Raw genomic sequence first — 57,671 nt, 5'->3', positions numbered from 1 at the left:
GTCAATCAGGAAGGCTCATTATGTTTTTGATGAAAGTATTATGTAGTTTAGTGAAGTCTCCAAAAGTCACTAGATTATCTTTTGTTACCTTGAGAAGATCAACCAGTGGCTTTTTATCACGATTAAACACACTGTCCCACAAAAAAAACATTAATTTATTCTGTATTTGTTCAGCAGTTACAGGCTGTTTGATAAAATAATACCCGATTTGCTTGTCTTCAATTCCTCGAATCGAAGTATGATGGCTTTTGATAAAGTTATTAAGGTTTTTAATAAGCTTTTTCCATTCATTTTCGTCTAAGATTCCTCCTTTTCCATACGTCGCCGTATTAGGCTTAGTCTCATCCCAGTTTACAAATTCCCAGTCCCAACGACGTTTGAATGCACTGTCCATGAAGTAAATGGAATTATCAGAAGTGTTCATAGTAGCAAGGATAGAAAGATTAGGAGGAATTTTGATAATTCTATTTACCAAATCAAATCTTAAAAATTCAATTTTCTTTTGTAATGTTTCTAGCCTAGTAACTCCTTCGTAAGGTTGCAATTTATACTCATTAATATTTCCTCTGTCATCATAACTAAATTTAGTTCCTATTAATTCTAATAGCTTTAAAAATTCAATAGCAGTGAGATTAATACCGTAACTTGACCAACCATCTTCATCTCTATCTAAAAGCTGAAAAACAGTACCAAATATAGCTGAGGAGTTACCTCTATTTATTTCATCAATCACAAGAGCAACATTTTTCGGTTGGTTCAGTTGTTTACCTTCTTTATCATAGGCTTCCTTAATATTCTTATAAGCTTGAGAGAGTGCTTTTAAGAAATGTCCTTCATAGTAGTTGTACTCTACTTTCCCCGATCTCATCGTAATGGGTATTAATTTGCCCATAAAATCCCCATAGGTATATTCTGGGTGAAAAACTGTTTTGATAATATTTTCAGGATTAGTGTATTCATCTATACCTAAATAATTAGGGATAATCTCGGAAACTATTCTGTGGCTTTTGCCAGTTCCAGGACTTCCAAAGAGAATTTTATGAACTGGTTTATTCATTAGTGATGACATTTGATGAGCAACCATTTGTTAATGCAAAATGTAAAATTTATACAACAAACCAGTTTAACTCAACTTCCTGAAAACGGAGGGTAAAACTTTTTGGCTGCGAACAACAAATATTCGATAAACTCAGAATTCCCCCAAGATTTAGTTATCATGTCAGATTCTCAAACTGTTAGTGCTGCTGTTGCCAAACTCTACAATACATACCCCTTTCCGCCGGAAGCCCTGTTGGATGAACCACCTCCAGGTTACAACTGGCGCTGGAATTGGCTAGCTGCCCATAACTTCTGCACGGGTCAAAAACCCCAAAGGCAAGATATTCGGATTTTAGATGCAGGTTGCGGTACTGGTGTGGGTACAGAGTATCTAGTTCACCTCAATCCTCAAGCTTCTGTTGTGGGAATTGACCTCAGTACAGGCGCTTTAGCTGTAGCTAAAGAACGTTGTCAGCGTTCAGGGGCTAACCGCGTTGAATTTCATCACCTCAGTTTGTTTGACGCGGAACAGTTACCGGGTGAGTTTGATTTAATTAACTGTGTTGGCGTTTTGCATCATACCTCCGATCCGATTCGTGGTATTCAAGCTTTGGCGAAGAAGTTAGCCCCAGGCGGCTTGATGCACATTTTTGTGTACGGGGAGTTGGGACGCTGGGAAATTCAACTCATGCAAAAAGCGATCGCACTTATTCAAGGTGACAAAAAAGGCGACTACCGCGATGGTGTCCAAGTCGGGCGACAAATATTCGCTTCTTTACCAGAAAATAACCGAATTGTCAAATATGATAAACAACGTTGGTCACTAGAAAACAACAAGGATGAATACTTTGCTGATATGTACGTTCATCCCCAGGAGATTGACTACAATATTGAGACGCTGTTTGAATTAATAGATGCTTCGGGATTGGAATTTATTGGTTTCTCGAATCCGAGTTTTTGGGATTTAGAGAGACTTTTAGGCAAAGCACCAGAGTTAGTAGAAAGGGCAAAAGAACTGAGCGATCGCCAGCTTTATCGCCTGATAGAATTATTAGACCCAGAAGTTACTCATTACGAGTTTTTCCTCGGTCGTCCTCCCTTAATCAAAACTGACTGGTCAGACGATAACGCCCTACTGGCAGCGATTCCCGAACTTAATCCTTGTATTGAGGGATTTCCCAGTCAATGTTTCTTTAATTACGATTACCAGATTGTTAACTTATCTGTAGCAGAGTTTGAGTTTATGCAAAGATGTGATGCTAATTCAAAAGTGGCAGATATTTTAGCAAGTGTACAACTGGGATTGGATGGGGTAAGAACACTTCTTCAGCAGCAGCTGATTTTATTGACACCTGCTTAGTACAGTTTTGCGTAAAAGCATAGCGTATTTAATGCAGGGGAACGCATTAACAATGTATCGGGATGCATTGGCATTGCAAGGAGACGCATTAACAATGTATCCCCATGCATTGACATTGCAGGGGGACGCATTAACAATGTATCGTGATGTATTGGCATTGCAAGGGAACGCATTAACAATGTATCGGGATGCATTGGCATTGCAACGTATTGCTAAATTTAATTCGCTACGAACTAATGAAATACAGTACTTAGGGACTTCCAAGTAAAAAAATATCCAATTATTTATTGTGGGATGAGCCTTTCAGCTATCCCACAATCAGATATTTATCCGACAACAGCCGGACTTGCTACCTTCTCTTGTCTTTGGGAAGGCGGACGCATTCCCAAACCAAGTAAATTCAGCATTTCTCGGTCAGTATCATAATCTGGACAAGGAGTTGTCACCGTCAACATCTTGTTATCATCGCTGGAAAAGATAGAATTAGCTCCTGCCATAAAGCAGAAAGCTTGCTCAACTTGAGAAAGTCTCGCCCTGCCGGCACTAAGACGCACATCGGAAGCTGGCATTAAAATTCTGGCTGTGGCAATCATCCGCACAATATCCCAAATGGGGACATCAGGCTGATTTTCTAAGGGTGTGCCCGGTACTTGGGAGAGAATATTAATTGGCACGGACTCTGGATGGGGATGTAAGTTTGCCAGAGTTTGTAACATCCCAACCCGGTCATCGACAGTTTCGCCTAAGCCCAGGATACCGCCGGAACAGACAGTGACATTTGTCTGACGGACATTCTCAATTGTGTTCAAGCGATCGCCATAAGTCCTTGTGGTAATAATTGTGCTGTAATATTCCTGCGAGGTATCTAAGTTATGGTTGTAGGCATAAAGTCCTGCTTCTTCTAATTTCCTAGCCTGATTTGCCGTCAACATACCCAGAGTGCAGCACACTTCTAAACCCATTGCAGTCACATCCTTGACCATTTCCAGGACTTCCTCAAATTGTGAGTTATCCCGCACTTCGCGCCAAGCAGCACCCATGCAAATGCGACTAACACCAGTTTCTTTAGCTTTTTGGGCGATGTTAACTACTGTTTCTTTTTCTAGTAGTGCTTGCGCCTTTACCTCTGTTTTATAACGGGAAGATTGGGCGCAGTAGCTACAATCCTCTGGACAACCTCCCGTTTTAATAGATATGAGCTTGCAAACTTGTATTTTTGTTGGGTCATGATATTGGCGATGCACGCTAGCAGCTTGATAAATAAGCTCTAGCAATGGCGTATTGTATATCGCCCGAATCTCTAATTCCTGCCAATCGTAGCGTATTCCCACCACATCACTATCCTTCTTGTAGACTGGGTTAATCAAGAGCTGTCTTTTGCTTGAATCTGCTGCGGTACAGCGTTTAGGCAAAGCAATTTTATCGAAGTTATGCCGCGCACTGTGCTTTATCATCCATTGGCTCTCAATCCTTCCGCTCTAGATATTAGACATCAGCTTATCAAGATTTTGGTTGAATGGCAGATTAAGAGCAAAAATACTCACCCTATCTGTTGTAAAGGGCATTGGGCATTCAATACTTCTTGGTTCAGCGGAAAAGGAAAAGAAAAAACCTTTAACCCAAACCCAGTAACCTTTTCCCAAAACCCGATTCTAAATTAAAAATGCCTAACTGAGAAGTATTGCATTGGGCATTAGGCACTTGTACTGAGCTTTGCCGTTGGTGTGGTAAGAGAGCTTTGTCGAAGTGTAGCTCTCCAAGAGTTGTATTAGACATTAGCAATTATGTAACTGGCATGGGAATTCTATTCCCCCTAGCTGCTAAACCACAGGTTATGAGAGAATTTATAAAATTTAGAGAATGTTTTGGGAAGAGATCCCGCCGATTAAGCAATTTATGATATCAGAACTGCCAATAATTGCAAGCGATCGCCTATTATTACGAGCAGCGATCCATGAAGATATACCCCAAATTCTCAAATACTTCATTGATAACAAAACTTATCTCACTCCATTCTACCCTCTTTGGGCTGATGGTTTTTTCACTGAAGAATATTGGCAATATCAAATAGAGAATAGTTTTCTGGAATTTATCAATGGTCAATCATTAAAACTATTTATTTTTACCAAAAAAAATCCCACTGTAGTTATTGGAACAGTCAATTTTAGTAATTTTGTCCGAGGAGTAGCTCATTTTTGCTATGTGGGATATAGCCTTGCTGAAAATAAACAAGGTAAAGGCTATATGACAGAGGGGTTAAAATCTGCAACTCAATATCTATTTGAAGAGTTAAATTTTCACCGAATTATGGCTAATTATATACCTCACAATCGGCGCAGTGGTAATGTACTCAAAAGACTCGGTTTTGTCGTTGAAGGATATGCTAGAGACTATTTGTTAATTAATGGGCAATGGGAAGATCATATTTTGACAAGTCTGACAAATCCTCATTGGAAAACACCTGATTTTTAAAAAATGCTGAGAGTTTTTATCAAGGTTTTTATTTTATTTATCGACTACACCTGTTGAGAAATTAATTTATCAAAATAGAATTCAGTCCTTCTGGAGCCAGAATTCAGAATGAATTTTGAAGGAAAAAGCGGATAGCGCCGGCGGCAAGCGAGTCCGCGATAGCGTAGCGTTAGCGAGGAACGAGCGTCGCGTCTGAATCAAGGGGTTTAAGACCCCCAACCCCCTCTTGAAAAGCAAAGCTGTTTCATTCCCTTAAAGGCTCAAAAAAGACTTGTGTTGTGAACGAAAAGACTTGGTTATAAACGAAAGTACTTGTGTTGTGAACGAAAAGACTTGGTTATGAACGAAAGTACTTGTGTTGTGAACGGAACGACTTGTGTTATGAACGAAAGCACTTGTGTCGTGAACGAAAAGACTTGTGTTGTGAATGAAAGTACTTGTATGTACACCGTAGCCTTAGAAAGGGGAGGGAACTAGTGCCGCAAGGCGGAAGTCAAAAGTCAAAAGTCAAAAGTCAAACAGGTATACAGCATAAGCGTTTCATTGATTTGGAATGGTGAGGCAGTCCGGTCTTGGGGGTTCCCCCCATGAGGAACTGCCGAACCCGAAGGGGTGGTTTATTTACGCCGTGCTGTACTAGATTGGGAATTTCCCCCCAATACATCGGGGGGATTAAGGGGGGTAAAGAATATACTTCATTTAGATGCAAAATGCTGTATAAATGAAAACTTTAGTTTTGGGTCATTAGTTAATTTAAAAAGAAGAATTGCATTAATCAGAAAGTGTCATAAAATACAAATGAGTCAGTGCAGTCTTCTCCGTTCTCTACGAGATGCTCCGCGTTCGCACAGCCTCTCCTTTTGGGAGAAGAAGAGACGCCCACTGTAGGATGCTTCGTTCTTGCTTCAATTCCACGTTTTTCAAGGTGGGTTACTTCTGCCTCCTGAAGCGCTCCCAATTTTGATAGCAGCGCTGCCATATTTTAGATATGGATTGCTTTTTGCGTCTATGCTGATGATGCTGAAGCCAGAGGTAGTATTAAAGGAAGAATGAATTAGCTTTGCTCGTAATGACTCTGGCTGAAACTCCAAACGACAAGAATTCTAGCAATCCTTTTCTCACCCTCAACTACGAAACTGCCTTAGAATCTCTAGGTGGCGACTACTACGATGAGGTTGCAGCAGCTGAATTTCCCCAACACCTCCTACGTTGGCGTAACGATGAACTATTACCCCGTTTCGGTCTAGACCCCCAAGTAGTCAAAGACGAAGATTTCATCAAAGCCTTTGGTCAATTTCAGGGACGCAAACCCTTGTTGGCTCTACGCTACCACGGCTATCAATTTGGTGAATATAACGGACAGTTGGGTGATGGTAGAGGCTTTCTCTACGGGCAAGTACGCGCCAATGATGGCGAATTGTACGATTTTGGCACTAAAGGTTCTGGGAGAACGCCCTACTCCCGTGGTGGCGATGGTATGCTCACGCTCAAAGGTGGGATGCGGGAAGTTCTGGCTGCAGAAGCGCTGCACTACTTGGGTGTACGTACTTCGCGCTGTCTGAGCATGATTGAAACAGGTTTACCACTCTGGCGAGGCGATGAACCTTCGCCTACCCGTTCAGCTGTGATGATTAGAATGAGCAGTTCTCATATTCGGTTTGGCACTTTTGAGCGACTGCACTATTTCCAGCGTCCAGATTTGACTAAGAAGCTGTTAGACCACGTAATTGAGCAGTATTATCGACACTTAAATGCTGAAGAAGATAAATATGCCCTGTTTTACGCCGAATTAGTTAAACGGGTTGCAGAACTAGTAGCGCAGTGGATGGCGGCTGGCTTTTGTCATGCAGTCCTAAATACTGACAATATGTCGATTACTGGAGAGAGTTTTGACTATGGCCCTTACGCATTTATTCCGAGTTATAACCCATCCTTTATAGCTGCATATTTTGATTATTATGGACGTTACTGTTACGGGAATCAACCAAGTATTTGTCATCTGAATTTACAAATGCTCCAAGAACCTTTAAAGGCGATTATTGATAAAGGTGAAATGGAAGCTGGATTAGCTAGGTTTGATGAGTATTATGAAGCTGAATACAGTTCTTTGATGTTGAAAAAGTTAGGTTTTGAGACTTTGCCGCATCAAGAAACAGTGGAGTTGTTGAATCTAACGATTGAATTTTTGAAAGATAGCCAAGTTGGTTATCACCAATTCTTTTATGAGATGGCTTGTACTTTTTCATCGAAATGGCGAGATGAACCAGGTTTTGTGATGAATAATTCAGATATTGTGCCAGTACCGGGTGCATCTGGGATATTTGATGATTGGTGCATACTATACCATCAAATTCTGAACGATTTTGATAGCGATCGCACCAATGTAATTGCTCAAACTCTAGCTGTTAATAATCCCAAAACGGTATTATTAAGACCAGTAATTGAATCTATTTGGGAATCAATTGCTCAGGAAGATAATTGGCAACCGTTTTATGAGTTAATCAAGGCAATTCAGTTTAGGAGATAATTAATAAGGGGCATTAGGGCATTGGGCATTGAACAATAATCAATAGTTCTTCTTCCCTTGCTCCCCTTGCCTCCCCTGCATCCCCTGCCTTTAACTAAACTGCTGGGCATAAAACCGCGCATAGCGACGCTCTAGAGCTAATAATTCTTCATGGGTTCCCGATTCGACAATTTGTCCTTGTTCGAGAACTAAAATACGATCGCACCTCTTAACTGTCGATAAACGATGGGCAATAATAAATACTGTCCGTTTTTCCATCAATCTTTCCAGCGCTTCCTGTACCAGTGCTTCTGATTCGGAATCTAATGCTGATGTCGCTTCATCAAGAATCAAGATTTGCGGATTGAGCAGAACAGCACGAGCGATCGCAATTCTTTGTCTTTGTCCACCTGATAAGTTTACCCCACGTTCGCCTACCCAAGTCTTATAACCTTCTGGCAGTTGGCTAATAAACTGATGGGCATTAGCAATTTTTGCCGCCTCTTTAACCGCTTTTATGTCAAAAACATTTTGTCCAAAGGCGATATTTTGGGCAATTGTCCCTGAAAACATGATGGTTTCTTGAGGAACAATCCCAATTTGTCGCCGCAGACTATGCAACTTCACATCCCGAATATCAACCCCGTCAATGAAGATTTGACCAATTTCAGGATCGTAAAAACGGGGTAAAAGATTCACAAATGTGGTTTTACCAGCACCAGAAGCACCCACAAGTGCGATCGCTTCACCTGGCGATACCAATAAACTGATATCTTTTAAGACAGGTTCACCTGGTTTATAGGCGAAGGAAATATGACGATATTCTACTTTGCCATTGACTGGAGAAAGAGCGATCGCATTTGTCTTTTCGATTACCGTCGGCTGAATCGCCATCAATTCAAAAACGCGGTCAACAGATGCTTCACCCTGCTTAAATTCGTTGTAATTATTAGTAGTGTGACCAATGGGATCGATTAATAGCGCCGCTGCCGCCAAATAACTGAAAAAATTCGCCACTGTCAAGTGACCTTGGGAAATTTGCCACGCTCCCACAATCAGTAACAATAAGGCACTTAAGGCTTCCAAAAATCCGATAATGGGAATCTGAATCGCTTTCAGACGTTCGGCTGAGTATTTTGCTTTGAGACTGCGTTCTGCTTCATGGCCAAAGCGGGCAATTTCGTAATTTTCGGCAGCAAAAGCCTGTACTAAACGAATACCGTTGAAAACTTCCGCGAGGATAGCTGATAAACCCGACACGCGATTTTGACTTTTTAAGGAATACTTGCCCAACTGTTCACCAAACCAGCCAACTAAAATACCCATTAGCGGTGCAACTATCACTGTTGCTAATGTCAGTTGCCAATTCAGGTAAATCATGTAAATCGGAATTGCTAGCAACTGCAAAATACAGGGGATAAAGTCGTGAAATACTTTATTTACGACTTCGCCAACGCGGTCAACATCTTCGGTGAGGCGGTAAGATAAATCACCTGCTTTTGCCGTTTCAAAATAGCTGAGATTGAGCTTTTGAAGATGTGCGTAGACTTGCTGGCGGAGATGAAAAGCAACTCTCAAAGCAGCTTTTGCCATATACATATCTTGTATAGACTGAAACAGTCCTCTCACAAGAAATACTAAGGCACAACTGCCAGTTATTTGAGCGATCGCGACTACATTACCTTGGGCAAAAGGAGTTGCCAATTTACCGGCGAGATTAATTAACACTAATGTCGCTAGTACATATCCCGATATACCAATAAGTCCCTTAGTGATGGTTTGCCACTGGAGTCGGATATAAGGCAGTAATTGCCAGTAATTAGAACGGGTTTTCAAGCTTGAAGATCCACAACAATATTAATATTGTTTGACGCTAGCAGTTTTTGGCGAGTTTCTGAATAGTTCACTAATTAGTTACAAACTGTTGTGGCGTTCAGGTTAAAATAATGTATACATAAAGAATTAGTATTATTACTATAAGTATATTCTGCTGTAGATGGCAATTTTTTAATATTTATTGATACTAATATATAGATTTGACTACTACTTACACCCACGCTTCATAGTTATGCAGCTCTAGCAACATGGATGTAAATAATTTTAGCCAGCAGATAGAGGAATTGCGATCGCGGGTAAGGGGAATATGGCAGCGCACTGCAACTCAACCAAACTCACAACAAGAGCTAATAATAGCAGCTTTTGATGAACTCCAAATGGTATTGGAAGAACTATTGGCTGCTTCTGAGGAGTTAGAAATAACAAGAGCAAGAGCAGAAAGAGAACGCCAGCGTTACCAAGAATTATTCGATTTTGCACCAGATGGTTACTTGGTAACTAATACTGTAGGGAAGATCCTAGAGGTTAATTATGCAGCAGCAACTATGTTCTCTGTGCGCCAAAAATATCTGGTAGGTAAACCATTAATTCTGTTTATTGCTCAAGAACACCGCCAGATATTTAACTCTTTGATAAATAATTCACAGCAGATACAAGACTGCATAATTGACCTAAAGCCACAATTAAGTACATCCTTTCCTGCTAGTGTCAGGGTATCTCCAGTGTATGACTCACAAGAAAAGTTGCTAGGCTGGCGTTGGTTGCTGCGTAATATCACCGAAGCTAAACAAGCACAAGAACGAGTGGCAAAACGCACAGTGGAAATGGCAAAAGCAAATCAGCAATTGCAGGATGAAATTACAGAGCGTAAACAAGCCGAGTCACAGCTGCTGCACCTTGCGTTTCACGATGTACTGACGGGACTCCCAAACCGCGCTTTATTTATGAACCGCTTAGAAGATGCGGTCAATTATTCCCAACGGCATTCAGATTATCTATTTGCTGTCTTGTTTCTAGACCTAGATCGCTTTAAGGTGATCAATGACAGCCTGGGACACACACTTGGAGATCAATTACTGCTTACGGTTGCTCAAAGGCTTCAAGAATCCTTGCGCTCTATAGATATGGCTGCACGACTGGGAGGAGACGAGTTTATTATCTTGCTGGTGGGAATTAAAGATGTATTAGAAGTGGTAACGGTTGTTGAGCGAATACAAAAGAATTTGGCACTTCCTGAGGTTTTAGACGGGCACGAAGTGTCTACTACAGCGAGTATTGGCATTGCTTTAAGCATAACAGGTTGTGAACAACCAGAAGATTACTTGCGTGACGCCGATATTGCAATGTACCGAGCTAAGGCACAAGGTAGGGCGTGCTATGAGATTTTTAACACTGACATGCATATTCAAGCAATGGCACACTTGCAGTTGCTTAACGAGCTGCGCCGAGCCATTGAGCTTCAAGAGTTTCGGGTTTATTATCAACCGATAGTGTCACTCAGTCGCGGCAAGATAACTGGTTTTGAAGCGCTTTTGCGCTGGCTACATCCAAAACACGGCATTGTTTTGCCAGAGTATTTCATGTCAACTGCCCAAGAAACCGGGCTAATTATCCTTATTGAGCAGTGGCTCTTGCCTGAGGCATGTAGTCAGATACAGCAGTGGCAAGAGCAATTCTCCTCTAGCTGTGGGGATCTGGCTGAGTGTCCCTTGACCATTAGTGTCAATCTTTGTACTACTAGGTTCAGTGAAGAAAACTTGGTGTCGCACATCAATAAAGTTCTACAAGACACTGGACTCGCCGCACCGAATTTGACGCTGGAGATTACAGAAGGCGTAATTATGGAAAACCATGATAAAGCCATCATCAGGCTAAAGGAACTGAGAAATTTAGGAATTAAGTTGGCAATTGACGACTTCGGTACGGGCTATTCCTCATTAGGTCGTCTCCACCACTTTCCAATTAATCAGTTGAAGATAGACCGCTCCTTTGTTAGTGGGGACATTATTGATCATGGAAATTTAGATATTGTTCAGACAATTATTACATTGGCACACAAATTAGGTGTGGATGTGACCGCCGAAGGGGTGGAGACAGTAGAGCAACTAGCAATGTTGAAAAAATTGAACTGTGAATATGGGCAGGGATATTTTTTCTCCCATCCATTAGATAGCTCTCAGGCGGCGGCATTAATTATGGCAAATCCTCAGTGGTGATACGTCAAGAGCAACAGCGAAATCCGTCTCCTTTTGGCAGATGCAGGAAGAAAACGCTCCAAAGCAACAGGAAAGCTAAAGCATTAGACAAACTGTTGAAACGGTTAACCTAGTATTGGTAGGACAAAAAAGAAAATTTTACGATTCTCCACTCCCTCACTTATCCTAAAAAAATTAGCCTTTTCCTTGCTTGCAAGGAAAAGGCTGAATTTATCTGAGAAATAATTTGTAATTTAAGCCGAAAATTACAAATTACGAATTACGAATTACTTAATATCCGCCTTCTTCTTCGTATTCTGGCTGTCTTTCCTTAACTTTCTTAGGAATATTCACAGGCTTCGGCCCATCTTCCCAAGCATCGCCCTCTACGTCGTCATAATCATCGTATTCGTCAACATAAGGCTTGCTATAGGGCTGGGCTTCATATTTTAGCGGCTGCGGTTGTTGATACCTGTCGTTGCCTGTTGCCTCGCTCCAGTTATCTTCTTCCTCATCTTCTTCGTATTGAATAGATTCATACTGCCGCGCCCTCATTACCTGACGCTGTGGCCTTTCCTCTTCTACATAGTCTTCATTCCATTCTTCTTCTTGCGCTACGGGTTCGGGGGCGCGAACTTTTTGCCTGGGTGGCTGCAATGGCACTCCACTAGGCAGTTGATTACCTGGTGCAACTTGGCGCGGTGGAGTATAGCCGTATTCTTCTTCTATATCTCGCTCCCACGGCGCTTTGCCGATACCCAGACGCTCTAGTAAACCAACTGTCAACTGGTTTACTCGTTCTTCGGCTCCCTCGAACACAATCAACCGATTGGGGCCAGTGCTGACAATTTCATCTACTGAGAACTCGTAAGTACTCACAAATTGATCGGGAATTTGGGGCAATCCTAAAGAAGCAATGACTATAGATTCAAGCTTCCCGCTTTCGGCGTTGAACTTGAAGCCCCGAACTTTGCCTAAGACTTCACCTGTTTCTGTAATTACTTCCCAGTTAATCAAATTACTGAGAGATTCAACTTCGATATCTTCAATGACATCTTCGTTATCAACCAGGATGACATCACCAATCTGGCTGATGTTGTTGAGGTACATATAGCGCGGTATGCCCGAAATGGAGATCAGGCTGTCTCGCAAACCAAGAGCCACAACCTCTCTTTGATCGATATCAACCCAGACTTGACTGATGATGCCTAGCCGCTTGCCGTTGTCGCGGGTAATCACCTGGGTATTTAATATGTCGGAACGCCTAATTATCTGTTCGGAGGTCATTCTATACCGAGTCCTGATCTCGAATCCGGTTTAACGCGATGTGCAACTTATTCTTGTAACCCCACTTCCATTCCTCTATCCCAGTGAACGAGAGGCTTTGATTTTTGCTCTCTTTTCCAGGTAGAGAAGGGGTTGGGGGTTAGGTTTGAGAGAAAGTCACACATTACGTGGTTTATCTATACACTATTATTAACAAAAACTCAAGCTGATGTATTGGATGATTGTAACTTAATCCCCAAAACTTGAGTGTAAGCTCCTCGTGCTTGAGTAACGCCAATTGTGCGTTCGGCTGATTCTATCATCGGACGACGCAAACTCACAACTATAAATTGCGCTTGTTGTGACTGTTGTTTAATCATTTTAGCTAATCGCTCTACGTTTGCCCCATCTAGGAACATATCTACTTCGTCAAAGGCGTAAAATGGCGATGGGCGGTAGCGTTGCAGGGCAAAGATAAAGCTCAAGGCTGTAAGTGATTTTTCTCCCCCAGACATGGAAGCTAGGCGCTGTACTGGTTTACCTTTGGGATGTGCGACTAAATTTAGCCCACTGCTAAAGGGATCTTCGGGATTTTCAAGTTGTAAGAAGCCGTCGCCGTCGGAAAGAATGGCAAAAATTGATTGAAAGTTTTCGTTGACAGCATCGAAAGCTTCTTTAAAAGCAAGTTGCCGCAATGTGGTAAAGTTTTCAATCCGTAAAAGTAGTTCGGTGCGTTCTCCTTCTAGTGTCTCTAATTTTTGCGTGAGTTCTTGGAGACGGTTTTGCGTGCGTTCGTATTCTTCCAACGCCAGCATGTTTACAGGTTCCATTGCTTGTAAGCGTTTGGTAAGCGATCGCAATTCTTTCTGCAATTCCTCTAAATCTACCTTATCTGGAACTTCCGGCAAGGGATTTGGTAATTCTGCTCCCACATCTCGTAATTGAGTTTGCAGTGCAATTAGTTCCTCCCGGCGCTTCTCTTGGGTTTCTTGGAGTTTTTGGATTTCCCATTCCAATTGTTGTTGGCGTAAAAGATGCGATCGCACTTCTTGTTCTGTGGCGTCGCGTTTTTGTTTTTCTTCTCCCAAATTTTGCTCCATAAGGCTGAGGTTGGCGCGGGTTTGGGTGATGAGAGTGCTGAGTGCTGAGTGCTGAGTGCTGAGGGTATTTAGTTGATTTTGTTGCGCCTCTTGTTCGTGATGATATTGGTTAATTCGCTCCTCCCCTTCTTGGATTTTTTCTTGCAAACGTTGTTGCTGATTTTCTAAATTTTTTAATCTTTGTTCAGCTTCTCGTAACGCTGTTTCGCGTTGTTGTAATTGTTGCTCTTGGATTTTAATGGTTGCCTGGATTTGTTGCCATTCACTGGGGGTTTGGGATGCTTCCAATTCAGCTAAGGCGTGTCGCAATTGTTGCAACTCATTTTCTTGTCCCGGTAATTCCCGCTCTAAAATTTCCAGACGGGATTGAGCAGTGGCTAACTTTTCACTGTTTTGGGCGAGTTGCGATCGCGTCCCCTCTAACTGCGTTGTTAAACTCTTAATGTCTTTTTGCAACTGCTCCAATTGCAACTGCTGTTCTCGCCGCGCTTGACGCGCTTCGGTGAGTTCCTGGGTGAGTTTTTTGGTTCTGGCTGACAAAGTTGCGATCGCTTCGGTACAACGCTCTAAAACTCGCTCAATGTCCACTAAGCGAGTTTTTAAAGCGATCGCTTCATCAGATTCTGCTGCTTCACCCGTACCAAACCGCAACGCCGAACGCTGAGTATTGCTACCACCAGTCATTGCACCGCTAGTTTCCAGAAGTTCCCCGTCTAAGGTGACGATGCGATACAGTCCTAAATTTTTCCGCGCCGCCTCAAGGTTGGCAAATACTACCGTGTTACCGAAAACATAGCTAAATACATCTTTATAGCGGCGATCGCAATCGACTAAGTTAACAGCATAGTTAACAAAACCGCTAGCAAAACGCAGCGTTGCATCTTGGGTAAATTTGGGAGCGTGAATTTTATTCAGCGGTAAAAAAGTCGCCCTCCCTGCACGTTTCTGTTTGAGCAGTTCAATACCCGCTGCGGCGATGCTGTCATCTTCCACCACAATATGTCCCAAGCGTCCACCAGCAGCCATTTCCAAGGCTAGCTGATGGCGGGGTTCCACCAGTCCCAACTGCACAACTAAGCCGCAAACACCAGGCATTCCTGATTGTAAGATAACTTTACTAGCTTGGGTTCCTTGGACTTCTTGCTGTGCTTGCGCTTGCGCCTCTATTTTATCCAACTGGCGTTGTTTTTCTCGTTGTTCAGAAAGTAACCGTTTTTGGGTTTCCTGTTGGATTTGCAGTTCTTGTTCTGTAGCTGAGAGATTTTGGGCTAAATTTTGGATGGGTTCGCTAGAGGTGTTAAATTCCGTTTCAACTCCACTACACTGAGTTTGTTTTTCTGCTAATAGCGGTTCGTCGCGTTCAATTAACTGGGTTTGCTCTTGGATAAGCTGCTGTAACTGATTATTGCGTTCCCTGAGTTGTGCTTGTTCGGTGCGTTGCGGTTCTAGAGTGTGCAGTAAAGCTTCAATTTGATGGTTGAATGCCGTTTGTTGCTGCACCCACGCTTCTGAAGCCGAGGCGATTTCAGCTGCGGCTTGGCGAGAAGTTTCTAAATCTTGCTGTGCTTCATCTCTTTGCTGCTGACAATAGACAATAGATTGCCCTTCTACAATCTGTGTTTCGGCAATTTCTTCTAAAGAATAACGGTGTTTTTGAATATCTTGTTGAGTTTGAGTCAGACGTTTAGCAGTTTCTTGGGAAGCTGTTTCTAATTCCGTTAGCTGACGCTGGAGTTGCTTGCGTTCTGCTTCTTGGGTGGCAAGGGTAGATTGTACCGCCAAAAGTTCCTCTTCTCCCAATGCTTTCACGTGGGCATTGAGTTGTTCCAGTTCAGCAGTTTTTTGAACAATTTGGGAATTTAGGTTGGTGAGTTGGGTAGTGAGTTCGCTAAAATTGCGATCACCTGTTTGAATTTCGTGAACTAACTTTTCTTGTTGTGCTTGTAGCGATCGCCATGATAAAACAGCTTCCCAGGATTGTTTAGCGAGAAATTCCGTGCGGAGTTTTTGATATTTCTCAGCTTTCGCCCGATCTTGGGAAAGGCGATCGCGCTGTGCAGTTAATTCCGTTTCAATAATCCGACAGCTATCTTCCTTTTCCTTCACCTCATCTAAAGTTGATTTGGCTTGGATAATTTTGCGATCAAACGCTGCCACCCCAGCTAATTCATCAATAATTTCCCGCCGTTCCCGCCCATTCATCGAGATAATGCTGGTGACATCCCCTTGCAGTACCACATTGTAGCCTTCAGGATAAACCCGTAGATTACTTAGTTCTCCATGTAACTCTGTCAATGTGCAAGGTACACCATTTATATAGTAATTCGATGTGTAAGTCCCTTGGTGAGTGACTCGTAGCCTTCTAGTAACACTCCACTCTGCCGATTTTTGATTTTGGACTTCGGCTTCGCTCAGTCGAACAATTTTGGATTTTGGATTTTCTTCCCCTGCTTCCCCTACTTCCCCTGCTTCCCCTGCTTCCCCTACTCCCCCTACTTCCCCTACTTCCTCCCTTTCTGCCTTTGCGTCTTTGTGTGAGATTTCATCGGACAAATCAAATGTCACCGTGACGCTAGCCTCAATCGAAGCACGTCCTTTACCCGTTTGAGTATTATTTACCAAATCCGGCAAGCGATCGGCTCGCATTCCCTTAGAACTGGAGAGTCCCAGGCAAAAGAGCAGTGCATCTAAGATATTAGACTTACCCGAACCATTTGGCCCAGATATGACAGTACACCCCGGTAACAAAGGGACAGAGGTAGTGCCACCGAAGGATTTGAAGTTCGTAAGTTCCACGCGCTTGATGTGCACCATAGGCGCTGGTTCCCTGGGCTAATGAAGAACAAGTGTATCAACTAATTAAAAATTCGCAAGAGGGTAGGAGGGAGGATTGGAAATTATAGTAGACGCGTTGCGGTGAGCCTGCAAGCTTTACCCAAAAGGCTTACCGCAGACGATCGCTCAGTGTACGGCAAAAATTTTGATATCGCAAACTCACCATCAAAATTTTCCCAGAGCAGATAATATCATGTCTGACTAAATTACTCATAATTCAAAAATCTCTGCGTTTGCGTGTCTTTGCGTCAGTCCTAATTACAACTATTCAACCAGACACGATCTGAGGAGAGTTTAAGTGCAAAGCATAACTAGTTGGTATAGTTTTAATCATCTATTCTGTATCTGTCGTTCTCGGTCGATCGTGACAACGAAGCGTCGCATTTTTATCTTAGGATATAACTAGTTTGAAATAGGCTCAAGGCATTCTCACACCGTAATGTGACCTGCTAAGGAACAGAGGACAGCAAAGGAAAAAGTAACTCAACCAAATGGTAGAGGATATTAAAAGCACCAAATGAATTTATAATATAGTAATCTTTACAATTGGAAAAACGTAGAAAGAAAGTCTTCTTTACTACCTCAATCTGCTGTCTGTGATTTGATTCTTAACCCCCAAATATTTGTAGAACTTAGTAATGAAGAGATTAATTAAAGGTCTGCGCGAATTTAAATCTAGCTATTTTTCGACACATCAACAATTATTTGAACAACTTTCACTGGGTCAAAAGCCCAGGGTCTTATTTATTACCTGTTCTGATTCGCGTCTCGATCCAAATCTAATTACACAAGCCCAAGTTGGTGAATTATTTGTGATTCGTAATGCAGGTAACATCATCCCACCTTATGGGGCAAGTAATGGCGGTGAAGGTGCGACAATTGAATATGCTGTTCAAGCTTTAGATATTCGCCAAATTATTATTTGTGGTCACTCTCATTGCGGTGCAATGAAAGGATTAATGAAGTTACACAATCTCAGCGATGAAATGCCGCTTGTACATGATTGGCTTAAATATGCAGAGGCAACTCGAAGGCTAGTTATAGACCACTACAGTCACTACGACGAAGAAGAATTGCTAGAGATTATGATTGCCGAAAATGTTCTTACTCAAATTGAGAATTTACGGACGTATCCAGTGATTCACTCTAAGCTTTATCAGGGAGAACTCAGCATTTATGCTTGGATTTATCACATTGAAACAGGAGAAGTTTTCGCATACGATCCCCAGAAGCACGCTTATGTTTTGCCTCAAACTCAGCTTTCAGAATTAGAAATAGATGAGTCGTTCAGGGGTCAAGCTCCAAATACCAATGTAGCATTACGTTCTCCTCTAAACCAGCAGGATGATGTTCAACCTTATGAGAAACAGTCTATTTCTCCATTTGAGTGGTTTCCAATGAGACGCCTTTCTCCAGAGCAGATGGAGCGAATTTATCGAGGTTCAAATAATGGAAGTTGAAAGATGAAAATATAGAATTTCAAACATTCTCTTAGAGGGTTGAGGGTGAGGTTTTTGTACCTTATTCAACTGAAAACCGCTATATATTGCACCCAACTGATAACCTCTATATTCCTTACTTTTATTTAAGTAAGTAAAAAACAGAGACTTACACGATGTAAGTCTCTATTTGGCTTTCATACCGATGCTAACTGAAAGCTTCAGTTATTCTTTTATGGCTTTATTACAGTATCAACTTTTGCTTCTACCTTCACTGTTTTCACACCTTGGACTTCTTTAGCCAAGGTTTCAGCTTTCTTAAGTTCTTCAACAGAAGCGGCTGTGCCTTTGAGGATAATCTCACCCTGTTTGTTTTCAACTTGTAACTTATTGCCTGGTAAACCTTTGTTCAACTTTGCGCTAACTTCAGTTTTTAAGTCACTTTTAGCTTTTGTTGCTGCCGTTTTTTCAGAATCGGTTTTAACTTTAGTACCTGTAGTAGCTGCTGAAGGAGTAGTTTGTGTTTCTGAAACTTTGGCAGTTTGATTTGTTTGCGAAGCTGGTTTTGCTGGTGCCTGAGCGGCTTCATTAGTTGTGCTAGGAGTTTCCGAACCTGTTTTAGGAGCCTCTTGACAGCCAAAAGTACCAACTACCAAAATGCCACTAACTACTAATAAAATTAGCTTTTTCATTATCTATCTCCGAATTGAGTACTTGAAGCGGTTAATTGAGGTGTATGTCATGGTGAGGAGCAAATTAAAAAAACAATTAAAAGTGGAGTAACAAAAGTGCTTAAGCAATAGCTCAGGTTACTGAAAATTCAAATCTGGACGATTTCTTGAAGCTAAGATTTTGCGCCCAGTTTTGAGAAATGCCAATTCAATTTTCCTGATGGCTGCCAAGCAGGATGGCTTTGCACATCTGTGGCTCTCTATGAATTTAACGTAGATGCTGAGTAGCTCTTTCGATGGTAGACGATGCTACCCCACAGTGGTGACTCGATGTTATCAGATTTGAGTCAATTTGGCGATATCTATAACGAATTCCAAACTTCAGTCTTTTTGCAATCCTGTGCCAGCAAACTTACCAACAAAATGTTACTTTATAAAACTATGGCTTACTTAACAATGCCTTAAATATCAGGAAATATTAGCCAATGCCCTACCTTACTTCGGCTAGCGAAATTCGTGCTATTGTCGCTGAATATACAAACGCTAAAACACTGTGGATAGATACAGAAGTCGCTGACTATAAAAGTCGTAATCCCCGATTATCGGTGATTCAGGTATTAGATAATCCTCAAGATATGAGTGGCGATCGCGTCTATCTTTTAGATGTATTAGATCAACCTAATATTATAGCTGAATTTATTGAAAAAATTATGATAAATTCTGCCATTGAAAAAGTTTTTCACAACGCGAGTTACGATCTAAAATTTCTCGGTAGCAAGAAAGCCAAAAATATTACTTGCACTTTGGAGATGGCCAAAAAAATTCCCTACTATCTTTTGCCATTACCCAACTACCAACTCAAGACAATAGCTACAGCACTTTGTAGCTTTAACAATATCGATAAACAAGAACAAAAAAGTGACTGGGGAAAACGCCCTCTAACTGAAGAACAGATAGAGTATGCTTACCTAGACTGTATTTATCTTGCTCAAATTCACCTAAACTTGTTAGACTTACAAGCCCAAGCCAGCCCCGAACCTGCAACGGAAGACTTAATATCACTAAGTACTAGATACTCGCAAGTTGAGCAGGAATGGAAGTTGTTGAATTCAGAATTTGAGCATTTGCAAGAACGTATAAAAAAAGCCATGCAAGCTCAGAATATATCTGAAACTTCTAATTATAAGCTAACTAGTTATGAGCGTACAACAGTCAAAGCTGCATTCACAGAGTTAGCTAGACTAGCACAAACTCAAGGTATTAATTTAGATTTTCCAATCACACTCACTCAGAAACTCCAAAAAGATTTAGGACAAAATCTAGAACAACTATCTGTAGATATTGACAAAAATACTTCTTGGCGGCTAATTCCTAAAACTCAAGAGAGTGAAGCTGAGGATGATTAAATTGTTCATCAGGCTACAAATATCACAATTTATAGAGTTATTGTGAAGAATAAATTTTGAAATTTAATAATTATTTTCTCTTACCTCCTCTGATAAATCTATAAAATATTAGGGAAATTTGCCAATTAATTTTAAAGGTCTATCAAAAGTTAGAATAGTTATTGAGTTCAAAAATTAAAATCTAGATTTTGGTACTAATTAGGTTCAGGTGTTATGGCAGTTTATATTAACTTATGAGACGGCGTTTATTTGGGCAAAAGCGAACAAGGGTAAATACTTTATTTACCATAGCTATTTTTACTACATTGACAGCAACTAGCAGTGTTTCTTGTAGTAAGAATGACAATGTATTGGTGACAGAAATAGGAGTTAGTCAACCTAGCCGTAGTTCAGCTACAACTTCCATTGGTGGGGAATTTTATCTTCAGGGAAAGAATCAGCATTTAAACGGCGACTTGCAAGCTGCGATCGCTTCATACAGTAAGGCAATTAGTCAAAATTCTCAGTATGGCGCTGCCTACAACGCGCGGGGATTAGCCTACTTTGATTTGGGAGACAAGGAAAAAGCGCTCGCAGATTACAATCAAGCCCTCCGCATCAATCCTAACGACGCCGAAGCCTACAATAACCTGGGGAATGCCCGCGCCTCACTGGGAAACAACAGAGAAGCAGTTAAAGATTACAGTGAAGCGATTCGCCTAAATCCCAACTATGCCGAAGCCTACAATAACCGAGGAAATGCCCGCACCACCAATGGAGACAAAAAAGGGGCAATAGACGATCTCGATCAAGCGATTCTGCTTAACCCCAAATATGCGATCGCTTATAATAACCGAGGCAATGCCCGTGCTGCCAATGGAGATCCCCAAGGTGCGATCGCAGATTACAATCAAGCCATTCGCCTCAATCCTAACTTTGCCCCTGCCTACAATAATCGGGGAAATGCCCGCGCCACTAATGGAGACAAACAGGGAGCGCTCAAGGACTTACAACAAGCAGCAAGCATTTTTCAAAGTCAAGGTAACAACAACTTATACCAACAAGTGATGGATAACATCAAAGAACTTGGACAGTAGCAGAGGGGCAGGGAGCAGGGGAGCAGGGGGAGATGAGGGGGAATTATTGAATAAATCTCTCCCTTATCTACCTTGTCTCTTCTCAATGCCCAATGACAAATGACAAAATCACATCCCAGAACCAATGTGAATGCGATCCTCAACTTCCGCAAATTTTTCTAGTGCCTGCTGTTCAGTACTCAATAGTGAAACGACAATCGCCACAATAAACGCCAGTGGGATACTGATTAATCCAGGATTTTTTAGAGGAAAGGGTGCAGAAGCGTGCTTGAGAATCGTTACTTGAATAGTAGGTGAAAAATAAATCAGCATTAAAGAGGAGACAGTACCTACTAACATACTCGCAACTGCACCATTAGTAGTGAAGCGTCGCCAAAGCATGGATAAGAGTAACGCTGGGAAGTTTGCACTCGCAGCGATCGCAAATGCTAAACCTACCATATAAGCTACGTTTTGCCCTTTAAACAAGATGCCCAGGAATATTGCTACTAACCCCAAAAGCATTGTTGCACCGCGAGCCACCTTCAGTTGTTCTGACTCGTCAGCATGACCTGAACGCACCACATTCACCCATAAATCGTGGGACAATGCAGCTGCCCCTGAGAGTGTCAACCCAGCGACAACTGCCAAAATCGTTGCAAAAGAAACAGCGGCGATAAAACCTAACAAAGCATCACCACCGAGAAATTCTGCCAACATCGGCGCAGCCATGTTACCACCAGTACCAATTTGCTTGATGGCATCTTGACCTACTAGCACCATTGCTCCAAAGCCCAAAATGAAGGTAAGGAGATAAAAAACGCCAATAATAGCTGTGGCGTAAGTAACAGAGAGCCGCGCTGCTTTAGCGTCGGGTACTGTATAGAAACGCATTAGGATGTGGGGTAATCCAGCAGTGCCGAACATCAACGACATTCCTAAAGAGATCGCATCAAAGGGGTCAGAAACCAGTTTGCCTGGAGCTAATACACCTGTATACTTTTGGGATGCAGCGGCGAAAAGAGCGATCGGGTTAAAGCCAAATCGTGCCAGTACCAAGATAGCTAGTAAGACAGTTCCGCCGAGCAACAAAACTGCTTTGATAATTTGTACCCAAGTAGTGGCAATCATCCCGCCAAAAATCACATAAGCCATCATTACACAACCGACAATGACCACAGCTAATTCATAATCAAAGCCAAACAGTAGTTTGATTAGCTCCCCAGCACCTACCATCTGGGCAATTAAGTAAAAGCTAATTACTACCAGCGTTCCAATTGCAGAGGCGATACGTACAGGTTTTTGCTGCAAGCGATAAGCGACTACATCGGCAAAGGTGTATTTACCTAAGTTACGTAATGGTTCAGCAATTAGAAACATAACAATCGGCCAGCCCACCAGGAAGCCGATAGAATAAATTAAGCCGTCAAAGCCGTTGAGTGCCACCAGCCCAGCGATACCTAAAAAGCTAGCTGCACTCATAAAGTCTCCTGCTAAGGCCAGCCCATTTTGGAAACCGCTGATATTACCGCCAGCTGTATAGAATTGGGCCGTATTTTTGGTGAGCTTCGCCGCCCAATAGGTAATACCTAAAGAACTTACAACAAACAGAAAAAAGAAAGCGATCGCCAACGGGTTAAACTTACCAAGACTGGTAATATCCGCCGCTAGTGGCAGATCGAACCACACACTATTCATGCTTTTTTGGTTTAGTATTTTGGATTTGGGACTAGAAATTGCTAATAGCTATTGGGCATTGGGCATTGGGCATTAGGCATTGGGCATTGATTATTAATTCTTCTCCCTCACTCCCTTATCTCCCCCTGCTCCCTCATCCCCCATTCCCAATTTTCATTTGCGTGTCAGTCTTGCGATTTGGTCGTCATAACTACTATTTGCCCAACGCACATAGATAAAAATTAATACCCATGCTGAGACAATTACCAGCGCCCCCAGTAAAATTCCCAGGCTGAGGCCAGGAACTACTAATGACCCCAGCAGCGGCTTATTGAACGCGATTAATAGGATAAAGCCAAAGTAAATAAACATCATGGCTCCACTGAGAATCAGGGATATCCGCCAACGTTCAGCAGCGAGAGCCTGAAGAGCCTTTGTGCGATCATTCATGTCTATTCTTTAGGTTGAGAAGATTAGGTCAGATTGTCTCATTGAAGCTGATTTCTGCGTAATTTTCTTAAAGATTGTTAGTAAATCTATTGCTGAATCCTATTAATTTTATCAATGGCAATATTACTCCTGCTAAAGAATACATTCAACAATTGCTAGAAATACTGCAACTTTACCAAAAAGAATATCCTCATCCAACACCAGTTATTTAGGAAGGAATAGAAGCGATCGAGTTAGATTTTGTCATTCAATATCTACAAAAATTACTAGATTCCATGAAAATGGGCAGCGATCGCATTCGCAACATTGTACTGTCGTTGCAGAACTTCTGACGACTGGATAAAGCAGAAATGAAAGCAGTGGATGTTCATAGCGGTATTGATAGTACGCTAATAATTCTGCAAAACCGCCTCAAAGCCAAGCCTGACAGTTCCCAAATCCAAATTATTAACGACTGTGTAATAAAAATTAGAATTGCTATGCAATCTAATTGTTTATACCGACAGAAATAAGTTTGCTGTAATATTCAGTTTTTGCATAGATACCGATAATACTATCACCAACTGCAAAAAAAGTACCTTCTTGCTCGTCTTTAGAAAATTGCAAATTTGGGTATTTCGCAGCAGCTTCGTCAGCGGTCATGGCTTTGGCTTCGATTTCATCTGGTAACAATCCAGTAGAACCAATGTAAAATACTAAAGGAGATATTTTATCTTGGTAGATATTTTCTGCATATTCTTCTAACTTGTTATTTGCCACCGTTAAAGCTGCAACCATTTCTTCTTTGCCGATCTGCTTCCCATTTTGTTTATCCTGTAATAACTGCGCCAAACTATCAGCAGCAACTTTCTTAAGAATACCTCCAACAATGCCATTTTGCTCAAGCCCAAGAAAATTATCAAAAATTGGTTTCATCAACTCGTCAACTTTTGTAATCTTGATGCGTGATGACAATAACCTGTGCCTAACAGCGAGATTTTCATGAAATACCATCTCAAAACTCGGCTTCATGATAATTTCTCCGGTTTCTTTGTCATAAAGGCGATACATTCTATTAAGAAACTTGTTAGCAGAAGGAAACTTACTCAGGTTCAGAATATCTTGACTGCCAATATCGATTTTATAGCTCAATTTTGAGTCAATAGTACCATCGACTAAAGCTTGGTTGATATCAGTGTATTCGTTAGTTGTAGGAAAGTTGATGTAAATATTTTTAGACAGATAGTGCTTTTTAAACTCATCTAATTGTGTCTCGATAAATACATCTGACTCTTTTTTCAAGTGAGCGCCAATAATACTAGTCAGTACTTTAATTTCTGCTAGTTCATTAAATAGTCCATCAATACTGCTGTAACTACTATTAGCAGCTACAAGCGGCAAGTTGTCTAACTGAATCCTATGTTCTGCCCGAAAGTCAAATTCTTCCGCATCCAGTATGCCTTTTTCTTTGAGTAAATCAAAAACTTTTTTACTGCTAATTTTGACTTGTAATGAATTTACGTTGATTTTGCCGTCACTTACAATCGTGTAATTATTAAAGGTGTTGAGGTCATTTACTAACAAACCTGCTACTTCAATCGTAGGAGTTTGGTCTTCAAATTTAGCAAGTTTAACTCTACGTTTGATAAGCATATTGATAGTAGCAGTATTGCGGTTAAACTGAAAATCGCCTATACCAACATAGTCAGTGTCATCCATATATTCTGTTATCAACCAAGGTTGGAGCAGTTCTCCATTTTCGTTTATAACACCTCTAATACGCTTAATACCTATTCTTTGATAATGTTCTTGTAGGTGCTTAATGTTGATGATAATATGATTGCGGTATTGTGCAAAAATTTGGATTAGTTCTACTAGAGAAATCTGATTATTTGTCATATTGCCACCTTCCAGATAAAGGTCAATAATCTTTTATAGCAACGGTTATTGAAGTCTATTAATATTCCCAAATAAGCTGTTATAACCGTACTAATTTCAAGTAAAAACACACAATGATTTGATTACCAAACTTTGTACACAGTTTGGTAAATTCGTGGATAATTGAGGGTTTAAGTTTAAACCCATAGGCGCTTCGCCTTCCCGCAGGGTAGGAGCGCAAAGTTTATTTGACTTTATTCGCTACGAACTTAGGCAAAGCTGTACTTCGCATTGCATACTTATCAGACATTCATACTTTTATAGTACAATTGTATCATACAAATACCAAGTTGTGTCGGCGTAGCCCCTAGTAGATATCGTTGTGCAATGAGGTGTTATGGTATAAGGCAATTCGGTCAAAATCATTGCGAATTTTTTGAGTCTACATTTAGGCTCCGGGTTTGAAATAATCGAAGAGGCGATCGCCTGAATCTGCGCGAATCAATGCTACAACTACATCTGGTAAGGTGGCTAAACTGGGGTAAACCAAATAACGCGGTTCCCAACGAGGGCGGAATTTGTCTTTGTAAGCGTGCAGTCCCTTGAAGTTGTAAAAGCGATTCAAATGGTCGTAAAGATAGTGCAATACTTTTTCCAAGCGGCGCGATTCGGGGTTTTCTCCAACTCCAGCAAGCGCAGAAAGACCAAAATTAAAGCTGTCGTAACCACACTCTTTAAAATGCTGGAGCAGGGAAATAAATAGAAAGTCCATTATGCCATTTTCAAGAGATGAGCGATGTCGCATCATGTCAATAGTCGCTTCGTTAAGTTGGTACTCCCGGATAATGTTGGCAAAGGCGCTAATTTGACCTTCAGGATTATGCACCACAGCAATCTCGCACTCTCGCAGGTAAGCTTCGTCAAACCAACCCAAAGAAAATTGTTTTTCTGAACCTTGTACCATTTTCAACCATTCATCACTTACAGGTTTGAGCCGATGCAATAAATCATTGGCGATGGGTGGTTGGTAAAAGTCGATTTGGTATCCTAGCTTAGTTAAACGACTGATTGATGGTCTAAAGTTTTTACCAGCTTTACCTTGTAATGTAAAACTTTTTAAGTCAACGATCGCTTCCTCTCCAATCTTGAGTACCTTAAACCCCAACGATTTGTAAAGCTCAACATCATCGGGCATAGTTTGGTAAAAGCCAGGATACCAATCATTGCACTGACAAAACTGCCAGAAAGCAATAATTGTCTCTTTGCGGTCTTCAATGGGGCCGATGGGATCTCCCAAGGCGATCGCGCCCCGTCCTTTGGGAACATAAGCAATTACACTATTACCCGAAGGACTGAAATAATAACTTTTATCATTTAAGAGTGTGAGCGCTGCTAAAGAAGAACATCCATATTGCTCGACAATTTCTTTAGCTCTTAGCCGCTCATTTGTAGTTGCGAGATTCCGCCAAAACACAGGTTGCAAGAGCATTACTATTGCATAAGTAATAGTACCTGCGGCAATAATATAGATAGAATTAGCAAAAAATTCTCCAAATCGACTCTTTGGTTGCAGTCCCCAATTATCCTCGGTGAAGAACATCGCCAAAGTCTGAACTATCGCTTCCCGCCAATTAAAATTCTCTGAAAATTTGCCGTCTAACAAGTAAAATCCAATAGTTCCGTATGCGAGAGTAAATAATAAAGCGCCTATCAGCACTCTCACTCCCCGTCCGATGGAAGGACGGTCTGATTGCGCCGTGAAAAAATGGCGCATCAAGATTAATTGCACCAATAAAACTCCAGAGAGTAGACTTTCTTCATAGTCCAGTCCCTTCAGCAAGTGGCTGCAAATAGAAATTACTAGTAAAGCAATGGTTAGTAACCAAGCTATTCTTTTTCGGCGTAATAAATTAGTAGCAAGTGTTAATAAAATAAATCCAGTCAATGCTGCAAATATATGACCACTGGCACGAATTTCAAATGGTAAAAATTCTTTCAACCAGTGAGTCCGCCCATACAGGTTAGGTGTCACTGCTGATAATAAATTTACTACTCCGACTAAACCTGTTAGGAAAACCGCACTCCAAAGTCCAATCCGAGTTTTTATATTAGTCATATTAGTCATTTGTCATTGGTCATTAGTCATTTTTTTTGGAGTTAAAACTCTTAACTCCTAACTCCTAACTTTTTAAATTGTTCTCCGACATAGGATAGTGAATCTTTTAGATGTTTGTGAAAGTAGTTCCAGCCAATATCTGCACCAGACAAACCATGACCTCCAGGAAATGCATAAAATACGTGAGCAATGCCTAATTTATTTAAGGTTTCGTTGAAAGCCTTGGTAGAAGCTAGCAAATTAGTATCGTTTACACCCGCATCTAGGTAAACACGCAATCGCTTCCTATCTTTAACTGGTAGCTGTTGCACAATTTGTTGAGGACTATTTTGTGAGCCGCTATCATCAGTAAAGTAACCGCTATGGCTAAACAAAATCTGAAAGTTGTTGAGATAGCGTAATCCGATATTAAATGCACCCCATCCTCCAGAAGATAGACCTCCTAGCGCCCAAAATTGAGGTTCTTCCAAAGTGCGGTAGCGCGACTTGACAACTTGTACTAATTCTGAACCAATCAAAGTCCCCACTTTACCATTCGGCCCATCAAAGTAATCGGGGTCGTATAAAGGACTAGAACCGCGATTATCATTACCATCAGGTGTAATCACAATCGATAGCGGTAATTTTCCACTTTGATAAAGTTCATGCAATACGTCTAAAAGCGCGTATTTATTAGCGTAAGCACGAGCATCATCATGACCACCGTGTAGTAAGAATATCACAGGGTAGCGCTTTTGCGGATTTTTGCTATAACTAGGGGGCAAAATCACGCCGTAGTTACGGACTGCACCCATCGCTTGGGAGTTAAAGGTTGCTAATTGAAACTTTAGTCCAGTATTTGCCTCTTTTTTGGGTGGGTCTAGTTGTGGCGCACCTAAGATGAATACATAATAATAACCAGCAGTAGTAAGAAGTGCGATCGCTCCTACCAAGCTAATTAACAATTTAGAAATCTTCATACTCTTTTACAGTTAAAAAAATCACCTCCGTTAGAGCTTACTATAATTAATCTGCTGAAAAATTGCAGTAGAGTTTTTCACATTAATGTTTAAATATCAACGGTTTTGCAAAGTAGTATTATCGATCATAGGGATTCGGAATTATTTCGATTACTTTTCTTTTGATTAATATTTAAATTCTCAGCCATATTTGCTGTTTATGAAGCTACTCGAAATTGTTCGCCGACAAATGTCAATGAATTTGCTAAGTGTTTCCGCCAGTATTGCCAAGTGTGACTGCCAGGAAACTGACGAAATGAATTAAAAATTTTCAGTTGATTTAGGACTTTACTAAATCGCTCTGCTTCGCGGATTTCATCAATATCTGATGTACCCGAATCTAGGTAAATCTTCAACCTTTTTTGAGCTTGTTGGGGAATGGTTTTAATATAAAATATTGGGCTATTTGCTGGGCCACTTTTATCATTGAAATAACCACTATGACTAAATAAAATCGAGAAACGATCTACGTTGTGTAATCCCACATTGATTGCTCCCCAACCACCAGAAGATAAACCACCTATTGCCCAAAAATTTGGATTAGTTAGTGTACGATAACGGCTTTGCACGACTTTTACTAACTCATCGCCTACGGCTGTAGAGACTTTACCATTAGGGCCATCGATATATTCGGGATCTCGGTAGGGACTAGAGCCACGCTTGTCGTTGCCATCTGGTGTAATGATGATGCTGGGTGGCAACTTACCTGTAGTATAAAGTTGTTCTACAGTCTTGAGAGCTTGTCCCTTATTCTGAATAAACCAATCACTGGGATTACCATGTCCACCGTGGAGGAGAAAGATTACAGGATACCTTTGTTTTGGGTTTTGCTCATAGCCAGGAGGTAAAGAAACGCCATAAGTGCGACTTGCACCCATTACTTTACTATCGTAGGTTTCAATTTTATAGGTTAGGAGAGTCGCTGAGTTGCTAGTATTGCGCTGGGTTGAAAGAACGGAAAGCGTTGTTTGTAAATCCTGCTGTTGCGGTGGTTTTGCGACGACACCTTGGGAGAAATTACAGCCAACTAGGGTTAATACTGAAAATAGTAAGAAAATTTTAGATTGTTTGTAGTTCATCTTTGAAGGGCATTGGTTAAACAGAGCATTATTGAATAGTCGATGCTTGCCTTCAAAAGCTTATGCAAATGATATGTCAATGCTGTGTCAACAGAATGGAAACTTTGCGACTGGTTGTAAATTAAAAGTCACGAGTTAGGATGAGTTTCTTCACGATGCTTAAAAAGTTGCGACTCAATTTCAGTTCTTTGTTTGGCTTGTTACTGCTGGTGCTTTGCCTGTGGGCGATCGCTCACGAATTGCATGAGTATAATTATCGTGATATCCTCAACTCTCTAGCTGCTATTCCCAAAAGTCGTTTAAGTTGGGCAATTTGGCTGACAGCTTTCGGCTATCTAGTGATGATTGGGTACGATATCTTAGGTTTTAACTACATTAATCGTTCCCTAAGTTGGAATAAGATTGCTTTCACTAACTTTATTAGCTCTGCATTTAGTAATACCATCGGTTTTGCTTTGCTAACTGGCAGTGCTATCCGTTATCGATTTTATGCTAGTTGGGGAGTGTCAGCAGTAGCGATCGCTCAAATAATTGCTTTCGCCAATTTTACTTTTTGGTTGGGGATGTTTGCTGTTGCAGGTTTTTTATTCCTCATCAACCCCCTGAAGATTCCCACTCAATTACATTTACCTTTTGCTACTGTGCGTCCCATTGGCGTAATTTTTCTGCTATTAGTTGCGGCTTATTTACTAGGAAGTATTTTTATTAAACGACCATTAATAATTCGTGGTCACGAATTTCGATTTCCTTCTTTTAACATATCTTTGGCTCAAATAGCAATTTCTAGTTTTGACTGGATTCTGGCGGCGGCAGTTCTTTATGCTTTACTTCCTAGCAATATATCTTTGTCATATCTAGACTTTTTAGGCATTTATTTACTAGCGATGTTTGCAGGTGTGGTTAGTAATGTCCCTGGTGGTTTGGGAATATTTGAAACTATAATTTTGCTGATTATTTCCTCAAAAGTTTCGGCGGCGGCAGTTTTGGGTTCAATGTTAGCTTATCGGGGAGTCTATTATTTCTTACCTTTGCTAGTAGCAGCAGGCTTACTAGGACTTTATGAAATTAGATTTAGATCAGAGAATTAAAAAAATGAATGACCTTAAAAGGGCGGTTATAAACCGCAACTACACTAGGCTTTACCAAGCCCCGTTGGGGCGGGTGTGGGGGTGTGGAGTTGCATGGTGGTAGGGGATATCTAGCCCCAACCACCCGTATCGTCAAAAGCCCTGCCCCTTGGGGCAACCGTGTTGTCCGGGGTCTCAATCCCCGTCCAACACCTTACACCCTTAAACCCTTACACCCCTAATGAACCACCTGCGTAGGTTTCAAACCTTAGTCCGTGCAGGCGAATGACCTTTGCCCTAGCTGTATTCTTGAGGGAACTCCAAAAAATAAATTATCCAATTTTACGCCCATCAAAATGAGTTTTCCTCCCTCTGCTCCCTGCTAGAAAGCCCCCAGCAAGAACTAGTCCCTGCCCTAAATGCGTTCGCGTAGCGTCCCGCAGGGATGGGATATTTTTTTAATTGGAAGTCCCTTGTACCTCAGTCAATCGAGAACCGTTATATTTTTGTGAAGTTCTTTAATAGCTTATTACATTTGCATGGAGCGATAAACCAAAGGTAGGGGTGAATCTAAGTTTTCCTGATTTGCCTGCTTTGTGACTGTAGTAATCAGGTGATGGTGTGGTGACAGATGACAGACAGGATCAGTGGCAGCAGCATTGTTCGTCAGAAGTAATGCTTGGCAACGGCAACCGCCAAAATCAAGCTGGCGGCGATCGCAACTTTGGCAAGGCTCAGGCATCCATTCTGTTCCCCGAAAGCGATTAAAAGCAGGTGATTCAAACCAAATCCAATCTAGTGAATGGTTGCGGACGTTAGCAAATTCTAGTTCTGGAATAGAACTGGCGGCTTGGCAAGGTAACACATCGCCATTGGGAGCGATCGCTAAAGCTCGATGACCCCAGCCACCCATACATGGTTTGGGATAATCTTCATAGTAGTCTGGAAGCACATATAAGATGCCCATTGGGCAGATGTTGCGCTCTCTAGCTAATGCCACTGCGGCATCTGCTCGTTCTAGCTGCTGGCGGGTGGGTAGTAAAACAGTACGGTTGCGATATGCCCAGCCATAATACTGAGTGTTCGCTAATTCAACTCGGTCTGCTTTTAAAACCTCACACAGCTCTAAAATCTCCTCAATCCTGTCTAGGTTTTGCCGATGCAGAACAAAATTAAGTGTCAGCGGGAAACCCAAAGCTTTTACTAATCTTGCTGCCTCTAGTTTTTGCTTAAAAGAGGGAGTTCCAGCAATATAGTCTGACTCAGCAGCACGACTATCTTGGATACTAATTTGTACGTGATCGAGTCCGGCATCACGCAGTTGTGTAGCTCGTTCTGGAGTTAACAGCGTAGCAGCAGTAATCAAAGTGGTATATAGTTCGGCTTTGGCTGCTGCTGCCACAAGTAATTCTAGATCTTTTCGTAGCAGTGGTTCGCCGCCGGTCAAGCCAAGCTGTAATACTCCCAAGTTCGAGGCTTGCTGAATCACTCGCAACCAATCCTCGGTGGAAAGTTCCTGACGATACTGGTTATCGCCACAATTAAGCGGGTTGGAGCAGTAGGGACAACGCAATGGGCAGCGATACGTCAATTCTGCAATCAAGCTTAAAGGTCTATCAGTCGTCATTGTTAGTAATAGTGCTTAGTTTAAATCTGCTCCACTTGAGAAATTACTCTTTTCAGTTGGAGGTAAAGGTTCTGGTTCTATTCCTTCTACAATTAATAGTCCTCGTTTACTAATTCGAGACAGCAGATGGCGCACGTCCTCTACTACATTTTCGCCCTGGTACTGTTTCTGCAACTCCGCTGCGATCGCATTGAGAGTTCGCTCACCGTTACAAAGTGCTAGAATTGCTGCTGCTGTGGAGTTTAATTGTAGTGCCCCTTCTGGAATCAGGAGCCAATGCAGCTTTCTCAGGTCATCCCAGCGTAAACGCACACCACGAACTAGGCGCGGTCGGGCATGATTCTCTATAGTACTCATTTAATTCGTAATTCGTAATTAATGCTCTAGGGACTGGAGACTGGGGACTGGGGACTGGGGATTTGAGTTATTTCTCCCCCTGCTCCCCCTGCCCCCTATTCTCTATACCCTTCTTGAGGTCTAGTATCGCCCCGTTCAATCGCCTCTAACTGGCTCCACAATAAATTGCACTTAAATATTAAAGCCTGTACTGCTTGTTCCTGAGATTCACGAGTCTTACAATGTTTGAGGACTTGCTTGAGGGCATATTGAGCATCTCTGGGTGCTTGAGAAAGACGTGCCCGGAAGTAGTCAAATCCAGCAGGATCGATCCACGGGTAATGCTGTTCTAATGCAGCTAAACGTACTCGAATTGCATCTGGACCAAACAGTTCAGTCAGTGATGCAGCCACTGCCTCAATCCAGGGTCGAGTGCGACAAAAGTTAACGTAGGCATCTACTGCATATTGAACTCCTGGCAGTACGTGCTGGTCTTCTAACAGTTCCTGACGAGACAATCCTACAGCTTTACCGAGTTTTAACCATGCCTCAATTCCACCTTCACCCTCACCTTGACCGTCATGATCAATGATGCGTTGAATCCATTCTCGCCGCACTTCTAAATCAGTGCAGTTTGACAAGATAGCAGCATCTTTAAGAGGAATACTTTTTTGATAGTAAAATCTATTTGCTACCCAGCGCTGTACTTCTGTTGGCGTTAAATCACCACTGTTCATCCTTGCATGAAATGGATGCAGATGATGATAGCGGCGATGTTGCGATCGCAATACAGCCTCTAGTTCTGTCTGAGTCCACGGGAGAGGTTCTTTAACTAATTCCAACACGCTTTTTCTTACACCTCAAAATTACAATTCGATGGTCAGACCATCGTAACCAACTTCTATTCCTGCGGCTTCAACAATTTTGCGTTCCTCTGAATCAGGTAAAAGAATTGGGTTAGTGTTGTTGATGTGAACAAGAATTTTACGAGGACGGCTCAGATTAGCAAGGCTTTTTAAACTAGTGTTAAGGGGCAAGTGTCCCATATCGCGTGCTTGAAGATTTGATATTCCTAAAGCCAACAACTCATCATTCTGCCAGCAAGTGCCATCTACTAAAATGCAGTCACTAGACTCAAACCGCTCTAGGATTTTTTCGTCAAGTTCCGCTAAACCTGGAGCATATGTAGCAACTTTGCCAGTTGTGCGATCGCGAAATGTCAAACCTATAACCCAAACTCCATCTAAATTTGTCTGGTGGCGCATATATTTTGGTGGTTTGGCTGCTAGTGGAAATACCTCCACTTCCAAACCATCTGCTCCATTCAACCCCAGGTTTATAGGTACATGAGGTTCAAGTACAGACCATTCTACACCACAATAGCTTGCTAACGTAGACAGCAGGGGAAAACCCTCTGTCAGAGCCATACGTACTGTTTCTGTACCGTAAACGCGCAGTTTTTCCGTAGATTCTCTAAGGATAACGAGGCCAGTGGTATGGTCAATCTCTGCATCAGTTAACAAGACACCTGCGATCGGGCTTGACCGAATTGTAGATGGTTGTCCTTCCCGCAATTTCTCCAACTGCGGACGTACATCTGGAGAGGCATTGACCAAAAACCAGGGCTGATTGTTTTTCCTCACTGCAATTGATGACTGGTTCAGCCAATTTACACCTGAACCACTTGTGCGGACTGCTTGGCAATTGGGACAGTTACAATTCCATTGGGGAAAACCACCACCTGCGGCAGTACCAAGAATTTTTAGGAACATGAAAACAAAAAGCAGGTAGAGGTTTTAATTAGGCAATTAAACTTAGTATTGACAATTATTGCCCATGCAGAATGTATGTGGTAATTTCCATACACAAGTCAAGCTCGTCAAAATCTGGTTTTTCCCAATCAATTGCTGACTTAATATTTGGAGGATGAAATGAGGTTCTAGCAGAGACATCCTCACTTAATTTTGAGCTATTGCTTTCTTGCTCTTGCATAGAGTGATTGTTTGTTTCCCGAATCATTATTGACTCCTATTGAAATAAATGTTCAGTTTTTAATTTGGCCTGCAATTAATTCTGTAAGTTTAATTACTATTTGTCTTATTTGCTGGCTCAAAATCTCTTTGCTTTAGACAGACTAAACCGTGTTACACAATAAATATACAGTATTTTTACTGCTCTTATACTATTTTTCATTATACGTATCAGTAAGAAGACTGTTTGAAAAATTGCAGAGATAGTAAAAAAGCTATCTCAGTATACGCTGGCAGAACTCACATCTTGCACCTAAGTGAGCAAACCTGTAAACAGTAAACCAAAAAGTTTTTCCCAAAGAGCGATGCCTGCGGCGGGCTACGCCTACGCTAATTAAGCATACGTAGTTTAAAGTGCTACAATTTGCTTAATATTATAGTTATTGCTTATACGTTAAAAAATGAAATGATCAAAGTAGTGTGTAGCATCTTAGCTGAAATAAATTGAATTTTTCATCATAACAACTAGCTTTAACAGACTCAGAAACCCTTGACTATGAGAAGAACATCCATCTATCGCCTCTAGCCTCAACAACCTAGCGTATCTCTACTATTACCAAAGCAGATACAGCCAGGCCGAACCCCTTTACATCCAAGCTTTGGAAATTTTTGAGCAACGGTTAGGCGCAAATCACCTAAATACTGTTACTGTTCGTAAAAATTTAGCATATCTTCGCGTAGGCTAGCAAAAACCGCAGGTATCGCTTCCCCTCAAATCCAGAATAGACTACATGGTGCTACGAATTTACAGGTTTTGTGCAAAGCGTACCATGTTAAAACAGAAAATCGCGTTAGCGTTTGCGTTGGCGTTCGCGGAGCGTGTCGCAGACAAGCCTCTCTGCAAAGAGAAGCGTCTTGTAGAGAAGCTCACCAAAGTATCGCCTAAACTAAAATTCATATTGAACTAAGTAAAAATCCCTGATTACTTACTCAAAATGAGCTTTGACTTACTCAAAAGCAGCTTTTAGTTTCACATTTTAGTGTTTTCCGCAAGCAAAAGCAGCTTTGACTTACTCAAAAGCAGCTTTTAGTTTCACATTTTAGTATTTTCCGCAAGCAAAAGCAGCTTTGACTTATTCAAAAGCAGCTTTTGCTTTCTCATTTGGGTGTTTTCTGCAAGCAAAAGCAGCTTTTAGTTTCACATTTTAGTGTTTTCCGCAAGCAAAAGCAGCTTTTACTTTCTCATTTGGGTGTTTTCGGCAAGCAAAATAAGCTCTTACTTACTCAAATCCCAGTTTGCTTACTCATTTGAGTAATTCACGCATTCATTTTGGTAAATCATTGAGCCGAAATAAAAGCGTAGGCGTAGCCCGTCGGAAACATCGCTCTACAAGAGAAGTGTAAATCTAAAGCAGCTTTTAAAGTTTTTTGGTTCCGCTTTCTTAGTGATTGGACTTTGAACAAATAAGTCCAAATTGTTAGGAGTTATTAATTTTTAGAGGAGTGGAAGCTTTGTTTGCTGCATTAAATTTTACTATGAAAATTTGAAATCATATAATGCATCCATTCACTTCCTTGCGTCAAGGTGGTGAAGTTTCAGCCGGAATTGTAGGGATATTCTTTGGAGAAGAGCGATGAAGGTGCGTATTGTTTCTATGCTCTATGCGACCGCAGCTTTGTTAATTTTTCCTGCTCCTGCTCGGTCTGCGATCGAAAAGGTTGTTGGAGGTGGTGGTGTTCATCAAGGTGAAACACGTCGTATTACTGTCATAGGAGATGGGATTGATTTTGCGACTACGGTCGCTTCCTCAGATGCACGAATTGGTGTCAGGCTTCTTAGTAAGAAAGGACTTGCACAGGGTAGAGCCAAAGGGCAGGTTGTACTGGAAGTTGCTGTGCCTCTCAATGTCCCTAAAGATCAGAATTTTAACCTGACGGTTAAAATCGCCCCAAACCTTTATTACTCCAAGGGAGGTTCTGAAACAGTTCGGCTGAATGTGCAGGCATATCCCAACAGTTCATGGAGACCTTTGTTTCATTTTGCCCCCTCATGGGGATGGATGAACGATCCCAACGGTCTTGTCTACGTCAATGGGAAGTACCATCTCTATTATCAGGCAGTTCCGTTCTCCCGCGATAATGGAGGTCAACTAAACTGGGGACATGCGGTTAGCACTGATTTGGTTCACTGGTCTGGGCGCAGAGACGCTATGTTCAATCCGCCGATGGATCTTCTTGGCAGTAGTGACGATCAAAATCAAGTCTGGTCTCCCTTTTCGGGGTCGGCGGTGGTCGTTAGTGGTGAGGCCGCAAAACAGTCATCCTGCGACTGCTCAAACCTTTGTATTGCTTCTATATTCACGAAGAACACTCCGATTCTCGCCCTCCAGGATCAGTGGCTTGCTGCTAGCTGCGATGGAGGCGAATCCTTTAAAATACCGGAGAGTGTGTTGCCTAACTTGACACCTCCGAAACCAGATTTTCGAGATCCGAAGGTATTCCCCTATAAGGGGCGCTGGATCATGGTATTAGCTGTTGGAGACAAAATCGAGCTTTACGAGTCTGCGAATCTCAAACAGTGGAATCTCCTGTCCTCTCTCCCGCTCTACAGCAGCCTCACCACTTTAGGCCCTTTTGTCGAAACCCCAGATTTGATTGAGTTACCCGTCAGCAATTCCAAGACTAGCGAAACCAAGTGGGTGCTGACCTACAGCGAAGGGTTCTTCCCGCCCGTGGCCTGCCAGGGTTTTCGAGACAGTACCGGAATGCCGCTCACTGCCCCTGCTCCCAAAAAGGAATGTGAAAAGTCACGAAATTTCACTTCACGTAGTCTCTATATCATCGGCAAATTTGATGGTAAGCAGTTCAAGCAGGAGTCACAGCCTCGACTTTTAGATTTTGGGTCAGATTTTTATGCACCTCAAACCTGGTCTAACACTCCAGGACGACGAATCTTAGCGGCCTGGCAAGATAATTGGCATTACGCTCACCAAGTTCCAACAACGCCCTGGCGAGGGCAGTTGAGCATTCCGCGAGACTTGGGGCTGATTAGAGATAATGGCACCTATTGGCTGACTCAAACTCCAGTTCAAGAACTAGTGGTTCTAAGAAATTCTGCGCTTGGGCGTGTTACTCGGCTAGAGAATAAACCCCTGACCAACAGGACACCAGATGAGCTGAAGAATTTTCGTTCCACGGCATTCGATGCTGACCTAGCAATTGATGTCGCGGGTTTGCCCAAAGTCAACTCCCAAATCAAGATTCAGCTTCGAGCAGGTAATACAGGGCAAGGAATGGTGTTGACATGGCGACGTACTGGTGCCGACAAGGGACAGCTATCACTAACGCGCTCTGCTTCTGAAGCGGGTGGATCGACTTCAGAATTAACTCAACAAGAGTCTGGGTTTATCGGTCAATGGTTGTCTGCCTCTGTTCCGCTTGCAGCACCAATAAATCAGCAACTCATGTCAGATTCAACGAACGCCCAACCCAGTACAAGATCGCAGATCGCTCAGGTGCCTATTGTGGTATCTGGTACGAATAATAGCATCTTAAAACTTCGGATTCTCGTGGATCGAAGTTCGGTAGAAGTGTTTGCGGGCGATGGACGAGTCGTGTTAAGCGGTTTATTCTTTCCTGATGCATCCAATAAACAGTTCAGGATGTATGTAACAGGGGGAAATGCAAAGATAGTGAGCTTGACTATATATCCGTTCAGTAATGACTGATGATTTCATATAACGACTGCAAACTAATCAACCATCAGTGCAGGGCAAACTCATCATATCAACAAGAAGATTTTATTCTCAATAGGCTGGAAGGTAATTCTATTAATCGCCGCTTATTGACATAAATTTAGCGTAGGCGTAGCCTGCACTTCGACAAGCTCAGTGACCATTGTAGACATCGCTTTGAGTCTTGGAAACTAAACCAAACGAGAAATGCCGATTTTGTCGTTGGTTCTTAACCTTGTTTGCGATCAAGAGTAATTTAGATGCATTTGCCCTGACTGCTAGAGGCGATCGCTTTTCTTTAGAGAAAGTTGTAAAAAAGCTTATCGATTAAATCAGGATATTCTTCTAAAATTTCTTCTACAGGTTTTCCATTAGCTACCAAATTGACTAATAAAGAAACCAGAATTCGCATTCCGCGAATGCAAGCTTGTCTACCCATAATGCTAGGGTCAAATGTAATTCTATCTAGACCTAACATAAAATAGATCTCTCCAAAATCTCTCTCAAAAACTAACTTCAATCCACAGCAAACGCTACCCTAGAAATCAGTATCACTCAAATCCTAAAGTTTCAACTATGATAGCCTCGCCCCAACAAAACTACGTCACCGTTGAAGAATACCTCCAAGTGGAGGAACTGAGCAATATCAAGCATGAATATATAAACGGCTACATTTACGCAATGGCTGGAGCGCTAGATCCACACGTTACCATTGCTCTTAACCTGGCATCTCTCCTCCGTAATCATCTGCGCGGCTCTGGATGTCGTGTTTACATTGTTGACATGAAAGCCCGAATTGAATCTCTGAATCGCTTTTATTATCCCGATGTTATGGTTACTTGCGACCAACGAGATCAAGAAACGCCAGGTTATAAAAGATTTCCCTGTTTAATTGTCGAAGTTTTATCTAATTCTACCGAAGCCTTTGACCGGGGCGATAAATTCGCCGATTATCAAACCCTGGAAAGTCTGCAAGAATATGTTTTAATTAATACAAAACGCCAACGAGTTGAGTGCTTTCGACGTAATGAGCAAGGGTTGTGGGTTTTACAATCTTACACAGCAGAACATCAATCATTTCGACTCAACAGCGTGGATTTTGAGGAAACAATGGCAGCACTCTACGAAGATGTAGTTTTTGAATAATCAATTATCATGGGGCATTCGCCACGATATTTAGTAAACTATATAACTGATAAGCCTTGAAGGCTTCCTTACCAGGCGGAAGCGTTGGTGAAAGCAGGCACAATTGATTAAATAAAAAGTTATGGCGCTCATAGTTCAGAAATACGGTGGTACATCTGTCGGTTCAGTCGAACGTATTCAAGCTGTTGCACAGCGTGTTTATAAAACTGTTAAAGCTGGAAACTCTATTGTCGTAGTAGTTTCGGCAATGGGCAAAACCACCGATGGACTCGTCAAACTAGCTACTGAAATTTCTCCAAATCCTAACCGCCGGGAAATGGATATGCTGCTTTCTACTGGCGAACAAGTAACTATTGCCTTACTCAGTATGGCATTGCAAGAACTCAGACAGCCTGCAATTTCCATGACTGGCGCTCAGGTAGGAATTGTTACTGAGGCTGAACACAGCCGCGCTCGGATTTTGCATATTGAAACTACTCGCCTAACTCGCCACATAAATGCAGGTAAAGTAGTTGTAGTAGCTGGCTTCCAAGGTATATCCAGCGTCGGAGAGATGGAAATTACAACTTTGGGTCGTGGTGGTTCTGACACCTCAGCAGTGGCGATCGCCGCCGCATTAAAAGCAAATTTTTGCGAAATTTATACAGACGTTCCAGGGATTCTGACTACAGACCCCCGCTTAGTTGCCGAAGCCCAGTTGATGGATGCCATCAGCTGCGATGAAATGTTGGAATTAGCTAGCTTGGGCGCAAAAGTGTTGCATCCCCGTGCTGTGGAAATTGCCCGTAACTACGGTGTTCCCCTTGTAGTTAGGTCTAGCTGGACGGATCAACCAGGTACTTGGGTGACATCAGCCAAACCCCAAGGGCGATCGCTGATTAATTTAGAAATTGCCCGTCCTGTAGATCATGTAGAATTTGACACTAATCAAGCAAAGGTCGCTTTGTTGCGCGTCCCCGACAAACCAGGTGTTGCAGCCAGGTTATTTGGCGAAATTTCTCGGCAAAAAGTAGATGTAGATTTGATTATTCAGTCAGTTCATGAAGGTAACAGTAATGACATTGCCTTTACGGTGACAACACCAATATTAAAACGGGCAGAAGCAGTAGCAACAGCGATCGCCCCAGCACTGAGGAGTCAATCTAACCCCAAATTTGACGAAGCCGAGGTAATGGTAGAAAATAACATTGCCAAAGTCAGCATCGCAGGCGCAGGAATGATTGGCCGTCCTGGTGTAGCTGCAAAGATGTTTGCCACATTAGCTGAAGCTGGCGTGAATATTCAAATGATTTCCACCAGCGAAGTGAAAGTAAGTTGCGTAGTCAATGCCGCCGAATGCGATCGCGCCGTTAGCGCACTCCGCACTGCTTTTGAGATCGAAGCAGGGGAAGGGGGGACAAGGGGACAAGGGGGACAAGGAAGAATCATTGAACAAATTTCTCCCTTGTCTCCCCCCTCTCTCTTATCTTCCCCCTCTCCCTTGTCTCCCTTATCTCCTCCCTCTCCCCCGGTTCGCGGCGTTGCCCTTGATTTGAACCAAGCGCGTCTTGCGATTCGCCAATTGCCAGATCGTCCGGGGATGGCGGCGAAATTATTTGGACTATTAGCGCGACATAATATTAGCGTTGATATGATTATCCAATCTCAGCGCTGTCGGGTGATTGATGGTGTTCCCAGGCGAGATATTGCCTTTACAGTCTCGCAGATAGATGGGGAAAATGCCAAAAAAATGCTTACTCAAGTAGCGGCAGAATTAGGATGGGGTGAAGTTGTTTTAGATAGTGCGATCGCTAAGGTGAGTATTGTCGGTGCAGGTATGGTAGGACAACCAGGTGTTGCTGCTAAAATGTTTGAAGCTTTAGCCAAACAAGAAATCAATATTCAAATGATTGCCACTTCCGAAATCAAAATTAGTTGTGTTGTGGCGCAAGAGGAAGGTGTTAAAGCTTTGCAAGCCATTCATGCAGCCTTTGAACTAGCTGGTAGCGAGAAATTTGTCGTTCCAGTATAAAACCTGAATCAAAAGCCCTCACCCTAAATCCCTCTCCCAAGCTTGGGAGAGGGACTTTGCAATATACACGCAGTAGCAGCCCACGCCTCGATCTCATTTGAAGTTGCTTAATAAATAAATATTTATATTTTAAAATCAGTAGTAATAACACGTAAGCTATAATCGAACAATTTATCAGACTATAATTTATATTGATGAATAGTCATTTACTAGATGGACATTATCAAATACTAAAAGTTCTCAATGATGGGGAAAAAGAGAAAACCTATCTAGTTGAAGATGTTAGTCTTAATGGTAAAGAATTTATAGTAAAGCAGTTATTTATTCCTAATAGCAATCCTCAATCTTTAACAATCCTACGCCGCTTGTTTGCCAGTAAGGCGGCAACTTTAGAAAAACTCGGACAAGAACAGGATAAAATTCAAAAGCTCATTGCTTCTTTTGAAGAAAATGAAGAATTTTATCTAGTTCAAGAATTTATACCTGGTAATTCTTTAACTGACGAAATTATTCAGGGAAAGCTTCTCAAGGAAGACCAAGTAATTAGTCTTTTGTCAGAGATATTAGAAACTTTAGTGGTTGTACATAGCTATGGCGTAATTCATCGGGATCTTAAACCAGCAAATATTATTCGTCGGGAATCAGATAAAAAGTTAGTTTTGGTTAATTTGGGTACTTTTAATGAAGCGATCGATAATACTGTTGACAATTCCGAGTATATGCCTATAGAACAAATTAACGGCAACCTCAAGTACAACAGTGATATATATGCTTTAGGTATGGTTGCGATCGCAGCACTAAAAGGTTTACCTACAAAGGAAATATCTAATTTGCGAAGTCAGAAAAATAAGCTGACGGGTGAAATACTTTGGCACGATAAAAATCTAAAAGTTAACAGAAAATTAGCAAAAATTATTAATAAAATGGTGCGTTTTGACTATCGTAAGCGCTACCAGTATGCAACCGAAGTTTTAGACGACTTGAAAAAGTTAATAAATGTTGATGACAATCGACAAAAACAGCATCAGAAAAAATTATTACTAGTTCTAGCGGGGATAGCTGGCTGTATTACCCTTAGTGTTGCAGCGTGGCAATTGAGATCGCCAAAACTTGTAAGTGATGCCCAACAGACATTATACCAAGAGGGAGTAAATAAATATGAGTCAGGAAACTATGAAGGAGCAGTTGAAGATTTCAATCACATTATTGAATTAGAGCCGCAAAACGCTTTAGCTTATAATCGGCGAGGTGATGCTTATTATCGATTAGGAGATTACGAGCAAGCACAAGCAGATTCTAGCCAAGCTATTTTACTGAATCCTCAAGATGCTAATGCCTATTTTGACCGAGGATTTGCTTTTTCGGAATTAGGCAAGTATAAAGATGCGATCGCAGATTATACTCAAGCAATAAAGTTAAATTCTAAAGATGCATACCCTTACTATGGACGAGGATTAGCTCGTGCTCAATTGAAGGATAATAAAAGTGCGATTGAAGATTTTAGCAAAGCGATCACTCTCAAACCTCAGTATACTGAAGCCTACTTGCAACGAGGTATTCTCCACCGCCGCCTCAAACAAAGACTTGAAGCAATCCAAGATTTTGATAAAGTAATTAAGATTAATCCTAGCGATGCCAAAGCTTATTATCAAAGGGGTTTAACTCAATCTATTAATAAACAAAAATATGAAGCAATTAAAGATTATACAGATGCAATCAATATCAGTCCCAAATACATAGAAGCTTATCTGAATCGTGGTGATATTTACAGCGATCTGGGGAATCAAGTAGAAGCTACTGAAGATTACAACACTATTTTACAGATCGATCCTAAATTTATTGCAGCTTATATTCACAGAGGTATTCACCGCTTTTCTTTTGGAGATTATAAAGGCGCTATTGAAGATTATACCGCAGCCCTGAAACTAGATACAAATAATATAGCAGCTTACAACAACCGTGGTAACGCTTATCTTGAACTGGGAAATAAAAAAGCTGCAAATCAAGATTATTCACGAGCGATCGCAATTAATCCTAACAATGCCTTAGCCTATTATAATCGGGGTGTGATTCGCACCAAGCAGAAAAATAAACGGGGTGCGATCGCAGATTTCAAAAAAGCTGCAAAACTATTCCAACAGCAAGGGGAACAAGATAGTTATCAAGATGCACGGCAAGAAATTGCAATTCTGCAAAATAAGTCAGCGCCAGCGCCAACTACTCGCCCGAAATCTGGGAAAATAGAAAAAAACTGAGCTACCACTCAATATCGATATGCGGAAAGTGGTAAATGCGATTTTTTACATCTTGCGTGCTGGCTGTTCATGGCGAATGATGCCTGATGATTTACCTGCTTGTCTTACTGTATACTCGTATTTTCAACGTTGGCAGCGCAAAGGCATCTGGCAAAAAATCCATTCAGTTGTGCGATGCCTACGGCGGCAAGCTACGCAACTCAGGCAACTCGAAGATTGTAACCCCTTAAACTTAAGTAAATATAATTAACTCGATCGAAACTTAGAATCTGACAAATGACGTGAAATCAACCTATGAGTGACTTAGTTTTTCTACCCGCTCATCAACTTGCTCAGATGATTCGCGATCGCCAAGTCTCTGCTGTCGAAGTGTTCGATGCTTACCTGGCGCAGATTTATAAACACAACTCAAAGCTGAATGCGATTTGCACGTTAGACGAAGACAATGCTCGTACCAGAGCAAAGCTTGCAGATGAAGCCCTAGCTAGAGGAGAAAACTGGGGCGCTCTGCACGGTGTCCCTGTGACGATTAAAGATATTTTTGAAACAGTAGGACTCCGTACCACAGCGGGTTACATTCCTCTCAAAGACTACATTCCTCAACAGGATGCCACCGTTGTTGCCAGGCTGCGGACAGCAGGAGCCGTTATCCTGGGAAAAACCAACATGGCAGAACTGGCTGGTGATTATCAAAGTACAAATTCTCTGTTTCCACGGGTAAATAATCCCTGGAATCTTGAGTATACAGCAGGTGGCAGTTCTGGAGGTAGTGCTGCTGCTGTTGCAGCCGGACTTTCACCATTAGATATAGGTAACGATATTGCAGGTTCCGTGCGCCAGCCTGCAACTTTCTCTGGTGTGTATGGTTTAAAGCCAACAGATCGCCGTATTTCCACCGCCGGAAGTATCCCTGAAGTACCGGGAATGCCGCTATGCTTGCGACAAATGTTGACTATTGGCTGTTTTGGGCGATCACTCGAAGATATTCGCCTTTGTTTCTCGCTGATCGCTGGTGCGGATCTGCGTCGTCCAGATGTGCCACCGATTCCCCTTGATACTCCATCAGGCAAGTCTTTGCAGGATCTTAAAATTGCTTGGATTGATCAATGGGTAGAGGTTCCCGTTGCTGCGGAAATTCGAGCGGCAGTACAGACAGTGGTGCAAAAACTTGCTCAAGCAGGTAGTTATGTTGAACGCTGGCTTCCCAAAGATTTTGATTTATCGACAGTGTGGAACCTCTGCGGGCGGATGGAAGCATATATCAACAACTACGCCCAACCCAAGGATCGCTATAATGTGCTACGCAGCTTAGAGTTACTTTTTCGCACAGCAACTCAAGGTGACAAAAAATTGCGAAAACTGGGGAATTTCAGCAGCTTTCTGCCAGAAATTTTGAATCCCAGCTTAAGAGGATATTTCGAGACACTCACCGAGCGCGATCGCTTCATTGCCCAAATCGATGAAGCTTTAGAAGCGTGGGATGTATGGCTCACTCCTGTGACAGCAACTCCTGCATTTACCCATTGTCCGGCTTGGAGCGCTATTGATATAGACGGCAAATCCTATCCTCATGCAGTGGCAAACGGAGCTTACACTATGCCATTTAATCTCAGTGGTCATCCTGCGGTGGTGATTCCGATTGGGCAAACTCACAATGGCTTACCAATTGGAATCCAAATTATTGGTAAGCGATGGCGCGAGATGGAGTTGCTAGCGATCGCTCAAGAACTTGACAAAGCGGTTGGTGATTTCCGTCATCCATTAGGCTATTGAGGAATGACACCAATTAAACTTCAACTTACTGCTTTCTTATCCTTTTGGGATATCCTGTGAGGGGAGTTTAGTCCTCTCTACGAGACGCTACGCGAATTTTAAAAGGACTTCAGTCCTGACTACGAGCATTTTTGAAGTTAGGTTGGGACATGATATAAGTAGTTAGTATGAAAATTGTTCAAGAAGTTTCTTTGATCAGTATTGGGAATTTTGAAGAATCAAACGATTGGTATATCATTCGATCTGAAATTCGTGATGCTATCTCTTTGATCGTTTATCCTCCTGGTGCATCCAGTTTTACAATTAATCCAACAAAGCACGGTAACGGTGTTAAGCCAATTAAAGATGCTTGCATGATTGCATTGAGAGATAAATTTGGCTGGAGTCTCGAAACTTCAATTAATTATGCAACTCGCTCGCCAGGAAAAATAGATGCAACAAAGATCATTGACAACTATCTTTTTGCGCTTGAGTGGGAAACGGGCAATATCTCTTCAAGCCATCGAGCAATGAATAAACTAAGTCTTGGATTACTACGGAGTGTCTTTTTAGGCGCTGTCTTGGTACTCCCTAGTAGAAAACTCTACCCTTATCTAACTGATCGGATTGGCAATTATGAAGAGCTAGAGCCATACTTTGATGTTTGGCGGGCAGTTCGCATTGAAGAAGGTTTTCTTGCAATCTTCGTGATTGAACATGATCTTTTAGATAACAATGTACCAAAGATTACCAAAGGAACAGATGGTCGTGCATTAGTCTAAATTTTTTTGCATGAATAGCTATGTAGAGTAAGGAATAGGCAGTTGTAATGCAGTTGTTTTGCCCTGTTTCAATTTCTTGCTTCCCCTTGCCGATTCCCATTGCTCTACAATTCCATTAGCCAAGTCAGTCAAGCGTTCTACTGCTGGCTCTGTATCTCCAATTTCTGAACCAATCCAATAACGGTGTAGTTTTTCTGCTGCATAAAATGTAGTACCAGAACCCCCAAAAGGATCAACCACAATCTGCCCTGGATCAGATGCCATTGCGATAATCCGCTCCAGCATAATGGGAGCCAGTTCATTAGAAACTCGTTTTTTGTGCCGACGATGGCGAACAGGTGGAATATCAGTCCACATCTCCTCAGTTAACGTCCATAAAACTTCAGTAGTGGATGCTTCAGGGGCATCCTCCCAAACATCTTCTGGCATATCCCAGACATCCATTAAGTTGATACCTTTTTCATTGAGGCTTTTTCTATGCCCACCATAATCACGAATCTCTTTGCCACAGTGCCGACAGAGTTGAATCGGTGTGTAGATTTTGTTGAAAACGGCTGGCTCCCCTTTTGTATAATATATCAGTCCGTAGTGAGCCGGAGACATTTTTTTACCTCTAGGAAAAGCCTTTGGCATTCTGCAAGCAATCCAATGCCGAAACCACATTCCTTTACGATTGAGGTATGCGCCGTACTCTATACACCATTTGGGCAGGTTGAAAATAAATAAGCTGCTACCTGGTTTAAGTATGCGAATGCTTTCATCAAGCCACTGTTGCGACCAGCTTAAATACTGCTCTGCCTCCATCTGATCGCTTATACCTTCGCCATATTCTTTACCGAGATTAAAAGGTGGGTCAGCAAATACTAGATCCACTGACTCATTAGGCAAAGCTGATAGAAGTTTAAGGCAGTCTCCTTGGTAGAGTATGCCATGCTCACTGATGTAAACCTGCTGCAGCCCTTGTTGAGTTGCAACATCAGGTGTGATCGCTTGAAACGGGAGCATTGACTTAACCTTTAGTACATTAGTATACTTTGAGTATAGAAACTCTGTTGTCAATAGTCAATAGAGCTTTCTTGAGAGTTTGTACTGCGTGGCTGATAGGGTTTTCCAGGAGGTTGATTCTTATACCTCTGTACCTCAGCAGCTTCTATGTAATAGTAACGTCCAAGTTTGCGAGCTATAATCTGACCATTCTTAATTAGGTCATGAATTCGCTGACGAGTTACATCAAGTAGCTTGGCAGTTTGAGCTACAGAAAGTAATTCCGGGCTATCATCATTTGATCCGGAGTCTGTCATAGGATGAAAATGCTTTAATCACCGGAGCCAATCTTTTTTAGATTGCATATTCAAGGATAACTAAAATTTTCTGAAAGAGATACCAGAAAGCGCCAGCCAGCAGTGAGTCGGAGGGCTTGAGCGCAAGCGTATCCCGCTGCAGGCATCGCTCCTATCTAATTTCTCACTCCTTCGGTATTTTTGGTGTCCACCAAAAGAGGTTTTTACTGGACATACCAAAGGATTCTAGAATTCCTTGCATCACCTCTGTGCAGTACATCCAGTGTTCCAAATCGTCATACATGCGATCGGGATTAAACTCGACATTGTAATGCAGCACATTTGGAAGGTTTAAAAACTCATCGTCGCTTTGGAGAGAAAGAAGCAAGAGATGAAATGGCTTTCCCTGGCATTGTTTTTGCAGCTTGTTGACTAAATTGATCGCACCACCGCGATCGCTAATTCCTGTACGAACAAAAAGCACTTTGTCGCAATACCGCAGTGCATACCAAAACCTTTGGGAGCGTGCCGTGTATCGAACGCGCATCCGTTCATGGACAGGAAACATATCGTTCGTGGGGTCGTCTGTCTCCTCGACTTCATGGGCAAAGGATAAACCCGACCACTTCCCGTGGTAAATTCTACCTGCATCGGGACTGTAATGCAAAAAAGCAGGGTTCCACATATCATCAAAACCGTTTTTGATCGCATCCGCGACATCTGCAATTTTTTGATCGCATCCGCGACATCTGCAATTTTTTGATCGCATCCGCGACATCTGCAATTTTTTGATCGCATCCGCGACATCTGCAATTTTTTGATCGCATCCGCGACATCTGCAATATTGGTGGTGCGCGTCAGATCGAAGGGAAAGGCGGGGCCATCATACTCCATCTTATCCCTATTCTGTCACTTTCCGGGAGGGCGATCGCTAGAAGCCTCATGAGACAATCAATACAAGCTATACTATTAGAAAAAAATGGATCTTGTATTTGTTCTTAGAAAAGAATCGCGCGTAGGCGTAGCCCGTCGTAGACATCGCTTGCTATACAAAAGCTCTAGAATTCAGAAATGGCAAATGTTTTCGGAGAGTGACAGAAGAGGGGTATAGCCGTAGCCACATAGGTTAGGACAATGTTGATTGCTAAAAGCCTTGATTTAACTGGGTTTCTACTCAGCACGGGCTAAACGCCCTGCTTCCGCTAACAGCACTCAGCACTCAGCACTTTGCTATACATCGTGGCGGAAATAAACATACCATTCCAAATGAAGGAAAAGCCCGGAATACAATTCTTTTGACTTTTGACTTTTGACTTCTACGCAGCGGTACTAGCCATCAAACTCCGCTTTGGAACTCAACAAGCCCACACATCAGCGGAAAATGTGGCATTCATGAAATGTTTTTTGCAAGGAGTTGTGGATAGAGACTGCAACGCCCAAGTTCTTAAGCAACTTGTATTATGTCTACAGCGAATTACTGAAGATTTACAGAAAAAGAAATAATCTGCATTATGTCACTCAATCGTAGCGACCTCGAAGCCGGAAACAAACAGACGAGACTATTAGAAGCATCACACTCTGGAATCAAGTTAACTACCCTGAGTGAAGATGAGTTACAGCGATCGCTCGATAAAACACTACAACAACAGCCACCAAATTCTGATATCTGGATATTTGCCTACGGTTCGCTGATTTGGAATCCTCTAATCACATACGTCGAGCGCCGTCCTGGGATCGTTTATGGTTGGCATCGGCGCTTCTGTACATGGATGATCCTCGGTCGCGGTACTCCAGATAATCCGGGATTACTCTTAGGACTCGATCGCGGTGGTAGCTGTCGTGGCGTTATTTATCGGATTGCTGCTGCTGATGTCCCGTCTGAATTACTGCTGATTTGGCGACGAGAGATGTTAGCTGGTGTCTACATTGCTCGTTGGGTAAAGGTATTTGACGGTACGCAGGAATTTCCAGCGATCACTTTTGTTGCCAATCGCCAACATCCCAGATACGCTCATCAGATACCATTCACAACTACTGTTAATAGCATTGCCACCGCATCGGGAAAATTGGGTTCCTGCGCTGATTATCTGATGAAAACAGTTGAGGGATTAATCGCAGAAGGCATTAGAGATAGACAATTACTCTTATTACGCGAACAAGTACTGGCAAAACAACAAGCGCTTTTAGTTAGTGGCGATCGCTCTACTTTACCGCCTATTTACGGGCAACAGCCATGATGTGAGCGCTCATCCCCAATATAGAGGGTTCGGTTTCTAACCAGCGAATCGCTTCTAAAAGGCGATCGCGGCGACCGACATTATTCCAGTGTTCCTGAAAGTTTTGTAATAACCAGCCTGGCCCTTCAATCGCTAAAATCTTTTCAGAATGTAAACCCGCTTCTTCAACCTCTGCTCTAAGTTCTTCTGGATGATGAAAGAAGGTTTTTGTAAAGTAGCGAGGATGGTTGTTTGGGTTGCGGTGTTGACCATCAATCAAATCCTGTTTAACAATCTCTACAAACTCTGGATCATCCAAATGTCCCCGAAATAATCCATCTAAGGTTGAAGCAAAGCGAGAAACTCCCGCAGCAAAAGCAAAACCTCCAGTTTTTAAGATCCGGTGAGCTTCAGCCAAAGCAATAATCCGATCTGTGCGCTCGGTCAGATGATACAAAGGCCCAAGTAACAGAACAGCATCAATGCTATTATCCGCCCGATTGAGTTGCCGAGCGTCTCCAACAGCCAAACTAGCTAAAGGATATTCCGGTTGAGCTTGAGACAAATGTTGGGCTTGCTTTATGTGCAAAGGAATCGCATCAATGAGATGAACTTTATAGCCTTGTTGAGCCAGCCAAAAAGAATAGACGCCAGCGCCACCGCCAACATCGAAAATCACTGCGGGAGGAGGCGGTAGGTAGCGGCTAATAAGTTCTTGGCTTCGGGCTAATTCCAGCAAACCTGCACCTTTTGATAACCGCTCTTGCTCCCGACCACTCGCATAATGGATTAACGCTTCATCTCCTAGCAGATTGTTTAATTCAGATAAATCTGACATCGTGAGTCTCAACTTCAATCAAATCATTATCTTTAAGGTTATATAGCTCCCGAAGTTTCACATTGCAAGCTATCTCAATAATTGTTTTCGGATGATCTCCACTTTCAGTATTATTTTTGTCTGTTCTTAAGATGAAAGCATCTCTGCCAAATATCTGACAGGGAACAATGCTCACAGAAACAGTCCCTCCATATTCTTCCTTTTCCAGACGTATGACATTTTTCGGGAGATGGTAAGGTTGATCTAACTGAATATTTAAAGTTCCAGGGAAAAATTTCATCCCCGTTTTTCTCAAGTAATATTCTTGGAGTTTCTCAATCCAGTAAGAAAAGTTTCCTAAACCACTGACAACCTTACCTTTTAAGATTTTCATAGATTTTAATTTTTGTAAATAGGCTGGTAGTTATATAGATTGAACATATTATGCAGTAGCGATCGCTAAATCTATTTCCTCTTGAGTCGCTTTGCTAGCGAGTCGTGCAGAAAGAACTTACCTTTATTAGTCTTCATAGATCATCAACTCCGAATCACTGCTGTTGCCATAAATTATCTAATTTGGCTCATGGCTTACAACTGCATCGACAAATTAGAGGGGAGTGGTACTGATACCGCGCACAAAAATATCTACACAGGTTTCGATATAGTCCTCACAGCTATAGCTGCCTTGATTGAATTTTGCACTGCGGCATAGCATTCCAGCTAACAGCATTCCTGTAAATATATCGACAGCCGGAAATGGATCGAGGTCTGCTCTGACAGTGCCTCGTTTCTGACTCGATTGCAGGTAAGCTACCAGTTTTTTTGCTAAGGGCTGGGCAGCTTCTTGAATCACTTGTTTGGCTGCCTCTGGATGACGTTTAGCTTCTCCAATGAAGGTACGAATTAAGTCCTCCTGTGTCTCTAGCATAGTATTGTAAAGATGGGCATACTGTTTTAAATCAATTTTTAGATCCTGTGTCCACGCTTCGGAGTGTGCAAGGGCTTCTGTCTGGAGTGCCAAGGCATTTTTCATTACTGCTCCTAGAAGTTGTTCTTTGCTAGCAAAGTGGCGAAATAAAGTCACCTCATTCACACCAGCAACACGAGCTATTTCACGGGTAGTTGCTCCTTGAACACCTAAACTGGCAAATACCTGCAAGGCGGCTTCTATCAAACGTGTACGGGTGAGAGTTGATGAACGGATAGTTTTATGCATTTATGCTGGCAAGTACTTCCTTTCATCATAGAATATGTAGAAAAAGTGGTCGTAATTTGGGAAAATGATATTGATGCCAGTATTTTTAAAGTTATTAAAAATATTTACCTTCTCAAATTGATTTTGGTGTGGTAGCTAATGTTTTACTCATTTTAGTAACTGGAACAACTATCCCACTTCTTAAATAATGAGGTGCTTTTTGGATGGCAGTAAATCCCAGTCGTAAATAAAACCCTTCAGCATAAAGGCTAGCGGTTGTAATTACCTTATCTATACCTTGCTCAGTTGCTTCATTGCAAAAATGTTGAACTAAAGCACGGCCAATCCCTTTACCTTGATATTTAGGATGGACATACAACCCGATTAGTTCATCAACAATGAAACTAGCAAAACCTATAACAACATCCCCCTTGATCGCAACCCAGAAAGATTCTGCTTTCATACTCTTCAAGATATTTGAACCATCAGGTTTGTCACGGTAATTGCGCCAAGCTAAAAGTTCTTTTTGGGTGTAGAAAGTTGTAGGCAGAGCTTTGATGGCAGCAATATGAATTGCACTCAGCACCCACGCATCTGTTTCTTGGGCAGGTCGAAGAGATATTTCCTTAGCGCTCATAGGTTCAGAACTGGCATTCAGATTACAAGAGAAGGCAGAGGCAGATTGCTTTTAGGGTCTCCCCTTGGGAGAAGGCAGGAGGAAAGAAGTATGAATGAAAACTTTAGTTCTGGGTCATTGCCCAGTTTAAAAAGAAGAATTGTTCTCTAGGGTATGTTACGGCTTCCGTAATGCACCGAAAATCGGAAATGGTGCGTTATGTGTTTCACGCTAATACAATCTACCCTATCTTCTAATTATTTGCGCCTAGCTATTTATTAGCAGTTTGCAATTGAGTCACAACTCGCTGGACAATTTGCCGTCTGATTTCCTGAACATTGTGACTTGCATCTATAACGCGAGCAAGTACAGCCGCAGGGGCAGTTTGGGGAGAACCACTGTTAAAGGGTGGTTGGGGATTGTATTCAATCCTTAGTTGAATTGCTTGGGCGAGCGCTTCCCCAAATAACTCAGCAGCTAGAGCCAGCCCAAAATCAATGCCAGCTGTCACACCACTGCCTGTAATTCGATTGCGATCGATGACAACTCTTTGGGCAACTGTCTTCACTCCTAACATCTCAAGTAAATCCAACGATAGCCAGTGAGTAGTGGCGCAATAGCCCTGAAGTAAACCCGCCGCCGCCAGCAGCAGAGAACCAGTGCAGACAGATGTAACGTAGCGGGCTTGTTTACCTTGGGTTTTGAGAAAGCCGAGGAACTTTTCATCTTCCATTTTGGCATTGATACCTGGGCCTCCTGGCACAAATAACACATCTAAGGCTGGGGCTTGAGCAAAGGTTGTGTCAGGTAGAAAAGTGAGGCCGCAATCGCTCGGAATTGGTTCGAGTGTTTCCGCCAGCAGATATAATTGCGCCTTTGGCAATTTGGCAAAGACTTCGTAGGGACCCGTAAAATCTAACTGCGTTACATCTGGGAACAATACTATTCCAATGGATAGAGAAGAAATTTGTTCTGTAACAGTCATTATTGATACCCTTGTTCGCAAAAATTCCGATCAATTGCTCCTGCAACTTGCCCAATAGTATAACTCTTAAGATATAAATTACAGTAATTTTATCAGTAAAAAGTATAAAAAAAATTAATTATCACTAATTCTATCGACAAACCGTATATTATGGATAAAGCAAAAAAATAACCAACTTCAAAAGATAAATTTTGAAGTAATCAAGCAATATCTTGTGATATTTGGCTAATTTTATTGTGTTTATTTTGAATATCTTCTCAAAGCTTGCTCCCTTAGAGTATTTACCAAGCTGGCAGACATTAGAAAATCAAAAGGAGTGAATGTGATCAACGCCATACAAATTAACGAAAACTTGACAACAACAGGACAAATCATACCGAAACAGCTTGAGCAAGCTATTCAAGAGGGTTTTAAGTCCGTTCTCAATTTGCGATCGCCTGATGAACTAGGATTTTCCAAAGATGAGCAAAAAGTGGCGGAAGCATTGGGGCTGTATTATCAAAATGTTCCACTCAAGGTGGATCTAAAAAATTTGAATGAAGAGGTGATTACCAAAATCCTCACGACACTCGAACAAATCCCGAAACCAGCGATTGTACATTGTGCTGCCGGGATGCGATCGACTGGAATTGCGCTGTTGAGTATCGCTATCCAGGAAGGATTAACACCAGAGGAAACCTTAGCAAAAGCGAGAAATCTCGGTTTTGGATTCTTTGAACACGCTGGCGTTAGTCCCCGATTGAAGCAATTATTTGTGGACTACGTTAACAAACACGCAAAAATAGCTATACCTGCTAGCTGCTCTTAAATGTTAGTGATTTCTAATTGTTATGTCTTAATAGACTAGACGGCTGCTATACAAATCATTAAAGAACAATTCACAAGCGAAGCCTGAGACGCTCCGCCAAGGCATCAGAATCAAGACGTTCTCTACGTTCGCGCAGCGCGTAGCTTGTTTCTTTGCAGGGGTAGCGAATCGCACAGAATTCAATTGGATAATTCTGGCTCCTGACTCCTGAATTCTTTCTTGTTAAATTAAAAACTGCTCTTGCTGAAAGCAGACAAGAGCAGTTTTGAATAGCAAAGCCCAAAATAAAAATTAGGCATCTTCAAGTTCAAATTGAGCCACCGTAACAGCATTAAAAGCGAAAGCTAAAACTAATGGCATCGGCGACTGGAACCAGAAGGTAAAAAGAACAGCTAGGATTGTGCCAACTACTGCAGACAGCGACCACAATCGTTCTTCCAAAGTCAGTCCTTTTTCGGCTTTAATCAATCTGAGAACATGAACTGGAATTGGTTCCGGCATTACCCCACCCGGAGGGAAAGCCCAGAAGTTGTTACGTCGCTCAACAAATAAATCTGTCCAGCCATTTTCTTGGCACCATGCCTCAATCCATTGAAGTGAGTAATGATTCATCATCGGGTTTCGGAGTTCGGTTTGTGGAAGTTGTGTACTTGGTGAATGTAAACTCTGGGAGATTCCTGAAGAACTAACTAATCGCTATAAAATTAACGCTAATTATCGAACTTTTAAGCTTTGTTAAGCAATTGAAACGCATATAATTACGTTCAAATCTTGCTTTCATTAATTAAAAGACTAACAGTTGATCGGGGCTGTTGAATTTAAAATACAACAAACTTTACTTGCAAAATAGAAGGTCAAGAATTGTAAATAACTCCGTGGGTATTACTGCTCAAAAAAACTTTTTATATCTTGCAAAATTTAAATCCAGAAATGAAGAATTGTAAATAAGTCAACAAGCATAGGCCATAGTAGATATTGCTTTATTCAGCTAAATTATTCCTTTAGAGTTAGGAATTTCAAGTTTTATCTTCATCAACAACAATAGATTATGCTCCCCGTCTCTATTTTGCTAAAGCTTGCTTGATGTGAGAAACAATTTATACTCAGTCATTGCGATCGCTATTTAGTAATTATTGTTCTGATATCTAATCTAATTTTAGTGCGATCGCTGATTGCCACTCTCTACCTCAAGTAGCAGGGATAATTTTGCTAAAGTAAGAAGCTTATACTCTTTTTGCGTTACAAAATATTAAGCAACGGAAATACACATTCTCCAAGTCCAGTAGCAAGGCTGCGAGTCTCAATTAGTACGAGCCAGTCTTGCTAATAATTCAAATGCGGTAATTAAATGCAGCGATTATACACTAAATTGGCTCTCGATATATTTTGGCGGCAAGCATTAGCATTTCTTCTCGGAATTATTATCTGGTGTGTGGCCGATTCAGCAGTGGCAGTAGACTGGACTCATCCACTGTCATTTAGCAATGCAGAGTTATCAAGACGTGATTTTTCTGGACAGAGTTTGCAAGCTGCGGAGTTTTCTAACGCCAATATGGAATTGGCTAACTTTACAAACGCTGACTTACGGGGAGCAGTTATGAGCGCTTCAGTGATGACAAAAGCAAATCTCCACGGAGCGGATTTAACAAATGCAATGGTCGATCAGGTAAACTTGACTAAGGCAGATTTGAGCAATGCAGTTTTCAAAGAAGCTCTTTTGCTCCGCGCCATATTTAATGATGTAAATATAGACGGTGCAGATTTTACAGATGCAATTTTGGATAGAGCGCAAATCAAAGAACTGTGCACCAAAGCCAGTGGTGTGAATTCCAAAACAGGCGTGCAAACTCGTGATTCTCTAGGATGTCAATGAAGCGTGTTGGTGTAATTGGTGGCGGACAACTTGCCTGGATGATGGCGGATGCAGCACAGAAGCTAGGAGTAGAATTAGTAGTACAAACTCCTAGCGAACACGACCCGGCCGTGTCAATCGCCAAAGAAATTGTTTTCGCGCCAGTTGATGATGCAAGCTCTACGGAAATATTAGCTCAAAAATGCGATGTCATCACCTTTGAAAACGAATTTGTTAACCTGCAAGCTTTATCTGGTTTGGCACAGCAAGGCGTTTGCTTCCGTCCCAGATTAAAAGCTTTAGCTCCTCTTTTAGATAAATATCATCAGCGTTGCTATTTACGCGACTTGGGCTTACCAGCTCCTCAATTTTTCGGCCTTGACGAGGTGGAAAATCTTCAATCAAAAATAGAATATTTAGGTTTCCCAGCAGTCCTCAAATCCCGTCGTCACGGTTATGATGGTCAAGGTACTTTCATAATTCAGGATTTTGCTACTTTAGAAAAAAAGCTAAGTGATGAAATCTCAACACAAACTTTAAATCAATCACTTTTCTTGTTAGAAGAATTTGTCCCATTTGAAAAAGAACTAGCAATAATTGCAGCTCGTTCTGTGGAGGGAGAAATTGTCACTTATCCAGTGGTAGAAACCCAACAAGAACAACAAGTGTGTCGGCGGGTGATTGCGCCAGCCGAAATTACGCCCAATCAAGTGGCAGAAATCCAAGCGATCGCACATACTCTATTAAATAGCCTAAAAGTAGTCGGAATTTTTGGAATTGAGCTATTTCTCAGGGCTGATGGCAAAGTTCTAGTAAATGAAATTGCACCACGTACCCACAATTCTGGGCATTTTTCTCTTGACGCTTGTGAAACTTCTCAGTTTGAGCAGCATCTTCGAGCTGTTTGTGGTTTACCTTTGGGAAATCCGGCTTTGCAGTGCGCCAGCGCTGTGATGGTAAACCTATTGGGGTATGAAAATTCTCACAGTGACTACCAAAGCCAGCGTCAACAAATAGCAGAAATTCCCCAAGCGCACCTTCACTGGTATGGAAAGACAGAATCACGTCCTGGGAGGAAATTGGGACATGTCACTGTTTTGCTGGATAATCAAAATCCAGAGATGGCGATCGCGATCGCCCAGACCATAGAATCTATCTGGTATCCCAGGTAAATAAATCGGAAAATTTCGCTGTTGAACACACAACATCTTTTGAAAAGCTATAATGAGTGAGTTGCACTACGACGTTGGTGACTGCCATCAAGTTTTTTGATCTATGCCTTTAATGACAAGGGAGTCAACTGTTCTCGTGGCAGTATACCGGGCATGTACCCGGAAACTTTAAACGAGGAATTTAGGTTCCCACCTGGATAAACCCAGGTCATAAACTTAGGTAAAACGGCGTCGCGGTGAACTTAAAATTATTAGCTCCCAAAGTCAGTTAGAATTTGGGGGCTTTAATTATTTAAATCAGTAAAACTTATATCACTGCAACAAGTGCCACTGGAATTGAGAGAAAATACGACTTTTTAGTAAGCCCTCCAAGCTTCTAGAAAGGTTTCGCCAATTTGTAAGCTCTTGGCTTGCGTTTTTAGCGGCCTCAAGCACACTAGTTTTTACAGAGGTTGAACTTGCCTTCAGAGCATTTTCTTCCAATAAGGAAATCAAGTGGTAGACTTCTTTAGCTGATGCGCCTGGAAAATTAATAGGCTGGGAAAAGTCGCTACTGAAAGCGTAAAACCTTAACTAAGAATCAGTGCTGGCTGACGCATGATTTTCTATTTCACAAAGCGGATGTTTTGAGACACATTCCTGAAGGGGTGACAAGGAGGCGGAAGCATGAGAAATAGTGGAGTGTAGCGATTTT

Annotated in this window: 48 protein-coding genes, 1 other RNA gene and 3 pseudogenes; 24 read left to right on the top strand and 28 right to left on the bottom strand. The window is 41.9% G+C overall.

Features of this window, described 5'->3' with window-relative positions; genetic code table 11:
- Window position 1: 1 nt before the first annotated feature.
- On the bottom strand, window positions 2–1,057 hold the full coding sequence (locus HWQ58_RS34870) for a restriction endonuclease (RefSeq protein ID WP_292872914.1): 1,056 nt from the start codon (window positions 1,055–1,057) through the stop codon (window positions 2–4).
- Window positions 1,058–1,216: 159 nt separating this feature from the next.
- Between HWQ58_RS34870 and HWQ58_RS34865 the strand changes: the two genes are divergently transcribed.
- A complete protein-coding gene (locus HWQ58_RS34865) occupies window positions 1,217–2,398 on the top strand; it encodes a class I SAM-dependent methyltransferase (RefSeq protein ID WP_292872960.1) in 1,182 nt (393 codons plus the stop codon).
- A gap of 31 nt (window positions 2,399–2,429) precedes the next feature.
- Window positions 2,430–2,666 carry a hypothetical protein gene (locus HWQ58_RS34860; RefSeq protein WP_292872912.1) on the top strand — a complete coding sequence of 79 codons (237 nt, stop codon included), beginning with the start codon at window positions 2,430–2,432 and terminating at the stop codon, window positions 2,664–2,666.
- A gap of 58 nt (window positions 2,667–2,724) precedes the next feature.
- Here the strand turns inward: HWQ58_RS34860 and bioB are convergent, their stop codons facing one another.
- Together bioB and HWQ58_RS34850 are read right to left on the bottom strand one after the other, a co-directional pair.
- Window positions 2,725–3,732: a biotin synthase BioB gene (gene bioB, locus HWQ58_RS34855; RefSeq protein ID WP_292872958.1), complete on the bottom strand. Its 1,008-nt coding sequence runs from the start codon at window positions 3,730–3,732 to the stop codon at window positions 2,725–2,727.
- A 280-nt stretch (window positions 3,733–4,012) separates the two neighbouring features.
- Window positions 4,013–4,174, bottom strand: coding sequence for a hypothetical protein (locus HWQ58_RS34850; RefSeq protein ID WP_292872910.1), 162 nt, complete (start codon window positions 4,172–4,174; stop codon window positions 4,013–4,015).
- 120 nt (window positions 4,175–4,294) lie between these two features.
- Between HWQ58_RS34850 and HWQ58_RS34845 the strand changes: the two genes are divergently transcribed.
- Both HWQ58_RS34845 and HWQ58_RS34840 read left to right on the top strand, forming a co-directional pair.
- Window positions 4,295–4,870 carry a GNAT family N-acetyltransferase gene (locus tag HWQ58_RS34845; protein WP_292872956.1) on the top strand — a complete coding sequence of 192 codons (576 nt, stop codon included), beginning with the start codon at window positions 4,295–4,297 and terminating at the stop codon, window positions 4,868–4,870.
- Between the two features lie 1,069 nt (window positions 4,871–5,939).
- Window positions 5,940–7,397 carry a YdiU family protein gene (locus HWQ58_RS34840; protein ID WP_292872908.1) on the top strand — a complete coding sequence of 486 codons (1,458 nt, stop codon included), beginning with the start codon at window positions 5,940–5,942 and terminating at the stop codon, window positions 7,395–7,397.
- 90 nt (window positions 7,398–7,487) lie between these two features.
- Here the strand turns inward: HWQ58_RS34840 and HWQ58_RS34835 are convergent, their stop codons facing one another.
- Window positions 7,488–9,212 carry an ABC transporter ATP-binding protein gene (locus HWQ58_RS34835; RefSeq protein ID WP_292872906.1) on the bottom strand — a complete coding sequence of 575 codons (1,725 nt, stop codon included), beginning with the start codon at window positions 9,210–9,212 and terminating at the stop codon, window positions 7,488–7,490.
- Between the two features lie 248 nt (window positions 9,213–9,460).
- Here HWQ58_RS34835 and HWQ58_RS34830 point away from each other — a divergent pair, with 248 nt between their 5' ends.
- Window positions 9,461–11,428: an EAL domain-containing protein gene (locus HWQ58_RS34830; protein ID WP_292872904.1), complete on the top strand. Its 1,968-nt coding sequence runs from the start codon at window positions 9,461–9,463 to the stop codon at window positions 11,426–11,428.
- A 270-nt stretch (window positions 11,429–11,698) separates the two neighbouring features.
- Here HWQ58_RS34830 and HWQ58_RS34825 read toward each other — a convergent pair whose 3' ends face one another.
- Window positions 11,699–12,694 carry a PRC-barrel domain-containing protein gene (locus tag HWQ58_RS34825; RefSeq protein ID WP_292872902.1) on the bottom strand — a complete coding sequence of 332 codons (996 nt, stop codon included), beginning with the start codon at window positions 12,692–12,694 and terminating at the stop codon, window positions 11,699–11,701.
- A 200-nt stretch (window positions 12,695–12,894) separates the two neighbouring features.
- Window positions 12,895–16,587 (bottom strand): chromosome segregation protein SMC, encoded by a 3,693-nt coding sequence (gene smc / locus HWQ58_RS34820; protein ID WP_292872900.1) that lies wholly within the window; start codon window positions 16,585–16,587, stop codon window positions 12,895–12,897.
- Window positions 16,588–17,246: 659 nt separating this feature from the next.
- On the opposite strand from smc, the gene HWQ58_RS34815 reads away from it, so the two are divergent.
- Window positions 17,247–18,068 carry a carbonic anhydrase gene (locus HWQ58_RS34815; protein WP_292872898.1) on the top strand — a complete coding sequence of 274 codons (822 nt, stop codon included), beginning with the start codon at window positions 17,247–17,249 and terminating at the stop codon, window positions 18,066–18,068.
- A gap of 212 nt (window positions 18,069–18,280) precedes the next feature.
- On the opposite strand, the gene HWQ58_RS34810 is transcribed toward HWQ58_RS34815, so the two are convergent.
- On the bottom strand, window positions 18,281–18,739 hold the full coding sequence (locus HWQ58_RS34810; protein ID WP_292872896.1) for a BON domain-containing protein: 459 nt from the start codon (window positions 18,737–18,739) through the stop codon (window positions 18,281–18,283).
- 464 nt (window positions 18,740–19,203) lie between these two features.
- Here HWQ58_RS34810 and HWQ58_RS34805 point away from each other — a divergent pair, with 464 nt between their 5' ends.
- The gene (locus tag HWQ58_RS34805) at window positions 19,204–20,124 is read left to right on the top strand and encodes a ribonuclease D (RefSeq protein ID WP_292872894.1); all 921 of its coding nucleotides are present in this window, start codon (window positions 19,204–19,206) and stop codon (window positions 20,122–20,124) included.
- Between the two features lie 233 nt (window positions 20,125–20,357).
- Complete coding sequence (locus HWQ58_RS34800; RefSeq protein WP_292872892.1) at window positions 20,358–21,200, top strand: tetratricopeptide repeat protein; 843 nt, start codon at window positions 20,358–20,360, stop codon at window positions 21,198–21,200.
- Window positions 21,201–21,308: 108 nt separating this feature from the next.
- On the opposite strand, the gene HWQ58_RS34795 is transcribed toward HWQ58_RS34800, so the two are convergent.
- Window positions 21,309–22,877, bottom strand: a complete 1,569-nt coding sequence (locus tag HWQ58_RS34795; RefSeq protein ID WP_292872890.1) for a sodium/solute symporter — start codon at window positions 22,875–22,877, stop codon at window positions 21,309–21,311.
- Window positions 22,878–23,030: 153 nt separating this feature from the next.
- Window positions 23,031–23,306 carry a DUF485 domain-containing protein gene (locus HWQ58_RS34790; RefSeq protein ID WP_265271491.1) on the bottom strand — a complete coding sequence of 92 codons (276 nt, stop codon included), beginning with the start codon at window positions 23,304–23,306 and terminating at the stop codon, window positions 23,031–23,033.
- Between the two features lie 89 nt (window positions 23,307–23,395).
- Here HWQ58_RS34790 and HWQ58_RS38660 point away from each other — a divergent pair, with 89 nt between their 5' ends.
- Window positions 23,396–23,518, top strand: a complete 123-nt coding sequence (locus tag HWQ58_RS38660) for a hypothetical protein (protein WP_366839172.1) — start codon at window positions 23,396–23,398, stop codon at window positions 23,516–23,518.
- Between the two features lie 274 nt (window positions 23,519–23,792).
- On the opposite strand, the gene HWQ58_RS34780 is transcribed toward HWQ58_RS38660, so the two are convergent.
- The 4 genes from HWQ58_RS34780 to HWQ58_RS34765 all read right to left on the bottom strand — a co-directional run bounded on the left by HWQ58_RS34780 (window position 23,793) and on the right by HWQ58_RS34765 (window position 29,356).
- Window positions 23,793–25,184 carry a hypothetical protein gene (locus tag HWQ58_RS34780; protein ID WP_292872887.1) on the bottom strand — a complete coding sequence of 464 codons (1,392 nt, stop codon included), beginning with the start codon at window positions 25,182–25,184 and terminating at the stop codon, window positions 23,793–23,795.
- Between the two features lie 427 nt (window positions 25,185–25,611).
- Complete coding sequence (locus HWQ58_RS34775; RefSeq protein ID WP_292872954.1) at window positions 25,612–27,279, bottom strand: phosphatidylglycerol lysyltransferase domain-containing protein; 1,668 nt, start codon at window positions 27,277–27,279, stop codon at window positions 25,612–25,614.
- Between the two features lie 50 nt (window positions 27,280–27,329).
- On the bottom strand, window positions 27,330–28,238 hold the full coding sequence (locus HWQ58_RS34770) for an alpha/beta hydrolase-fold protein (RefSeq protein WP_292872885.1): 909 nt from the start codon (window positions 28,236–28,238) through the stop codon (window positions 27,330–27,332).
- Between the two features lie 197 nt (window positions 28,239–28,435).
- The gene (locus tag HWQ58_RS34765) at window positions 28,436–29,356 is read right to left on the bottom strand and encodes an alpha/beta hydrolase-fold protein (protein WP_292872883.1); all 921 of its coding nucleotides are present in this window, start codon (window positions 29,354–29,356) and stop codon (window positions 28,436–28,438) included.
- A 155-nt stretch (window positions 29,357–29,511) separates the two neighbouring features.
- Between HWQ58_RS34765 and HWQ58_RS34760 the strand changes: the two genes are divergently transcribed.
- Window positions 29,512–30,444 carry a lysylphosphatidylglycerol synthase domain-containing protein gene (locus HWQ58_RS34760; RefSeq protein ID WP_292872952.1) on the top strand — a complete coding sequence of 311 codons (933 nt, stop codon included), beginning with the start codon at window positions 29,512–29,514 and terminating at the stop codon, window positions 30,442–30,444.
- Window positions 30,445–30,952: 508 nt separating this feature from the next.
- Here the strand turns inward: HWQ58_RS34760 and pqqE are convergent.
- The 5 genes from pqqE to pqqA form a co-directional block, all read right to left on the bottom strand.
- Window positions 30,953–32,050 (bottom strand): pyrroloquinoline quinone biosynthesis protein PqqE, encoded by a 1,098-nt coding sequence (gene pqqE, locus HWQ58_RS34755; protein ID WP_292872881.1) that lies wholly within the window; start codon window positions 32,048–32,050, stop codon window positions 30,953–30,955.
- A 15-nt stretch (window positions 32,051–32,065) separates the two neighbouring features.
- On the bottom strand, window positions 32,066–32,407 hold the full coding sequence (pqqD, locus tag HWQ58_RS34750; protein WP_292872879.1) for a pyrroloquinoline quinone biosynthesis peptide chaperone PqqD: 342 nt from the start codon (window positions 32,405–32,407) through the stop codon (window positions 32,066–32,068).
- Window positions 32,408–32,502: 95 nt separating this feature from the next.
- Window positions 32,503–33,231 (bottom strand): pyrroloquinoline-quinone synthase PqqC, encoded by a 729-nt coding sequence (gene pqqC, locus HWQ58_RS34745; protein WP_292872877.1) that lies wholly within the window; start codon window positions 33,229–33,231, stop codon window positions 32,503–32,505.
- Window positions 33,232–33,252: 21 nt separating this feature from the next.
- The gene (pqqB, locus tag HWQ58_RS34740) at window positions 33,253–34,158 is read right to left on the bottom strand and encodes a pyrroloquinoline quinone biosynthesis protein PqqB (RefSeq protein WP_292872875.1); all 906 of its coding nucleotides are present in this window, start codon (window positions 34,156–34,158) and stop codon (window positions 33,253–33,255) included.
- Between the two features lie 55 nt (window positions 34,159–34,213).
- Window positions 34,214–34,405 carry a pyrroloquinoline quinone precursor peptide PqqA gene (gene pqqA / locus HWQ58_RS34735; protein ID WP_292872873.1) on the bottom strand — a complete coding sequence of 64 codons (192 nt, stop codon included), beginning with the start codon at window positions 34,403–34,405 and terminating at the stop codon, window positions 34,214–34,216.
- A 505-nt stretch (window positions 34,406–34,910) separates the two neighbouring features.
- Here pqqA and HWQ58_RS34730 point away from each other — a divergent pair.
- Window positions 34,911–35,102 (top strand): annotated as a pseudogene (locus HWQ58_RS34730) (tetratricopeptide repeat protein); the annotation flags it as partial.
- An 888-nt stretch (window positions 35,103–35,990) separates the two neighbouring features.
- Window positions 35,991–38,084: a glycoside hydrolase family 32 protein gene (locus HWQ58_RS34725; protein ID WP_292872871.1), complete on the top strand. Its 2,094-nt coding sequence runs from the start codon at window positions 35,991–35,993 to the stop codon at window positions 38,082–38,084.
- 304 nt (window positions 38,085–38,388) lie between these two features.
- Here HWQ58_RS34725 and HWQ58_RS34720 read toward each other — a convergent pair whose 3' ends face one another.
- On the bottom strand, window positions 38,389–38,568 hold the full coding sequence (locus tag HWQ58_RS34720) for a DUF433 domain-containing protein (RefSeq protein ID WP_292872869.1): 180 nt from the start codon (window positions 38,566–38,568) through the stop codon (window positions 38,389–38,391).
- A 98-nt stretch (window positions 38,569–38,666) separates the two neighbouring features.
- Between HWQ58_RS34720 and HWQ58_RS34715 the strand changes: the two genes are divergently transcribed.
- The 6 genes and pseudogenes from HWQ58_RS34715 (at window position 38,667) to HWQ58_RS34690 (ending at window position 46,036) form a co-directional block, all read left to right on the top strand.
- Entirely contained in the window at window positions 38,667–39,236 is a 570-nt protein-coding gene (locus HWQ58_RS34715) for a Uma2 family endonuclease (RefSeq protein WP_292872867.1), read from the top strand.
- 121 nt (window positions 39,237–39,357) lie between these two features.
- Complete coding sequence (locus tag HWQ58_RS34710; protein ID WP_292872865.1) at window positions 39,358–41,247, top strand: aspartate kinase; 1,890 nt, start codon at window positions 39,358–39,360, stop codon at window positions 41,245–41,247.
- A 194-nt stretch (window positions 41,248–41,441) separates the two neighbouring features.
- Entirely contained in the window at window positions 41,442–43,502 is a 2,061-nt protein-coding gene (locus tag HWQ58_RS34705) for a tetratricopeptide repeat protein (protein ID WP_292872863.1), read from the top strand.
- Between the two features lie 4 nt (window positions 43,503–43,506).
- Window positions 43,507–43,677 (top strand): annotated as a pseudogene (locus tag HWQ58_RS34700) (transposase); the annotation flags it as partial.
- 119 nt (window positions 43,678–43,796) lie between these two features.
- Complete coding sequence (locus HWQ58_RS34695) at window positions 43,797–45,275, top strand: amidase (RefSeq protein WP_292872861.1); 1,479 nt, start codon at window positions 43,797–43,799, stop codon at window positions 45,273–45,275.
- A gap of 167 nt (window positions 45,276–45,442) precedes the next feature.
- Window positions 45,443–46,036 (top strand): restriction endonuclease, encoded by a 594-nt coding sequence (locus HWQ58_RS34690; protein ID WP_292872859.1) that lies wholly within the window; start codon window positions 45,443–45,445, stop codon window positions 46,034–46,036.
- 18 nt (window positions 46,037–46,054) lie between these two features.
- Here the strand turns inward: HWQ58_RS34690 and HWQ58_RS34685 are convergent, their stop codons facing one another.
- The 3 genes from HWQ58_RS34685 to HWQ58_RS34675 all read right to left on the bottom strand — a co-directional run bounded on the left by HWQ58_RS34685 (window position 46,055) and on the right by HWQ58_RS34675 (window position 48,085).
- The gene (locus tag HWQ58_RS34685; protein ID WP_292872857.1) at window positions 46,055–47,041 is read right to left on the bottom strand and encodes a site-specific DNA-methyltransferase; all 987 of its coding nucleotides are present in this window, start codon (window positions 47,039–47,041) and stop codon (window positions 46,055–46,057) included.
- Between the two features lie 50 nt (window positions 47,042–47,091).
- A complete protein-coding gene (locus tag HWQ58_RS34680) occupies window positions 47,092–47,337 on the bottom strand; it encodes a helix-turn-helix domain-containing protein (protein WP_292872855.1) in 246 nt (81 codons plus the stop codon).
- Window positions 47,338–47,500: 163 nt separating this feature from the next.
- Window positions 47,501–48,085, bottom strand: coding sequence for a hypothetical protein (locus HWQ58_RS34675; protein ID WP_292872853.1), 585 nt, complete (start codon window positions 48,083–48,085; stop codon window positions 47,501–47,503).
- A 533-nt stretch (window positions 48,086–48,618) separates the two neighbouring features.
- Between HWQ58_RS34675 and HWQ58_RS34670 the strand changes: the two are divergent.
- Window positions 48,619–48,793 (top strand): annotated as a pseudogene (locus HWQ58_RS34670) (biliverdin-producing heme oxygenase); the annotation flags it as partial.
- Window positions 48,794–48,827: 34 nt separating this feature from the next.
- Window positions 48,828–49,553, top strand: a complete 726-nt coding sequence (locus HWQ58_RS34665; RefSeq protein WP_292872851.1) for a gamma-glutamylcyclotransferase — start codon at window positions 48,828–48,830, stop codon at window positions 49,551–49,553.
- Here the strand turns inward: HWQ58_RS34665 and HWQ58_RS34660 are convergent.
- From HWQ58_RS34660 to HWQ58_RS34640, 5 genes are all read right to left on the bottom strand, one after another.
- The gene (locus HWQ58_RS34660) at window positions 49,531–50,370 is read right to left on the bottom strand and encodes a class I SAM-dependent methyltransferase (RefSeq protein ID WP_292872849.1); all 840 of its coding nucleotides are present in this window, start codon (window positions 50,368–50,370) and stop codon (window positions 49,531–49,533) included. The two genes, HWQ58_RS34665 and HWQ58_RS34660, sit on opposite strands and share 23 nt — an antisense overlap.
- Window positions 50,354–50,743, bottom strand: coding sequence for a DUF120 domain-containing protein (locus tag HWQ58_RS34655; RefSeq protein WP_292872847.1), 390 nt, complete (start codon window positions 50,741–50,743; stop codon window positions 50,354–50,356). Before HWQ58_RS34655 ends, HWQ58_RS34660 begins: the two co-directional genes overlap by 17 nt.
- Before the next feature lie 213 nt (window positions 50,744–50,956).
- Window positions 50,957–51,565, bottom strand: coding sequence for a TetR/AcrR family transcriptional regulator (locus HWQ58_RS34650; protein ID WP_292872845.1), 609 nt, complete (start codon window positions 51,563–51,565; stop codon window positions 50,957–50,959).
- A 112-nt stretch (window positions 51,566–51,677) separates the two neighbouring features.
- Entirely contained in the window at window positions 51,678–52,181 is a 504-nt protein-coding gene (locus tag HWQ58_RS34645) for a GNAT family N-acetyltransferase (protein ID WP_292872843.1), read from the bottom strand.
- A gap of 250 nt (window positions 52,182–52,431) precedes the next feature.
- Entirely contained in the window at window positions 52,432–53,145 is a 714-nt protein-coding gene (locus HWQ58_RS34640; RefSeq protein ID WP_292872841.1) for a DJ-1/PfpI family protein, read from the bottom strand.
- Between the two features lie 322 nt (window positions 53,146–53,467).
- Between HWQ58_RS34640 and HWQ58_RS34635 the strand changes: the two genes are divergently transcribed.
- Window positions 53,468–53,953 (top strand): sulfur transferase domain-containing protein, encoded by a 486-nt coding sequence (locus tag HWQ58_RS34635; RefSeq protein WP_292872839.1) that lies wholly within the window; start codon window positions 53,468–53,470, stop codon window positions 53,951–53,953.
- Window positions 53,954–54,244: 291 nt separating this feature from the next.
- On the opposite strand, the gene HWQ58_RS34630 is transcribed toward HWQ58_RS34635, so the two are convergent.
- Window positions 54,245–54,568 (bottom strand): hypothetical protein, encoded by a 324-nt coding sequence (locus tag HWQ58_RS34630; protein WP_292872837.1) that lies wholly within the window; start codon window positions 54,566–54,568, stop codon window positions 54,245–54,247.
- Between the two features lie 733 nt (window positions 54,569–55,301).
- Between HWQ58_RS34630 and HWQ58_RS34625 the strand changes: the two genes are divergently transcribed.
- The 3 genes from HWQ58_RS34625 (at window position 55,302) to ssrS (ending at window position 57,221) form a co-directional block, all read left to right on the top strand.
- Window positions 55,302–55,826, top strand: a complete 525-nt coding sequence (locus tag HWQ58_RS34625) for a pentapeptide repeat-containing protein (protein WP_292872835.1) — start codon at window positions 55,302–55,304, stop codon at window positions 55,824–55,826.
- Window positions 55,823–56,977: a 5-(carboxyamino)imidazole ribonucleotide synthase gene (locus HWQ58_RS34620; protein ID WP_292872950.1), complete on the top strand. Its 1,155-nt coding sequence runs from the start codon at window positions 55,823–55,825 to the stop codon at window positions 56,975–56,977. The genes HWQ58_RS34625 and HWQ58_RS34620 overlap by 4 nt, the downstream gene beginning before the upstream one ends.
- A 60-nt stretch (window positions 56,978–57,037) precedes the next feature.
- A non-coding RNA gene (ssrS, locus tag HWQ58_RS34615) (6S RNA) lies at window positions 57,038–57,221 on the top strand.
- Window positions 57,222–57,671 lie beyond the last annotated feature (450 nt).

Source organism: Nostoc sp. LPT, assembly GCF_017115165.1.
Lineage (GTDB): Bacteria > Cyanobacteriota > Cyanobacteriia > Cyanobacteriales > Nostocaceae > Nostoc.
Note: the sequence above shows the minus strand (reverse complement) of the source record. Positions and strands in the feature narration are given on the sequence as shown.

What these genes read in the sequence shown, in the direction of transcription:
- HWQ58_RS34870 (WP_292872914.1), bottom strand. Translation starts at nt 1,057, where the DNA reads ATGAATAAACCAGTTCATAAAATTCTCTTTGGAAGTCCTGGAACTGGC.
- HWQ58_RS34865 (WP_292872960.1), top strand. Translation starts at nt 1,217, where the DNA reads ATGTCAGATTCTCAAACTGTTAGTGCTGCTGTTGCCAAACTCTACAAT.
- HWQ58_RS34860 (WP_292872912.1), top strand. Translation starts at nt 2,430, where the DNA reads ATGCAGGGGAACGCATTAACAATGTATCGGGATGCATTGGCATTGCAA.
- HWQ58_RS34850 (WP_292872910.1), bottom strand. Translation starts at nt 4,174, where the DNA reads ATGTCTAATACAACTCTTGGAGAGCTACACTTCGACAAAGCTCTCTTA.
- HWQ58_RS34845 (WP_292872956.1), top strand. Translation starts at nt 4,295, where the DNA reads ATGATATCAGAACTGCCAATAATTGCAAGCGATCGCCTATTATTACGA.
- HWQ58_RS34840 (WP_292872908.1), top strand. Translation starts at nt 5,940, where the DNA reads ATGACTCTGGCTGAAACTCCAAACGACAAGAATTCTAGCAATCCTTTT.
- HWQ58_RS34830 (WP_292872904.1), top strand. Translation starts at nt 9,461, where the DNA reads ATGGATGTAAATAATTTTAGCCAGCAGATAGAGGAATTGCGATCGCGG.
- HWQ58_RS34825 (WP_292872902.1), bottom strand. Translation starts at nt 12,694, where the DNA reads ATGACCTCCGAACAGATAATTAGGCGTTCCGACATATTAAATACCCAG.
- smc (WP_292872900.1), bottom strand. Translation starts at nt 16,587, where the DNA reads ATGGTGCACATCAAGCGCGTGGAACTTACGAACTTCAAATCCTTCGGT.
- HWQ58_RS34815 (WP_292872898.1), top strand. Translation starts at nt 17,247, where the DNA reads ATGAAGAGATTAATTAAAGGTCTGCGCGAATTTAAATCTAGCTATTTT.
- HWQ58_RS34810 (WP_292872896.1), bottom strand. Translation starts at nt 18,739, where the DNA reads ATGAAAAAGCTAATTTTATTAGTAGTTAGTGGCATTTTGGTAGTTGGT.
- HWQ58_RS34805 (WP_292872894.1), top strand. Translation starts at nt 19,204, where the DNA reads ATGCCCTACCTTACTTCGGCTAGCGAAATTCGTGCTATTGTCGCTGAA.
- HWQ58_RS34800 (WP_292872892.1), top strand. Translation starts at nt 20,358, where the DNA reads ATGAGACGGCGTTTATTTGGGCAAAAGCGAACAAGGGTAAATACTTTA.
- HWQ58_RS34795 (WP_292872890.1), bottom strand. Translation starts at nt 22,877, where the DNA reads ATGAATAGTGTGTGGTTCGATCTGCCACTAGCGGCGGATATTACCAGT.
- HWQ58_RS34790 (WP_265271491.1), bottom strand. Translation starts at nt 23,306, where the DNA reads ATGAATGATCGCACAAAGGCTCTTCAGGCTCTCGCTGCTGAACGTTGG.
- HWQ58_RS34780 (WP_292872887.1), bottom strand. Translation starts at nt 25,184, where the DNA reads ATGACAAATAATCAGATTTCTCTAGTAGAACTAATCCAAATTTTTGCA.
- HWQ58_RS34775 (WP_292872954.1), bottom strand. Translation starts at nt 27,279, where the DNA reads ATGACTAATATAAAAACTCGGATTGGACTTTGGAGTGCGGTTTTCCTA.
- HWQ58_RS34770 (WP_292872885.1), bottom strand. Translation starts at nt 28,238, where the DNA reads ATGAAGATTTCTAAATTGTTAATTAGCTTGGTAGGAGCGATCGCACTT.
- HWQ58_RS34765 (WP_292872883.1), bottom strand. Translation starts at nt 29,356, where the DNA reads ATGAACTACAAACAATCTAAAATTTTCTTACTATTTTCAGTATTAACC.
- HWQ58_RS34760 (WP_292872952.1), top strand. Translation starts at nt 29,512, where the DNA reads ATGCTTAAAAAGTTGCGACTCAATTTCAGTTCTTTGTTTGGCTTGTTA.
- pqqE (WP_292872881.1), bottom strand. Translation starts at nt 32,050, where the DNA reads ATGACGACTGATAGACCTTTAAGCTTGATTGCAGAATTGACGTATCGC.
- pqqD (WP_292872879.1), bottom strand. Translation starts at nt 32,407, where the DNA reads ATGAGTACTATAGAGAATCATGCCCGACCGCGCCTAGTTCGTGGTGTG.
- pqqB (WP_292872875.1), bottom strand. Translation starts at nt 34,158, where the DNA reads ATGTTCCTAAAAATTCTTGGTACTGCCGCAGGTGGTGGTTTTCCCCAA.
- pqqA (WP_292872873.1), bottom strand. Translation starts at nt 34,405, where the DNA reads ATGATTCGGGAAACAAACAATCACTCTATGCAAGAGCAAGAAAGCAAT.
- HWQ58_RS34725 (WP_292872871.1), top strand. Translation starts at nt 35,991, where the DNA reads ATGAAGGTGCGTATTGTTTCTATGCTCTATGCGACCGCAGCTTTGTTA.
- HWQ58_RS34720 (WP_292872869.1), bottom strand. Translation starts at nt 38,568, where the DNA reads ATGTTAGGTCTAGATAGAATTACATTTGACCCTAGCATTATGGGTAGA.
- HWQ58_RS34715 (WP_292872867.1), top strand. Translation starts at nt 38,667, where the DNA reads ATGATAGCCTCGCCCCAACAAAACTACGTCACCGTTGAAGAATACCTC.
- HWQ58_RS34710 (WP_292872865.1), top strand. Translation starts at nt 39,358, where the DNA reads ATGGCGCTCATAGTTCAGAAATACGGTGGTACATCTGTCGGTTCAGTC.
- HWQ58_RS34705 (WP_292872863.1), top strand. Translation starts at nt 41,442, where the DNA reads ATGAATAGTCATTTACTAGATGGACATTATCAAATACTAAAAGTTCTC.
- HWQ58_RS34695 (WP_292872861.1), top strand. Translation starts at nt 43,797, where the DNA reads ATGAGTGACTTAGTTTTTCTACCCGCTCATCAACTTGCTCAGATGATT.
- HWQ58_RS34690 (WP_292872859.1), top strand. Translation starts at nt 45,443, where the DNA reads ATGAAAATTGTTCAAGAAGTTTCTTTGATCAGTATTGGGAATTTTGAA.
- HWQ58_RS34685 (WP_292872857.1), bottom strand. Translation starts at nt 47,041, where the DNA reads ATGCTCCCGTTTCAAGCGATCACACCTGATGTTGCAACTCAACAAGGG.
- HWQ58_RS34680 (WP_292872855.1), bottom strand. Translation starts at nt 47,337, where the DNA reads ATGACAGACTCCGGATCAAATGATGATAGCCCGGAATTACTTTCTGTA.
- HWQ58_RS34675 (WP_292872853.1), bottom strand. Translation starts at nt 48,085, where the DNA reads ATGCGATCAAAAAATTGCAGATGTCGCGGATGCGATCAAAAAATTGCA.
- HWQ58_RS34665 (WP_292872851.1), top strand. Translation starts at nt 48,828, where the DNA reads ATGTCACTCAATCGTAGCGACCTCGAAGCCGGAAACAAACAGACGAGA.
- HWQ58_RS34660 (WP_292872849.1), bottom strand. Translation starts at nt 50,370, where the DNA reads ATGTCAGATTTATCTGAATTAAACAATCTGCTAGGAGATGAAGCGTTA.
- HWQ58_RS34655 (WP_292872847.1), bottom strand. Translation starts at nt 50,743, where the DNA reads ATGAAAATCTTAAAAGGTAAGGTTGTCAGTGGTTTAGGAAACTTTTCT.
- HWQ58_RS34650 (WP_292872845.1), bottom strand. Translation starts at nt 51,565, where the DNA reads ATGCATAAAACTATCCGTTCATCAACTCTCACCCGTACACGTTTGATA.
- HWQ58_RS34645 (WP_292872843.1), bottom strand. Translation starts at nt 52,181, where the DNA reads ATGAGCGCTAAGGAAATATCTCTTCGACCTGCCCAAGAAACAGATGCG.
- HWQ58_RS34640 (WP_292872841.1), bottom strand. Translation starts at nt 53,145, where the DNA reads ATGACTGTTACAGAACAAATTTCTTCTCTATCCATTGGAATAGTATTG.
- HWQ58_RS34630 (WP_292872837.1), bottom strand. Translation starts at nt 54,568, where the DNA reads ATGATGAATCATTACTCACTTCAATGGATTGAGGCATGGTGCCAAGAA.
- HWQ58_RS34625 (WP_292872835.1), top strand. Translation starts at nt 55,302, where the DNA reads ATGCAGCGATTATACACTAAATTGGCTCTCGATATATTTTGGCGGCAA.
- HWQ58_RS34620 (WP_292872950.1), top strand. Translation starts at nt 55,823, where the DNA reads ATGAAGCGTGTTGGTGTAATTGGTGGCGGACAACTTGCCTGGATGATG.